Consider the following 57100-nt stretch of genomic DNA (forward strand, 5'->3'; position numbering starts at 1 on the left):
CTATTGAACGTATGTTGGAAATCTCAGCAAAATTGGGTTTGTAATAAATAAATTAAGAAAATTGCGTCAAAAATATGTTTGATAATATAGACAAGACAAATATAAGTGAATTAGGAGAGTTTGGTTTAATAGAACATCTTACTCAAGCTGTCGAATTAACCGAAACTTCAACGGTTAAGGGGATCGGAGACGATGCTGCAGTACTGGACTTTGCTAATAAGAAGACTTTGATTTCTACAGATCTTTTGTTGGAGGGTGTTCACTTTGATTTGCGTTATGTTCCTTTAAAACATCTGGGCTATAAAGCTGTACAGGTCAATTTAAGCGATATTTATGCAATGAACGGGATGGCCTCGCAAATTACTTTTTCAATTGGTCTTTCATCCAAATTTCCATTAGAAGCTGTTGAAGAAATCTACGAGGGAGCCTTAATTGCCTGTAAAAAGTTTAATGTTGATTTAATCGGCGGTGATACTTCTGCTTCGGCACAAGGATTGGTTATTTCTGTAACCAGTATTGGTTATGTCGATGAGGGAGACATCGCGTACCGATCCGGTGCAAAAGAGGGAGATTTGCTATGTGTCTCTGGGGATCTCGGCGGGGCCTATGTAGGATTACAGTTATTGGAGCGCGAAAAGAAAATTTATTTGGAGAACCCTAATATTCAACCCGATTTAGAAGGAAAGGACTATATTGTCGAGCGGCAGTTGAAACCTGAGGCGCGAAAAGATGTTGTTCAGCTATTGGATGCGTTGCACGTGAAACCTCATGCAATGATTGATGTTTCCGATGGGTTAGCTTCTGAAATTCTTCATGTTTGCAAAGCTTCAAATGTAGGTTGTAGGCTTTATGAAGATAAAATACCTATTGATCCAATGACTTATGAGACTGCTCGGGAATTTGGATTGGATCCTACTGTATGTGCACTAAGCGGAGGAGAAGATTATGAACTTTTATTTACGGTACCACAATCTGATTATGATAAAATAAAAGGACAATTGGATATTTCTGTAATCGGCTATATAACAGAGGTTTCTGCAGGATGTGCGATGATATCTAAGTCGGGACATGAGCACGAAATTAAAGCACAAGGATGGAATGCTTTTAATAAATAGGCAAGCCTTATGAAATAAGTAAATTGAAAGTCCAGATTACGATATATATATAATTCTTGCTAATTTTGTGGCTTAAATTGCTAATTTTGCAATTGTAATAGCCGAAAATAAACATTATGAGCAAAGCTTTATGGACACCGCCGTCCGAGTATATACAAAAGTCTGGACTTTTTAATTATCAACAATTTTTAGAATCTAAAAAGGGAAGGAAATTTTCTTCTTATCATGATTTACACCAATGGTCTATTGATAATCTTGATGAATTTTGGACCAGTGTACTCTCCTATTTTGAGATATCTTATTCTGGAACGTATAATCAAAGCATATCTTGGGATTCTAAATCAGATGATTTTATTGATACACAGTGGTTTGAGGGAATAGAACTAAGTTATTCGGAGCATATTTTCAAACAGACGACTACAGAACGGCCAGCATTGAAATTCGCCAGCGAGTCGATAGGATATGAAGAAATATCCTGGCTGGAATTGACAGAGATGGTAAGTCGCATTCAACAATTTCTCGTTGAAAAGGATGTAAAAAGAGGAGATCGTGTTGCAGCCGTTTTAAATAATACCATTGAAACAATTGCTATATTTTTAGCAGTCAACTCATTAGGAGCTATATGGTCTTGTTGTTCTCCTGATTTTGGAGATGTTAGCATTTCCGAACGATTTACACAAATAAAGCCTAAAGTACTCTTTATAGAGACGTCCTATCAATACAACGAAAGGATATTTTCTAAATTAGACACACTTGAAAGGTTAAAGACTGATCTGGTGGATCTTTCTGCAATTGTCCAAGTGTATGAAGAAGATTGGAAGAAAATTATATTTGGATATGTCCCTAAGAAGTTAACCTTTACACGTGTTCCGTTTTCACATCCCATATGGATATTGTATTCCTCTGGAACGACAGGAAAGCCTAAGGCTATTACCCATAGTACAGGTGGAAATTTGTTAGAGCATTTTAAAGCTCTGGTTTTGCATCAAAATGTACAGGTTGGCGAAAATTTTCTCTGGTATACAACGACAGGATGGATGATGTGGAACTATGCATTATCTTCTTTATTGTGCGGCGCTACGCTGTGTCTATTTGATGGCATTATCAATCATAATAAGCACCTTACTTTTTGGACTTTTTTGAAGCGTGCCAAGGTAGATCATTTAGGTGCAGGTGCCGTCTACTTTAGTTCTTTAGAGGGATTGGAAGTAAAGGATTATAGTCCAAAAGTAATAGGATCTACAGGTTCTCCATTACCTGTGGCTACTTTTGAAGATTTACAACGTAAGTTTCCAGAGGTTCATATCGTGTCCTTGAGTGGAGGGACAGATGTTTGTTCGGCTTTTTTATCAGGATGTCCTATCCTACCTGTTTACGCTGGAATGCTTCAGTGTAGGACATTGGGATCTGATATAGTAGCTTATAACGATGAGGGGACCTCAGTATATGATGAGGTCGGCGAGTTAGTAATCCGCAAACCCATGCCATCTATGCCCCTATGTTTTTGGAACGATGTGGATAATGTAAAATATCATGAAAGCTATTTTGACCGTTTTCCAGCAGTGTGGAGTCATGGAGACTGGATAAAGATAAATGAGGAGGGTATTGTGATTTATGGTAGGTCGGACGCGACGTTAAACCGTGGTGGCGTACGTATCGGAACGGCAGAAATATATAATGCAGTGAATAGTTTACCCGATATTAAGGATAGTCTGGTTATATGTATCGATTATGAAAGCGGAGCATCATCTATGCTATTATTTGTGCAGTTGGAGGATGATTTTAGCTTTACAGAAGATTTAAAAGATAATATAAAGCGAACTTTAAGAAGTCAATATAGTCCAAGACATGTCCCTGATTCGATTTATAGTGTTTCTGATATTCCTTATACCTTAAGTGGGAAAAAGCTAGAGCTTCCTATCAAGAAAATTTTTTCGGGATCCGACGTTAGTAAGGTCGTTTCGAAGGATATTATGCGCAATCCTGAATCGTTAAAGAATTATGTCGATATTTACAAAAGTATTTAGGGCTGTAACACAGCCCTAAATACTTTTGTAAATACTAGGTTTGTATAACACCTACATTGTATTTAGGAATGTCAGGATTGTGGTTTGCAGCCTCAATTCCCATACTGATGATTTTTCTGGTTTCCTTAGGATTTATTACACCATCCACCCAGAGTCGAGCAGCAGCGTAATAGGGACTTAGTTGTTCATTATATTTCTTTTCTATTTCAGAAAGTAAATTATTTTTTTCATTTTCTGAGAGTTCTACTCCCCTACCTTTTAGGGTTGCTTCTTGGATTTGTAATAGTGTCTTGCCTGCTGATGCTCCACTCATTACAGCCATTTGAGCTGTCGGCCAGGCATATATTAGGCGTGGATCATAGGCTTTTCCACACATCGCATAGTTTCCAGCTCCATAACTATTTCCTACAATGAAAGTAAACTTAGGGACCACAGAATTGGCCATAGCGTTTACCATCTTTGCACCATCTTTAATAATACCTCCGTGCTCCGATCGCGAACCGACCATAAATCCAGTTACATCTTGGAAGAATACCAATGGTATCTTTTGTTGATTGCAATTCATTATAAATCTTGCAGCCTTATCGGCAGAGTCTGAATATATAACACCTCCCATTTGCATTTCTTGCGTACCTCCGGGTTTCTTTGCTTTGACGACTTCTCTTTGATTGGCAACTATACCTACTGCCCAGCCATCTATTCGAGCTAAGGCACAGACTATGGTCTTACCGTAATCTTTTTTATACTCTTCAAGTGAACCCTCGTCTACAATTGAATTCAATAATTGTAGCATATTATAAGGTTTAAGTCTATCTTCTGGAAGATTTCTATAAATTTCTTCTTCAGCTAGTAGAGGTAATTTGGATCTGATTCTTGAAAAACCGGCCTTTGGTGTATCACCAAACTTGTCAATAATATTTCTAATTGCATCTAAGCAGCTTTCGTCATTTGGATACTTGTTATCTGTTACGCCAGATATTTCAGAATGGGTCGTAGCTCCACCTAGACTTTCGTTATCAATGAGCTCCCCGATGGAAGACTTTACGAGATAGGAACCTGCTAGGAAAACAGAGCCTGTACCTTCTACAATGAGTGCATAATCCGACATGATGGGTAAATAAGCTCCGCCAGCAACGCATGATCCCATAATAGCAGAAATTTGTGGAATGCCCATTGCCGAAATTTTTGCATTGTTTCGAAAAATTCTTCCAAAATGCTCTTTATCAGGGAATATTTCATCTTGCATGGGTAGATATACACCAGCTGAATCTACCAGGTAGATAATGGGAAGATGATTTTCCATCGCTATCTCTTGCGCTCTCAGGTTCTTTTTACCGGTGATAGGGAACCAAGCTCCAGCCTTTACAGTGGCATCATTTGACACGATAACGCATAATCTCTTCTTGACATAGCCCAAGACAACGACTACACCACCATTAGGGCATCCACCATCATTGAGATACATATTGTCTCCTGCAAATGCACCTATCTCGGTATAATAACTGTCCGGATCTAACAAATATTTGATACGCTCCCAAGCGGTAAGCTTCCCTTTTTCTTTGTGTTTTTGAATTTTGTCTAAACCGCCTCCTAAGTAGAGTTTTTCAGTTTTTTGTTTTAATATTTCCAGAAGGTGTTCCATATTCTATGGATTATTAATTTAATATTTACAAAAGGTTGTTTAAATTATTTTTATAAATATCGTAAAATATAATTTGTTTTTTTTGATATTTGTAATAATAATTATAAACTGAATATAAACATAAGTAAAATTTCATTATGTACAATGCGAAGGATACCGAGCAAATGGTAATGATACGTGAGAGCGCACGTGAATTTGCAAAAACGCACATCAAACCCTTTGTTATGGAGTGGGATGAGAAGCAATTTTTTCCAGTGGATCTTTTTAAAAAAATGGGCGAGTATGGATTTATGGGCATATTAGTACCGGAGAAATACCATGGTGCAGGACTTAGTTATCAAGAGTATATTACCATTTTGGATGAAATATCTAAAGTATGTGGTTCTATTGGTCTATCTGTAGCAGCTCATAATTCGCTGTGTACAAATCATATTCTTTCTTTTGCAAATGAAGCACAAAGGGAAAAATATTTACCTAAATTAGCTACAGCAGAGTGGATAGGCGCTTGGGGATTGACCGAAACAGGATCAGGATCTGATGCAGGTGGAATGACAACGGTAGCTGTTCAAGACGGCGATTATTGGGTGATTAATGGATCTAAGATATTTATTACCCATGCCATTAGTGCCGATGTTGCTGTAGTAATAGTACGTACGGGTGAAAAAGGAGATAAGCACGGTATGACTGCTTTTATTATTGAAAAAGGTACTCCAGGATTTACAGCAGGTAAGAAAATTGATAAATTAGGCATGCGAGCCTCGGAAACAGCAAGTTTGTTTTTTGATAATTGTAGGGTGCATAAAGATCAAGTAATTGGACAAGTCGGCAATGGTTTTGTACAAGCATTGAAGCTCTTAGATGGAGGTCGAATTTCTATCGCGGCTTTATCGCTTGGAATCGCTCGGGGGGCTTATGAATGTGCATTGCAATATGCTAACGAAAGAGAACAATTTAATCAAAAAATATTTGATTTTCAGGATGTTTCTTTCAAGTTGGCAGATATGGCCACAAAAATAGAAGCTTCCGAATTATTAATCAGAAAGGCTGGTTATTTAAAAGATACCCATCAGAAAGTAACTAAAGAGGGTGCAATGGCCAAATTGTACGCTTCGGAAGTCGCTGTTGAAGTGGGGAATGAGTCTGTACAGATTCATGGTGGCTATGGTTTTACCAAGGATTTTCCGGCAGAAAAGTTCTTTCGTGATGCGAAATTATGTACTATAGGTGAAGGAACAAGTGCTATTCAAAAGATGGTAATCGCACGTGAAATACAAAAAAATGTTAAATAGTTCAGAAATAAGACTGGTAGAATGTCCCAGAGACGCTATACAAGGTATAGGTGATTTTATTCCTACACAGAAGAAAATCACCTATATAAATGGATTATTGGCGTCAGAATTATTTGAGTATATTGATTTCGGGAGCTTTGTTTCGCCAAAAGCAGTGCCTCAGTTGGTCGATACGGTCGAGGTGCTAGATGGTTTAGAAAAAGGAAAGACCAAGTTGTTGGCAATAGTAGCTAATGAAAGAGGAGCAGAAGCTGCTTCAAAGCTCGGGCAAATAGATTACCTGGGATACCCCTTTTCTATCTCTGAAACATTTCAGAAACGTAATGCTAATTCAACGGTAGAAGAATCTTTAGAGCGTGTAAAGCGTATTTGCGATCTTTTACAATTTGGAAAACAAGACCTCGTTGTATATATATCTATGGCTTTTGGAAATCCTTACGGTGATTTGTGGCATGAAGATTTAGTATTAGGGTGGATCGAGCGGCTTTCAGATTTGGGAATAAAAAGATTCTCTATTGCGGATACAACGTCAGAGGCTTCTGTAGAGGCTATTTCTACATTGTATAGGCTTGTGGCTAATCAATTTTCAAGTATAGAACTTAGCTTGCATTTACACGCGCGTATTGAGGAAGCACTTTTAAAAGTTAATGCAGCTTATGAAGTAGGATGCAGACGTTTTGAGGGAGCGTTTTTAGGATTTGGCGGATGCCCATTTGCTAAGGATGATTTAGTAGGTAATATCCCTATGGAATTGCTTTTGGATAGATTTGGAAAAGGAAACCCGCAACAGATTATGCAACTGATGGACGCATTTCAAGAAATGATAGGAAACAACGATGTATAGATATATCAAGGTAGAAAAAGAAGGATTTAAGTGTACTGTAACGCTAACGCGATCAGAAAAGCGGAATGCTTTTACACCTACGATGATTAATGAAATCGATCATGCCTTTCGGCACGCAAATGATGATGATGCGATAAAAATTGTAGTAATTCGGGCTGAAGGACCAGTTTTTTGTGCAGGAATGGATTTAAAGACTTTTGAAGATCCAACACTCGATACACCTAATCCACATATAGTTAATAGGAATGTATCACTCGGTGAAGTATTTGATAGCTTGTTAAAGCCTTCGGTGGCTATTTTAGAAGGAAATGTGATTGCTGGCGGTTTTTTGATTATTCTCGGCTGTACTTATGCTTTTGCAAGTAGAGAAATTAAATTCAGATTACCGGAACTGGAATTAGGGATATTCCCGTTTCAGGTAATGGCTAGTTTATTGAAAGTAATGTCTGAAAAGCAGGTTTTACAGTTATGTATGGATACTCGGTATTTCGATGCGGAAAGAGCATTGTATCTGGGCATTATTGATGGTTTCTTAGAAAAAAGAAAAGTAGAGGAACTAATAAATTCTTTTGCGGAGAAAGATACAATAGCCCTTAAGACAGGGATTTATGCTATGCGAAGATTGAATACTATCGTTCCAGAAGAGCGGTTTTCATTTCTAAAAAATGTTTTGGACGAATTGAAGCAGAGTAGGTAATTTTATTCTTCTTCTGCAGTCTGCTCAACCACAGAAGGATCTCTTTTTTCGATAGAAAAGCTATTATATCCTGCTCCTATTTCAATTTCTAGCAATTTTTGCTGTAGCATCTCCAAAATAGCTAAGAAGTTGAAGACAAACTGTACTCGATTTTCAGAGTTTTTTAGGATATGCTGGAAATCCAATCTTTTGTTTAATTCTATAAGCTCAGAAATAGCTTTCTTTTGCTGTTCTATGGAGTATGGGAACTTTACTACAGTATGTGTTATTGGCAACACACGGTGCGTAAAGTGATACATCATTTTTTCATAAACCATCATCAGTTTATAAAGATCAAAAGAAGCAAGTTCTTCTTCCGTAATTTGTCGCTTTGTGTGTTTCAAATCATAGTTGATGTTAGCCCTATGATGTAGTTTTTCGCGATCAGCTTCAAAGACTCTTAGTTCTTCGCAAATATCTTTGAACTGTTTATATAAAATAAGTTTTTGAACAAGTTGTTCTTTGAGATCTATTTCATTCTCATTGCCATCCAAATCGGGCCTAGGAAGTAACATTTTGGCTTTAATACGCATTAGCGTAGAGGCGACAAAGATAAATTCGGATGCTAATTCAATGTTTAGTGATTGCATTTTCTGAATATAATCCAAAAAATCATCTGTAATCCGTGAAATAGGTATATCATGGATGTTTAATTCATCTCGTTCGATAAAGAACAATAAAAGATCAAAAGGACCTTCAAATTGTTCAAGTTTTATTTCGTAGTTTGTCGCATCCATAACCAAATTCAAAAATAGGTAATTGTAAGGTAATATTTATGTTTTCGAACAACATATGAGGAATATTTTATCGTAAGTAATATGGATAAGAAAAAGATAACGGGATTATTTGTTTTAATTGACGTGATCGCTGAGTTAAAAGTTTTTGTCTATATATTCTATTGTTTATGGAATTAATTGTTACTTTGTATCTTATTTTGAAACTTTTTAAGGTATGCAGGTAGAAGCAGGAGCACTTTTGAAAGGAATTCAATTTCCGTCTGATTTACGTAACTTGAAAGATGCTGAATTAGAGGAAGTTTGTAAAGAACTTAGACAGTATATAATTGATGTTGTTTCTGTTAACGGGGGACATTTTGCTGCCAGTTTAGGAGTTGTTGAACTCACGGTAGCATTACATTACGTATTGAATACACCTTATGATCAGATTATTTTCGATGTGGGCCACCAGGCCTATGGCCACAAAATTTTGACCGGGCGTCGGGATTTATTTCATACAAATCGAATTTTAGGAGGTATTTCTGGTTTTCCTAAACGGGATGAAAGCGAATATGATGCATTTGGTGTGGGGCATTCATCGACGTCTATCTCTGCTGCGCTGGGTATGGCGGTAGCTTCTGCTTATAAAGGAGAGACAGACAGACAGCACGTGGCCATAATTGGTGATGGGGCGTTGACCGGAGGAATGGCTTTTGAAGCTTTAAATCATGCCGGAATAGAGAAATCTAACCTACTGGTGATATTGAATGATAATTGTATGTCAATAGATCCTAATGTAGGTGCTATGAAGGAATATCTTACGAGTATTACGACTTCTAAAAGCTACAATAGATTCAGGGATGATCTTGTAGCGGTATTAGCGAAGATTTCTAAAAATGGCCCTGATGCCTACGGTTGGGCGAAAAAACTGGAACTGAGTATCAAAGGGACTCTTTTGAAAAACTCTAATTTATTTGAGTCGCTTAATTTTAGGTACTTTGGACCTGTGGATGGACATGATGTCAATAAGTTGGTAAAGACGTTGGAGGATTTGAAGCATATTAATGGCCCTAAATTGTTGCACGTGGTAACAGTAAAAGGTAAAGGATATGCTTTGGCAGAGCAGGATCAAACAAAATGGCATGCTCCGGGTCTCTTTGATAAGATAACCGGAGAAATTAAGAAATCTAATCACGACAAACCACAGCCACCTAAGTATCAGGATGTTTTTGGACATACATTGGTCGAATTGGCGGAAAGTAATAGTCGGATAATGGGAATTACCCCTGCTATGCCGAGCGGATCATCTATGAATATTATGATGAACGCTATGCCGAATAGAGCATTTGATGTGGGTATTGCGGAGCAACACGCTGTCACTTTTAGCGCGGGATTAGCTACACAAGGGTTAGTACCGTTCTGTAATATATATTCTTCTTTTATGCAGCGGGCATATGACCAGGTGATTCATGACGTGGCATTACAAAACTTAAATGTGGTGTTTTGTTTGGATAGAGCGGGATTGGTCGGTGCCGATGGACCAACACACCATGGAGCTTATGATATTGCATTTATGCGATGTGTTCCAAATATGACTATAGCAGCACCAATGAACGAAGAAGAGCTCCGTAATCTGATGTATACAGCTCAGTTGGAGAATATGGGACCATTTGTAATCCGTTACCCCCGAGGGTCAGGTGTTATGGCGGATTGGAAGCGTCCATTCAGAGCTTTGGAAGTTGGGAAAGGGCGTAAACTTGTAGACGGTGAAGAAGTTGCTGTTTTAAGTTTTGGACATGTAGGTAATGAGGTGTCAAAAGCATTCCATGTGTTGAATGCAGAGGGAATCTATCCTGCCCATTATGATATACGATTTGTCAAACCGTTGGATGAAGGATTGTTACATGATGTCTTTAATAAGTTTAAAAAAATAATTACTATTGAAGACGGTGTACTACCTGGTGGATTTGGTTCTGCTGTGGTTGAATTTATGGCCGATCATAAGTATACAGCAAACTTGGTGCGATTAGGTATTCCAGATGAAATAGTGGAGCATGGGGAGCAACCTGAGCTTTGGAGACTGTGTAATTATGATGCGAATGCAGTTGTGGTGGAATGTCGAAAATTGATGCAATCGCAACCTACGAAGACGATGGTTGGTTAGTAAACCAATTTTAAAAAAATTGAATTTATAAAATGATTAAGCCACAAGGAATTGTGGCTTATTTTTTGCTTTATATTTTCTGAAAATTGATTAATGTATGGGTATGAAAGTTTTCCACAGTTTTCGATTTATAATCTAAATTTTACTAAAAACAACAATATATTATTGCTATCTATCAGGTGTGTGGAAAAGTAAAATTTGACACTTAAATAATTGCTTAAACACCTTTAAAATCTATGTAAATACTTGTATTTTAGTTTGTTGAGTTTTTTTTAGATTTTGATTTTTTTAGCTCAGAAATTTTTGTCATCTTCGTTGAGAGAGAAAGTTATAAACAATTTTTTATCATTAATTGGTTATCAAGTTATTAACAATTTAGGAATGGAAAAAACGTATACGGGTGTTTGGAATAATTGTCTTCAGGTAATAAAAGATAACATTCCAGCGCAAAGTTTCAAGACATGGTTCGAGCCTGTGAAGGCAATTAGGTTGGAAGGAAACGTTTTGACTATTCAAGTACCGAGTTTATTTTTCTACGAGTGGTTGGAAGAACATTATGTAGGAATTCTTCGTAAGACTGTCAAAAAGTTTTTAGGAGAGCAAGGAAGATTAGAGTATAATATTGTGGTTGAGAAATCATCTGCTAATATACCTTATACAACCAATATACCTTCGAATGGTAATGGTGCAGAAGCAAAGAGACAATCTATTCCTGTCCCTGTCGCACTGAATAAAAATATAAAGAATCCGTTTGTAATCCCTGGTTTGAAGAAATTGCAGGTGGATCCACAATTGAACCAGAATTATACTTTTGAGAATTTTGTCGAGGGAGAGTGTAATCGGTTGGCGAGATCTGCTGGATATGCCGTAGCGAATAAGCCTGGAGGAACATCATTCAACCCATTGATGCTATATGGAGATGTGGGATTGGGTAAAACACATTTGGCACAAGCTATTGGAAACGAGATAAAAAAGAATTTATCAGATAAGTTAGTAATATATGTGTCGTGTGAAAAGTTCTGTCAACAATTTGTAGATTCGTTAAAGAATAATACAATCAATGACTTCGTAAACTTTTATCAGGCAATGGATGTCATCATTATGGATGATGTACATAACTTCGCTGGTAAGGAGAAAACACAAGATATTTTCTTCCACGTATTTAATCATTTACACCAGTCAGGAAAGCAAATTATTTTGACATCAGATAAGGCTCCTAAAGATCTTTCTGGGTTGGAGGAACGTCTGTTAAGCCGTTTTAAATGGGGATTGTCTGCTGATATTCAAGCTCCAGATCTAGAAACAAGAATGGCTATCCTTAAAAAGAAAATGTATTCGGATGGCATCGAGTTACCTGAGAATGTAGTGGAGTATGTCGCTACTCAAATAGATAATAGCGTGCGTGAGCTAGAGGGAGCTATGGTATCTTTGTTAGCACAATCTACATTAAATAAAAAGGAAATCGACCTGAACTTAGCTAAATCGATGCTTAAAAACTTTGTGAAAAATACACACAAAGAGATATCGATGGAATATATACAGAAATTAGTATGCGAGTATTTTGAAGTACCCGTAGAAATGGTGAAATCTAAAGTTCGTAAGCGAGAGATCGTACAGGCTCGTCAGATATCAATGTATCTTGCCAAAAATCATACTAAATCTTCTCTGAAATCTATTGGTAGTTTTTTTGGAGGAAGAGATCACTCAACTGTAATCTATGCTTGTCAGACCGTCGAGGATTTGATTGAGACAGATAAAAAATTTAAAACTTACGTACAGGATATTCAAAAGAAGCTAAAGACTTCTTAATCGAATAAAAAAGAGAAAGTGGGAAGCAGCGCATCTTTTCGATACGCTGCTTCTTTTATGCAGGTAAGATTATAAAAAGATCGGAACAGTCTAGATTGACTGTCCCGATTCGGCTAGGTAATTATGAAATTATAAACTCTGTGATTATACAGATTCTGTACTTTCCTCCTTTTTTGCAGCTTGTTCCTCTAGATATTTAACAAATAGAGGTTTTTGTTCCTCTGTTAACAGTTCATTTATTTTTGTATTTGCTGTCGTTGTTAACGCATCTGTTTGTTGTTTTATTGCTTCTGTCGTTAACGTTGTATCCGATTTAATAGCAACCTTTGCCTTTACTTTTTCAAGAACGATTTCGTATATCGCAGTTTGCTGGTCATCATTTAGAGTTAGTTTCTCAGTTAATTCCGTAACGGTTTCTTTTGCTTTGGTTTCTGGATTAATCTCTTGTGCAAAAAGCATCGTTATCGCGAAAAGGAAGCTTAAACCTGTTAAAATTAATTTTTTCATAGCATTTAAATTTGAAGTTTTGAAATATATTATTTGTTCGTTTCTGATATAATAACTCCAAATTGTACTTCTTTATTGTTTTATTGTATCTTGTTTGTTACATTTTAACATCATTTAACAAAATGTAAAAAGGAGGTAATTATATATCACCTCCTTTTTTATATCTTATTATCAGTATTTTATTTAATTTGATCTTCTATTTTTCCTTCTGTTTTGAAGTTCTTCGTATTGAGTGATCTGTTTGGCTGTAAGGAAAGATTTGATTTTTAAATTACGAGCCTCTAATGATTTCTTAATTTGTGCTTGATCATTTTCCTTTCTGTGTAAAGTAGAGGCCTTCATAGACTGAAGGATATAGATGTAAATTGAATCTTGCTGGGATTTATTTAACTCTAGTTCTTTTGTAAGGCGTTCAACTTGCATTTTTGCTCGTTCTTCAGGCGGACGGTTCTGCCGAGATTCTTTTTCTTGTGCAACGCACATACTTACTGTAAGTATTGTCGCAATTAGGAGTGTGATTACTGTTTTCATGATATATCAATTAATTATGAATGGTGTAAATTTCAATAAATTAATTGATTATTAGTTGGTTACACTATCATATTTAGCGAATATTAACCTTTGTTAATGCTAATTAACGTTAAGATGAGTGTTTAAATAATTAAAAATGAAGTGATCAAAGGTTTCTTTTTGTTGATCCATCGATTTTAATTGAATAGGGATGTAATATAAAGGAATATTAGAAAACATTTCAGGACAGATTCTTTGGATGTCTTTTTCCGTTGTTAAAAGAATTTTTTGATCGATAGCTACCGAATGGTAGAGTTTTTCTATTTTACGAAAGTCTTTTTCTGTATAATTATGGTGATCCTGAAACTGTAATAGATGAATAGTGTTTCCCAGATCTCTTAGATATGAAACTAAGGGGTTTGGATTTGCTATCCCACAAAATAGAATAATATCAAAATTTCTTAATTCATTATGAAAAGTTTTTTCATCTCTGGTTTTGGGATGATCATAAGCAATTCCAGTATAAAAAATAGGAGAAAGCGAATGTTTTCTTATCAAATGTTCTATATGTTTCTTATGTGTCTCATTAAGAGTTTTAGGACATTTTGTTATCAGTATAAGATCTGCCCTTTTGGTTGCCGAAAAATTGTCTCTGAAATTTCCTGTTGGCAGAAGGAATATAGGCTCGAATAACGAGTTAAAATCGAAGAGTAAGATTGAAAAACCCGCTTTCAATTTACGATGTTGGTAAGCATCATCTAAAATAATCAGATCATTTTTGTATTGTAGTTGTTCTATACCAAAGCAGCGGTCTTCGGATACAGCAACGGTAATATCAGGAAATTTGTTCTTGAATTGTAGAGGTTCGTCTCCAACTTCTGTGGCAAAAGAATCTTTGTTTACAAGTCGATATCCTTTAGTTTTGCGCCCATATCCCCTGCTTAAGGTCGCTATCTTATAATTTTCTTTTAATAGACGAACAATGTACTCTGTCATCGGGCTTTTTCCGGTGCCACCTATTGCGAGGTTTCCAATGACAATTGTTGGTATGGAGAAAGTAGTGCTCTTCAAAACTCCTCTATCGTATAGAAGATTGCGTATCCAAACAATTAGGGAATAAATTAATGTAATGGGGAGTAGTAACCACCGTAGTACGGCAATCATTGCTTCACGACTTTAATACCGACATCTACGACATCTTTTAGTGGTGTCTCACGCATATTCTGTTCGATAGCAAATGTATATACGCCTGTATCTGGGAAAACAAAGTTTTCTTTTGCTAGGTATTGTACTTCATAAAGGGATCCCGCAGAGTTGCCAAGCCAACGTCCATCAAGTTGAGCCAAGGGGATTTCTTTTCGGTATGCGGTATCTATTAGTTTATTACCTTTTTCATGAAGAAGAACGAAAATATTGGAAAAGTCGTAGTCATTGGAATGGCGAAGATTGATATATAGATTATATTTTGATTTATTATCTTCTATATGTACCTCAAAATGAGGTTTTTCTTCGTATGACCAAGATCTATTTGATATAGGCTGATTTTTTTCATAAACAGCATCATTGGTACAAGAAACCAAAAAGATAAGCGTAACGCAAGAATATAGGAGATACTTTACCATATTTTTGAAAAATTAGTGACGAGAAATTACTCGCCACTATTATTGGGTTTATCGTTATTCTTATTTCTATTCCGATTATTAAATCTTTTCTTCTTTTTTTGTTCAGGCTTGTCTCCTCCTTCAGTCATCTCCTTTGATTTTGCCTGACCTGAATTTCTATTTTGAGAAGGTTGTCTATTTGGTCTAGAACCAGAATTGACATTGTTTTCTTTCTTTTGAGCTAGAGTACCATCATGCTTTGCCGCAGGCGATTCATTAGGAGGCCCATTTGTTTCACTCTTTTGACTTGTGGCCTGTTTAGGCTTGTTTTTTCTTTTTTTCCGTCTTTTGTTTTTATCATCTAGACGTGTAAGACTATCTTGCCCAACAACATTTTCGTAGTCTAGGATGACTGGCTTTTTTGTTTCAACAGTTTGTGGTGTATAATCTAGCGCATCGGGCTTGATACCACCTTTATTCATATCTGCAAGTTCTTTAACCTTACTTATTGATAGCGGTATCCAATTTTCTGCACCGGGATAAGAAAACCACATAGTTTTCTTAAATATATCTGTTTTTTGGAGATATGCCATTCCGCTAGTTGTTTCTATGCGATCGACATCATTCGGAATATCTTTAAGAGCATCCATATAACTGTCAAGCTCAAAATTCAAACAACATTTTAGTTTGCCACATTGACCAGCTAATTTTAAGGTATTCAACGATAGGTTTTGGTATCTGGCAGCGGAAGTAGATACTGTCTTAAAATCGGTAAGCCATGTGGAACAGCAAAGCTCTCTACCACAAGACCCTATGCCTCCTAGACGACTTGCTTCCTGACGCATGCCGATCTGTCGCATTTCTATTCTGATCCGGAAAGATTCTGCCATACGTTTTATCAGCTCGCGAAAATCTACACGTCCCTCTGCGGTATAATAAAAAGTAGCTTTAGTTTTATCGCCTTGATAATCTACATCAGAGATCTTCATGGATAAACCAAGATCAAGGGCTAGTTTCCTTGCCCGGTGCATGGTCTCCCATTCAAGTTCTTTTGCTACATTAAATTTGTTAACGTCTGCCTCATTGGCTTTACGGTATATCTTTTTAACAACAGAATCTGGAGAAATATTGTTTTTCTTCAACTGAAGTCTTACAAGCTCTCCTGTAAGAGAGACATGACCGATATCATACCCGCCTGTCGATGGTTCCACGGCAATCATTTCACCCATTTCTAGGTATATATTATCCGAGTTTACATAGTAGTCCTTACGCGATCCCTTGAATCGAACTTCAACGATATCAAAAGGTTTATAATTTGAAGGCAAATCCATGTCGGATAGCCAGTCATATACATCTAATTTATTACATCCGCTGGTCATGCAAGAACCATTGTTATTGCATCCTGCCGGTACTGTACCTAATTTGCTTCCAGTACCACAGCCCCCGGATGAGCAACTGCCACATCCCATATTTCTTTCTATATATATTGAGTCCCTCTAGGGAACGTTTGATATTTGAACAATAAAACTAATTGCAAAGATAAGTCTAAAAATAATATTTTCGCATTGCCGTTACGCTCAATTCCATAATGTGATTTTTCTAGGATATTGATGGCCTCTTCTAGTTGTTCAAATTGGAATAATCCACTAAATTTCTCTACAAAAGTAAACTCTTCTTCTTGTAAGAAGACTAGATTTCTCAATCCCTGTTGCATTAATATGATTTGCCTCATCATATTAATGGCATAAAGTAAGAAACTTTTTTGATTTTCTCTACCTAATTTTGAAAGTTTGTCCTCGGTCAGGCTAATTATTTCCTTTCCATTGTCTGTTACAATAAAGCGAAGCCATTGTACCAGGATAGAAAAAGTTTCGTTTTCACCATGTTGATGAATCAAATTTAATGCTTCTTGAACATTTCCATCAGCGATGAAAGCTATTTCTTTTGCCTTATTGGTATCTATTCCCCGATCTTCAATCAAATAATTTTTCATTTCATCGTGATGAAGTTTGTTTATTTTGATTAATTGGGTTCGCGAAATAATGGTATTAATTATTTTATCTTGATTTTCAGCAACTAATAGAAACAACGTCTTTGCTGGAGGTTCTTCAATTAATTTTAATAAAGCGTTGCCTTGTGTATCCAGATATTCGGGTAGCCACATGATTAAGACTTTATATTCAGATTCAAAGGACTTCAGACTTAATTTTTTAATAATATCATGAGCCTCAGCGATGTTGATATTTGCCTGCTTATTTCCTGAATCGAGTTGTTCTCTCCAAAAGCTTAAACCTAAATAGGGATTGGTAAGAAAAGCCTTGCGCCATTCATCCATATAAGTTGTCGCTGTTTCTTCTTTGCCTTTTGCAAAGAACGGGTACGAAAAGTGTAAATCAGGATGAATTAATTTTTCATATTTCCTGCAAGACGAACAAAGACCACAGCTGTCATCTTCATTTTTATTTTCACAATTGATATACTGTGCATAGGCTAAAGCCAATGCAAGACTTCCAGATCCTTCAGGACCTAAAAAAAGCTGCGCATGACTGACTCGGTTGTTTTTTACCGAGTTGATTAAATGGCTTTTAATACTCTTATGTCCTACTATTTCCTTAAACTGCATATTATTAGTCTATACAAACTTAGATAAAATGCACTGTATTCACGAATACCAAGTAGAAAAAGTACAGCTATATTCATGCTGTAGGAGAACATTAAGAATGAGTTTGATTGTAAAAATTTAAATCTTTTCAGTATTATTGCATATAAAAAAATATCGAAGCTAGACATGAGATTTATAGTATCCACATCCGTATTATTGAAACAATTGCAATCCATAAGCGGGGCATCCAGTAGCAGTACTGTTCTTCCTATTTTGGAGAATTTTCTTTTTGAAATAAAGGATAATACGTTAACAATTTCTGCGACGGATTTACAGACAAGTATGGTGACTTCTTTATCGATTGAAGCTAAAGAAGAGGGACGCGTAGCAATGCCATCAAAAATTTTGATTGATACACTAAAGACTCTTCCTGATCAACCGGTTGCTTTTTCCGTGGATACAAAGACCTTGGCTATTGAAATCAGTGCTGGTGACGGAAAGTATAAACTTAGTGGAGAGAATGCGGACGATTTTCCTAAAATCCCAGTAGTAGATAATGTTTCGACAGTAAAACTTTCAGCATCTATACTCTCAGAAGCGATCAACAAAACGATATTTGCCGTAAGTAGCGACGAGTTGCGGCCAGCAATGTCGGGTGTATTAGTTCAATTGGGCGAGCAAAATATTACTTTTGTGGCGACAGATGCACATCGATTGGTAAGATATCGTCGTACGGATGTCGGTGCTGAAAAGCCAACATCTATTATTTTACCGAAAAAGGCATTAACATTGTTGAAGTCTTCTGTACCATCCGATGAAACATCGGTATCCATTGAGTACAATACGACAAATGCTTTTTTTCAATTTGGAAGTATCCACTTGATTTGTAGATTGGTCGATGAACGTTATCCAGATTATGATGCTGTAATTCCTCAGGTTAATCCCAATAAACTTACAGTAGATCGTGCGTTGTTTTTGAACACCTTGCGTCGTGTCGTTATTTTTGCGAATAAAACGACACATCAGGTACGCTTGAAGATTAACGGGAGTGAGTTACATATTTCGGCAGAAGATCTTGACTTCTCGAATGAGGCTCATGAGCGTTTGAACTGTCAGTTTGAAGGAGAGGATATGGAGATCGGATTTAATGCTAAATTTTTAGTAGAGATGTTGAATAATTTGAATTGTGAGGAGGTTGTACTAGAAATGAGCACACCGAATCGCGCAGGCTTATTACTGCCAGCTATTAAGCAAGATAACGAAGATATCTTGATGTTAGTGATGCCAGTAATGTTGAATAGTTTTAATTAATCTAAGCTCCTTTGGAATTAATATATTCACTGATAGATTTCATTCTTCATATAGATGACCATCTAGTAGAAATTGTAAACAATTATCAAACGTGGACTTATTTGATATTGTTCCTAATCATATTTGTCGAAACGGGAGTCGTAGTAATGCCGTTCTTGCCAGGCGATTCATTGCTTTTTGCTGCAGGTATGCTGGCTGCACAACCTAATGATCTTAATATTGGGATTATGATTGTTCTCTTGCTTATAGCTGCTATTACAGGGGACTCTTTAAATTATTCTATTGGAAAGAATTTTGGAATGCGTATCACTAAGTTTAAGCTTTTTGGTAAGCAAATGGTTACAGATGAGCATATTACAAAAACACATTCATTTTACGAGAAGTATGGTAGCAAAACTATTGTAATAGCTCGTTTTGTACCTATTGTGAGGACTTTAGCTCCTTTTGTAGGAGGCATCGGTAGAATGAAGTACAGTACATTTATCACTTATAATGTTGTTGGAGCGATACTTTGGGTCGTTGGTATCACATTAGCTGGTTATTTCCTTGGTAATATTCCAATTATTCGAGACAATTTCTCAAAAGTCGTTTTGATTATTATTTTCCTTTCTGTACTTCCGATAGTATTTGAAGTGGTGAAAGAAAAATTAAATAGAAATAAAGCAGCATAAGAAGCCGCAATTTACAAATAGGAAGAGGCATCCATAATGGATAGCCTCTTTTTTTGTTCAGTACAAGTTTATATCTGATCTATAAGTTAAACGAATTTCATTCGGAGATAACAGGGACTTTATTCGGACTTCATTCGGACTGGAGCGAATGAAGTCCGAATAATAAGCGATTGATTTATGGACTTAATTAGCTTTGAATGAAGTACAGTCTACAATCTGTACTGGCACAATAGTATAGTTATATGTACCCTATATTAAACATTGAAGTGAAAAAAGAGTCAATAATAAAAACAATAACAGGATGCGTATTATATTATTTTTACTTTTAATCTCTACCTCATCAATAGCGCAGAATAGGACTATTACTACAGATAAACAACAAGCTAAAGAAGCTTATCTCCTATTGAACGAAATTCGGATGCATCCAGAGAAGTATGCGAAGCAATTGGGTATATCCCCGGTTGGAAAAGTCAAGAAAACTAAATTGGTGTGGAACGAAACTTTGGCTAAGGCGGCTGAATTTAGAGCATATGATATGGCTCAGCGAAATTATTTTGATCATGTGACACCCGAAGGTTTAGGCCCTAATTATTACATCGCTAAGGCCGGCTATAGCTTAAATCCCGATTGGATAAAAAAGAAGTCTGCAAATAACTTTGAGTCTATAGCTGCCAATCACGCTACGGCAACAGATGGCATCAGAGCATTTATTGTAGGTAAGGAATCTCCTGGATTTATGCATCGTAAACATGTATTGGGAATGGATGAATGGAATGGTTCGCTTATGGATATAGGTATCGGTTTTGTTCATGCACCGACAGGCTCGACGTATAAAACCTATTTATGTGTTATAATAGCAAAACACGATTGGTAAATGGGTATTAGAAATAAACGTTAGTTTTCCTACCTTTGCATATGATAAAATCAATGACAGGATACGGTGTTGGCTCGCGTGAGAATGCGAAGGTTAAATATACCGTAGAAATAAAGTCCTTAAATTCCAAATTTTTAGAGTTAGGTATACGTTTGCCTAAAGCCGTTTCGGATAAAGAACTAACGCTTCGTGGAGAGTGTGGTAAACTTATTGAAAGAGGTAAGGTGAATATTTTGATTTCATCGGAATATACAGATCAGACTGCAAAGGCCTCTTCTATCAATGGAGAGCTTTTAAAGAAATATTATGACCAACTTAAGGATATTGCATTGCAGTTAGGGGAAGCTCAACCGAATTTATTTAGTCTTGCATTGACTATGCCCGAAGTCGTTACGAATAATGAGGATGAAGTAGATGAGGAAGAAGGAAAAGTGTTGTTAGATGCATTTTATCAAGCGATAGAAAAATTCAATGTATTCAGGGTAGATGAAGGAAAGGTTTTAAAGGCTGATTTGGAGAAAAGAGTACAGTTGATACTAGACTATCTGGCAGAGGTTGAATCGGTAGAAGGAAATAGGATACCCCTTATTAGGGAGCGGATTAGTCAATATATGGATGAAGTTGTTGGGAAGGAGAATATAGATAAAAATCGCTTTGAGCAAGAGCTGATTTTTTATATCGATAAGCTGGATATCACGGAAGAGAAAGTTCGTTTAAGAAGCCATTGTGGTTATTTCTTAGAAGCACTGAATGCAGTGGATTCTAATGGTAAGAAGTTAGGATTTATTTCTCAAGAGATGGGGCGGGAGATTAATACGTTGGGTAGTAAGGCTAATAATGCTGGTATACAGCAAATCGTTGTTCGAATGAAAGAAGAGTTAGAAAAAATTAAAGAACAATTATTAAATGTCCTCTAATCCGATGCGTAAAAAGTTAATAATATTTTCTGCCCCATCGGGTGCAGGTAAAACTACCATAGTTAGATATCTGTTAAGTAAATACAGTGATAAACTTGAGTTTTCCATATCTGCAAGTACAAGAGATCCTCGTGGAACGGAAGAGAACGGAAAAGATTACTACTTTATTTCAAAAGATGATTTTTTGCATAAAGTAGCAAAGCAAGAGTTTATCGAATTCGAAGAAGTGTATTCGGGTACCTACTATGGGACATTGCGTTCGGAGCTGGATCGCATATGGTCTGCGGGTAAAAGTGTTATTTTTGACATCGATGTAGTGGGTGGTCTGCGGTTGAAATCTAAATTTCCAGAAGAAGCTTTGGCAATTTTTGTAAATCCGCCATCACTTGAGGTTCTTAAAGACCGTTTATCCGGGCGAGGTACTGATTCTGAGGAAAAGTTGAAGGAGCGATTTGCTAAAGCAGAGTTGGAATTGAGCTATGCAAATAAGTTTGATGTGATCTTAAACAACTTTGATCTGGATACAGCGTGCAAAGAGGCAGAAAAGCTTGTGTTGGATTTTCTAAATAAGTAATGGAGAAAAGAAAGGTTGGACTTTTTTTTGGTTCTTTTAATCCGATCCATGTAGGTCATTTAATTATTGCTAATTATATGACTCAATATACGGACCTTGATGAGGTATGGTTTGTTATTTCTCCCCAGAACCCGTTTAAGGACAAAAAAAGTCTAGGAAATATGTATGACCGCCTTGAAATGGTCAATCTGGCTATAGAGGGCGCAGACAAACTGCGTGCGTCTGATATCGAATTCAGTCTTCCGCAACCTTCCTATACGATTGATACCTTAACTTATTTGACAGAAAGATTTCCCCATAAGGAGTTCATGCTCATTATGGGGGAAGATAACCTTATTGGGTTGCACAAGTGGAAAAATGCGGATGTATTATTAAGAGACTACCGCATTTTAGTATATCCAAGACCCGGATATGACGCCGGTGAATGGCGTAAACACCCCTCTGTCACATTGACAGATACACCACACATGGAGCTGTCGTCTACTTTTATTAGAGGGGCGATCAAGGATAAAAAAGATATAAAATTTCTCGTCCCTGATCGCGTGTTAGAATTTATTGATAAAAAAGGATTATACCTTTAATCACTATCTACCCATCCAGCCCCCGTCTACGGTTAAAATGGTGCCGTGTACATAGTCGGAAGCAGCAGAAGCTAAGAATACAGCAGGTCCTTTAAAATCATCTACCTCACCCCATCTTCCTGCAGGAATACGACTAAGGATCGACGCCGAACGGTCGGCATCCTCTCGCAAAGCTTCAGTATTGTCTGTGGCAATATATCCTGGAGCGATGGCGTTTACATTGACTCCTTTAGAAGCCCATTCGTTTGCAAAAGCTTTGGTTAGAGACCCGATAGCACCCTTGGATGCTGCATATCCAGGAACATTAATACCACCTTGAAAAGTGAGTAACGAGGCTGTAAATACAATTTTTCCGGAACCTCGAGCAATCATTTCTTTTCCTATTTCCCGCGTTAATATAAATTGTGCGTTCTGATTGATTTCTATAATTTGATCCCAATATTCATCCGGATGCTCGGCCGCAGGTTTGCGTAAAATATTCCCAGCATTATTGAACAGGATGTCAATTACAGGGTGTTCTTTTTTGACAAGCTCAATAAAGTTATATAAGCTTTTTCGGTCGGAAAAATCGCATTGGTAGGCATAGAATTTACGACCTAAGGATTTTATAGATTTTTCTACGGCAGAATTGCTTAATTCTAAGCTGGCGGATACGCCAATAATGTCGGCACCGGCTTCTGCTAATGCTTCTGCGAGTGCTTTTCCAATTCCCCGTTTACAGCCGGTGACTAAAGCTACTTTTCCAGATAGGTCAAAAGATGTTAGAATAGACATAGTATTATATTATTTCAATTTAACTTTAAGAGGGATCTGAAGTGATTCCGAGTAATCTTCAACAAAATCTTCCCAATCCGCAAAAGAGCTTATTTTTCCAGCCTTGTTCCAGGCGGCCCCATTGTAATAGGTAAGCGGGGTATGGTTTTTTACAATTGTTTTCAAGAGAAATTGCTTGTTTTCATTTGGTAAAAATGTGACTTTTCTCTTTGGGATGATAAGAGCCGTTCCTGTTTGTCCGAAGTTTTTGATTTCAGGTTCCCAGTAGGCTAACGTATTATTTTCCTGATCGAATTCGTATTTAGGATTAGTTTCATTACGTTTTGCTAATCCCAGTACGATAGGTGTGTTTTTAGCAGCATTGTTCGTAAGATCTATAGTGATCTTGTTGAAGTTCTTGCCAGCATCTAGACTTATCGTTTTAGAAAGAGAAATATGTTGACCATCGAAATCCTCTGTTTCAAAACTAAGTTTAAATGTCGTACGTAAGGGGCCATTGTCCAATATCTGAAACTTCCTATAATGTTTCGTGTAATGGACCTGATCTCCGAAAAAAAGAGCCATATCTCCTGCTCCAAGTGTTTGTCCGACAGAATAGTAGTCTAAACCATCTCCATGATCCTTATGATAGTCTTCACTTTTGTACCATTTATCGATGATTAGGTCTTTGGTTCTTTTGGACCAATAATCCATACCTTGCGCGTCATCTCCCCTACCTTCCAGGGCTTTGCCATACAATCTAAACGCAACGACATCATTTTCCCAAGCGAAATCATCGAAGCGCTCTGGAACGTATCGGGCATAGGTTTTAGGTTGAATAAAAGTGGGATTTTCTTTTTTTATGACCAGTTGGAGCGTGCCTTTGGCTGTTATATCTACTTGGATCAGTACATTTTTGATTTCTGTGCCCCCTAGTTTTTCGAGTTGATAGGGATACACGGTTTCCGAATTTTTTTCCACCACATTGAAAATACTGTCTACCGTAAAATGGCGACTAAATTGCTTATAGGGTATAGAGATGATTTCCAATCTGCCTTTGTCGGAAGTGTTTGTAATCTCGATAACTTTTTGTGCTTGGGCCAAAGAATAGCTTAGGCAGCCTATCGCCAGTGTAAAAAGAATAGCCTTCATATTTAACTACTTGGAGGTTTTACCTTAAATCTGTTATTGGACTTTTATCCATATCGTCATAATCCATGTTTTCTCCAGCCATTCCCCATATAAATGTATAATTGCTTGTGCCTGCACCAGAGTGTATAGACCAAGGAGGCGATATGACAGCCTGTTCATTTTGCATCCAGATGTGTCTCGTTTCGTCTATAGGTCCCATAAAGTGGGATACGGCTTGTCCTTCTGGTACTTCGAAGTAGAAATAGACTTCCATACGACGGTCATGTGTATGGGAGGGCATCGTGTTCCATACCGATCCGGATTTTAATTCAGTCATTCCCATCTGTAACTGACAGGTTTGTATTACAGTGTGTAGTAGCATCTGGTTAATCGTGCGGTGATTAGCCGTTTCCATACTTCCCAACTCAATTTTGTTTGCTTCAGCTTTGGTGATGCGCTTGGTCGGAAAGCTTTGATGCGCAGGCGTAGAATTTAAATAAAATTTAGCCGGACTATTACTGTTATTACTACTGAAGTAGACCTCTTTAGCGCCCTTTCCAATGTATAGGGCTTCTTTGGTGTCTAGATTGTAGGTCTGTCCGTCTACTTCGACAACGCCAGCTCCCCCGACATTGATAATGCCCAACTCTCTACGTGCAAGAAAATAGGGCTCTTTCAATAACGGTTCTATGGTGTCAAGTTTGATTTTATGACTTATAGGAAAGGCTCCTCCGGCCATGTATCGGTCATAATGGCTATAGACAAAATGAATCTTGTCTTCAAAGAATAGTTTATCGATTAAAAAGTTTTGACGGAGCCCGTTTGTATCCAATGATTTGGTTTCGTTGGGTCCAATTGCATACCTGGATTCAAATGTTATTGACATGATTATTTATATTGTTTGAAATCGTACGAAGCTTAAATATAGCCAAGATAGTTTGTAAACAGCAATCTGGGGTTAGTAAATTCACGGGATCGTTTGCGTAAAGAGGTTGAAAATAGTTTCTCCTGTGTCAGCAAATGAAAGGGAGTCAATATATAGTAGTGTGGGATTATATTATTTATTACCTTAGCTCTATGACAAAGAAGCAACCAACAATACTTGTAATAAATGACGATGGGATAACGGCTCCGGGAATAAAGGTGCTGCTTGAGGAGATGAAAAAGCTCGGTCGGGTTATCGTGGTAGCCCCTGATGGCCCTCAGTCTGGTATGGGGCATGCAATAACAATTGGTAAGCCACTAAGGCTTGATAAGATAGATCTTTACGAAGGAGTAGAAATGTATAAATGTTCAGGTACTCCAGTAGACTGTGTAAAGCTTGCGGTAAACCGTATTTTTAAGGGCAATAAGCCGGATTTATGTGTTTCTGGGATCAATCATGGGTTAAATTATTCAATCAATGTCCTATATTCAGGTACGATGTCTGCAGCGGTGGAAGGCGCCATAGAAGCGATTCCTTCTATCGGTTTTTCTCTGGATGACTTTTCGCATACAGCTGATTTTTCACATTGTAGACCTTATATAGGGGCTATCGCTGAGCAGGTGTTAACTAATGGTTTGCCCAAAGGAACTTTACTTAATGTTAATTTTCCTCATATTGACAAAGAAATTAAAGGAATAAAGATTTGTAGACAGGCTAATGGTCATTGGATTGAAGAGTTTGAACACCGATTGGATCCTTATAACAGAGAGTATTTTTGGCTGACGGGGCAGTTTGAATGGAGCGATCGAGGTGAGGATACAGATGTTTTTGCATTGAAGAATGGTTATGTATCTGTCGTGCCCACCCAGTTTGATATGACAGCGCATCATGCTATTCAAGAGCTGAACTCTTGGAGCTTTAATTTTAAAAATTAACATGAAGGATTCTTTTTGGTTGGGGGGATTAGTCGGTGTTGCAGCGCCGGCGCTGGCTTATATACTCTCAAATTACACAAGCCTACAGACAAGTTTTTTTGTAGATAAGCCAATAGCAATATATGTGATTGCAGCATTGATTAATCTAATAACGGTCCGTTTTACCTATAGAGGAGGAAAGGAAACTTTTGCTAAAGGGATTATTTTTGTAACGTTTATAGCGATGCTTATTTTGGTCGTCACTGCAAAATTGAAAATATAAAAGAATATTAGTACATGAAATTAAGTTTAGGTTTTTCCCCCTGTCCAAACGATACCTATATTTTTGATGCATTAATTCACCACAAGATCGATAGTGGAGACTTGGAGTTTGAAGTGGAGTACCATGATGTAGAGACCTTAAATCACAAGGCTTTTCAGGGCGAATTGGCCATTACCAAACTGAGTTACCATGCTTTTGCTTATGCCATTGAAGATTATGAACTATTGGATGCAGGAAGTGCGTTGGGATTTGGTGTAGGGCCTTTGTTAATTACTCACAATAGAGAGTTGGCAGAAGAGTTAAGAGAATACGCCGGTGGGGAATTGCCAGAACGATTAAAAAACTTGACTGTAGCGATTCCTGGAAAGTATACCACCGCAAACTTTCTATTGGGTTTAGCTTTCCCTGATTTGCAGCATAGGAAAGAGGTTGTTTTTTCTGATGTGGAGCGAGCTGTAGCTGAGCATGAAGTTGATTTAGGTTTGATTATTCACGAAAATAGATTTACTTATCAGGACAAGGGACTACATAAGGTGGTCGACTTAGGTGATTTTTGGGAAAAGACAACGGGTAGCCCTATACCGTTGGGAGGTATTGTGGTGCGTAGAGGCCTGCCAAAAGAAATTAAGGAAAAAGTAAATCGTCTGATACATGAAAGCGTAGAGTACGCATTTGCACATCCAAAATCTGGAATTGACTATATTCGTAGTCATGCTCAGGAGATGGATGAAGCAGTAATGTATAAGCACATCGAACTGTATGTGAATATGTATTCGTCCGATTTAGGCCGCACCGGAAGAGCTGCAATAGAAAAAATGTTTGAACAAGCTAAGGTGCTAAAATTGATTCCTGAAACGGATAAAAACATCTTTTTGACAGAAAGACGATAATAAAGTAATAGGACTATAAAAAAAAACATTATAAGAGTGAAAGTTCTCATTTCGAATAAGTAAATTTGCCCGGTTAGTGCCAAAATGTCCTAATTATTTGTTTGGATTCAATTTTGTGCATGTGGAAAGAGATAAAAAAAAATTATGTTAAAATTCTTAAGTAAACTATTTGGTAGCAAGTCCGAGCGTGATATCAAAGCTATTCAACCTTATGTAAATAAGATTAAAGATGAATATAGCAAGCTAACCAATCTATCACATGACGAGCTTCGTGCCAAAACAATTGAATTTAAAGCACGTATTCAGGAATATTTAAAGGAAATCGATGCAGAGATTGCCGAATTAAAGAACAAGTCCGACGATACCAATACAGACATGTCTGCCAAAACGGAAGTTTATGAGAAGATTGACAAGCTAACAAAAGACCGAGATAAAAAACTAGAGGAAATATTATTAGAGATATTGCCAGAGGCATTTGCAGTGGTCAAAGACACAGCACGCCGTCTTACCGAAAACTCGGTGCTGGAGGTGACTGCTTCAGATTTTGATAGAGAACTGGCTGCTCGTAAGGCAAATGTTACTATTCAGGGCGATAAGGCCTTATGGAGCAATTCTTGGATTGCTGCCGGAAATGAAGTGAAATGGAACATGGTACATTATGATGTACAGTTGATCGGTGGTATTGTTTTGCATCAAGGTAAGATTGCAGAGATGTCTACGGGTGAAGGTAAGACGTTAGTAGGTACGCTACCGACTTATTTAAATGCCTTATCAGGTCAGGGTGTGCATATCGTAACCGTCAATGATTACCTAGCTAAGCGTGACTCGGAGTGGAATGGTCCGCTTTTCGAATTCCATGGCTTGAGCGTAGATTGTATTGACAAACACCAACCAAACTCTCCACAACGTCGCGATGCATACAAGTGTGATATCGTATACGGTACTAACAACGAATTTGGTTTTGATTATTTGCGTGACAATATGACGCAAACACCAGACGCCATGGTACAACGCAAATTGCATTTTGCGATGATCGATGAGGTCGACTCTGTGTTAATTGATGATGCACGTACGCCATTGATTATCTCTGGACCTATCCCTATGGGCGATCAACACGAATTCTATCAGTTGAAGCCGAGAATCGAGCGCTTAGTAAACGCACAAAAAGCATATATTAATACCGTATTTAACGAAGCAAAGAAAGCAATTGCTGCAGGTGATACAGATCCTGAAGCTGGAGGACTGGCTTTATTCCGCTCTTTCAGGGGCTTACCTAAAAATAAGGCGTTAATCAAGTTCTTAAGTGAAGGGAATCATCGTCAGATTTTGCAAAAGGTGGAAAATTACTATATGCAAGAGCAAAATCGTCATATGCCTAAGGCAGACAAAGAGCTTTTCTTTGTTATCGATGAGAAGAATAACCAGGTGGAGCTTACTGAAAAAGGTATTGAGCTTATCACCGCTTCTGGTGAGGACCCTAGTTTCTTTATTCTTCCGGATGTCGGTTCTGAAATTGCAGATATTGAGAAATCAACAGCTTCACTGGAAGAAAAAGCTGCGCGCAAAGAAGAGTTGTTACGCGATTACTCGATAAAAGCAGAGCGTATCCATTCTATAAATCAATTATTGAAGGCATATACCCTATTTGAGCGCGATGATCAGTATATCGTGGATGAAGGTAAGGTCAAGATCGTAGATGAGCAGACTGGTCGTATAATGGATGGTCGTCGTTATTCCGATGGTTTGCATCAAGCGATAGAAGCGAAAGAAAATGTAAAAGTAGAGGATGCGACTCAAACCTATGCTACGGTAACATTACAAAATTATTTCCGTATGTACCATAAATTGTCTGGTATGACGGGTACAGCATCCACAGAGGCTGGCGAGCTTTGGGAAATATATAAATTAGATGTTGTTGAAATCCCAACAAATAGAGGGATTCAACGTCATGATAGAGAGGATTTTATCTATCGTACAGCGCGAGAAAAGTATAATGCAGTAGCTCAAGAAATACAAAATTTAACAGAACAAGGTAGACCTGTGCTTGTTGGTACGACTTCTGTCGAAATTTCAGAGTTATTGAGCCGGATGTTAAAACTTAGAGGAATTAAGCATAATGTATTAAATGCTAAGTTGCACCAGCGAGAGGCAGAAATTGTGGCCGAAGCAGGACATCCAGGACAAGTAACAATCGCTACGAATATGGCTGGTCGGGGTACGGATATTAAACTGACAGAAGAGGTTATCAATGCTGGTGGGTTGGCTATTGTCGGTACAGAACGCCACGAATCCCGTCGTGTCGATAGACAGTTGAGAGGTCGTGCAGGACGTCAAGGTGATCCTGGCTCTTCACAGTTTTTCGTTTCATTGGAGGATCCATTAATGCGTTTATTTGCATCAGAGCGAATTTCAAATATTATGGTGAAGATGGGCGTCGAAGAAGGCGAGGTTATGCAACACAGTATGTTGACCAAATCCATTGAGCGTGCTCAACGTAAAGTGGAGGAAAATAACTTTGGTATTCGTAAGCGTCTGTTGGAGTATGATGATGTGATGAATTCACAGCGTACCGTAATTTACACGAAGCGTAAGAATGCTTTATTTGGAGAACGCTTGGATGTTGACTTGAACAATGCTATCTATGATGTGGTAGAAGATGTTGTTACAGAATCCAAAGAAGGAGGTTCATATGAAGAGTTCCAAATTGAGGTGATTCGTTTATTTGCTGTTGATCCGGCAGTGACTAGTGAAGAATTTACTTCTAGTAGTATTCCAGTATTAACAGACAAACTTTTTGATCAGATCATAAGTCATTATGAGCAAAAGGCAAAACATATAGCTGCGCAGACCTTACCGGTGCTAACAAATGTAATGGCTGAACGAGGAGATATGATTGAAAATATCGTTGTCCCTTTCACAGATGGTATTCGTGGCATACAAGTTGCGACGAATCTTAAAAAGGCGATTGAGACGGAAGGTAAAGAAGTATTCCGTTCTTTTGAAAAAGGCGTCGTTCTAGCTTTGATAGACGAAGCTTGGAAGGAACATTTGCGTGAGATGGATGATTTGAAACAGTCCGTTCAAAATGCGGTTTATGAGCAGAAGGATCCAATCATTATCTATAAAATGGAAGCCTTTAACCTATTTAAAGGAATGTTGTCTAGTATGAACAAGGAGATTGTAAGTTTTCTTTTCAAAGGTGAGATTCCGGGACAGGCTCCACAGCAGGTACAGGAAGCAAAGCCGGTTGTTCAGCCAAAGGTTATAGCGACAAAAGAAGATTTAAGTTCTCCTACAGGTGTTTCTGAAGAAGATATTGATAATAAATCGGGGCAGGTTACCCAACCTATTAAGAAAGATCAAGTTATAGGGCGAAATGATGAGTGTCCTTGTGGATCTGGCTTAAAGTATAAAAACTGTCACGGTAAAAACGGGTAAAAACAATAAAATAATGTTGAATAAAGGGTTGATTTTGGGTTTCGTTCTAGGGACAATGGTATTGTCTGCTAAAGCACAACAAACTGGTGTCGTGGAAGTGTCTAAGGATACGCTGATATCCATTTTGCAGAGTTTCAGAGCAGAACATGAAATCAACCCAACAACAACACGCAGTATTAGTTTAGGACCAAAGGTTGTCGATAAAAGTAAAGCAACTCGTGTCAAGAAAAGGGGATTTCGTGTACAGATATACTCCGGCTCAAATAGAAATGAAGCCTATGCTGTCCAAGGTCGGTTTAAGAACCAATATGCAGATATGGACAGTTACATCAACTACGATGAACCTAACTATAGAGTAAAAGTAGGTGATTTTACAAGTCGATCCGAAGCGAATAATTTTATGCGTGTCTTAAGGAACCAATATAGTAATGTTTTTGTTTTTCAAGAAGACATTTGGGTTTGGGAATAAATCTGTCCAGTTATGAGTAATCTCAAGCATGATATTCAACAGTTGGCAAAAGCTTTTTTTCCAGAAACTGTTGATATACGCCGTCATCTTCATCGTAATCCAGAGCTTTCGTTTGAGGAATTTGAAACCGCTTCATTTATAAAGAAGACTTTATCAGATCTTGGCATTAGCTATCAACCTATGGCCAATACTGGGGTTGTGGGGCTTATTAAGGGAGAATTGCCTTCTGATAAAGTTATCGCTTTGCGCGCAGATCTGGATGCTCTTCCTATCACAGAAGTAGAGGGCCGGTCTTATGGTTCACAACGACCGGGTATTATGCATGCTTGTGGACATGATGTACACACCTCTTCGCTATTAGGGGTTGCGAGAATCTTACAAGAGTTGCGGCCTTATTTTGGTGGTACGGTGAAGTTAATATTTCAACCCGGAGAAGAAAAGCTTCCGGGCGGAGCTTCTTTGATGATTAAGGAAGGGGTATTACAGAATCCTGATGCTGCGTCTATTATTGGTCAACACGTGATGCCTTTTATTGAAGTTGGTAAGGTTGGATTTAAATCCGGGCAGTACATGGCTTCTACGGACGAACTTTATATGACAGTCAAAGGTAAAGGAGGTCATGGAGCTCACCCACATCAAAATATAGATCCTATTGCTATTACAGCTCAAATTATAACCGCTTTACAACAGGTGGTAAGTAGATATGCAGATCCGAGAATCCCAACGGTATTGTCTTGGGGAAAGATCGTGGCTAATGGAGCAACGAATATTATTCCAAATGAGGTTTATTTGGAGGGAACTTTTCGTACCTATGATGAGAAATGGCGCGAAGGGGCACATCAGCGAATGACGAACATCGCCACTGGGATAGCGGAAGCTATGGGAGCTACTTGCGACTTTGAGGTACGCAAGGGTTATCCTTTTTTGACTAATGATCCGACGTTGACAAAGAAATCAAGGACCCTTGCCGAAGAGTATTTAGGAAAAGAGAATGTTGTTGATTTGGAGCTTTGGCCCGCAGGTGAGGATTTTGCATATTATTCACAAGAGATTCCTGCTTGTTTTTATCGACTAGGTACAGGAAATGTGGGCAAAGGAATTAATTCGGCGGTCCACACATCTACATTTGACATTGACGAAGATGCTTTGGAATTGAGCATCGGTTTGATGGCTTATATCACGATTGGGGAACTGAATTCTTAGTCTTTGGAGCCCTCCTAATTTATGTGCTAACTTCTTAAGAAATGTCTTCACACCATATCGTACGGGAGAATCAGGAGCCTGCGCTTCTAATCCAAGACTTTAAAGCTTTGGATAGGGAAATGTTGGATCAACTTTTAGAGTGGTCTCCCACTATTATTGTTGATGAATGTGCCGTAGATTTTCTACTTGCAGACGAAATAAAAATAGATGTTATTTTTTCTAGAAATACCTCTATCTTAATTCAGGAGCAGACGAAGGTGTTTCCTCTTGGGAATTCCTTTTTGGATAGTGCGTTCGATTATTTAATTTCTAATTCTTATTCCGCAGCGAATATCCTTTGTTCGAGTCTGGATGGTTTGGCGGATAAATGTACTACCGCAATTAATATTGTCGCTTTCTGTGACAATAGAAGGCATGTTTTTGTAAAAGGACATTATGAAAAGTGGAAGCCACAAGGAGAAAAAGTTTATGTGAATGATAAGACCGTTAAATCTTCACAAGGATTGAACCGAGTTGATCATGGTATTTTTGAAACGGCGCATAGCGGCTTCTTCCGATTGGATTTTATTTCCTCAGACTTCATTTGCCTGGGTGAAGATATCTAATCTTTAAGTTTTTCTACACGACTGGGGGTTTGAGAGCCATTAATGATACCTGTAGCCCCTATAGCTATCGCTTCAATACTTGCCTTTATATTATCAATATCTAATGTAGTGACATCGTCTTTGACCGTATGATAAAATTTATCTTTGTCAATTTGGGAAGTGGAGAAGGTATGTGCAGGTACACCTAAAGCCGCTAAAACAGCATTGTCACTGCGATAGAAGAGGTTTTGTTGTGGGTAAGGGTCTGGATAAAATTTGAATGAAGATCCCGCTAAATTCTGCTGCATGAGACTTCCTAGATTGGACCTGTCATAACCGGTTATATAAAGAGAATTTGGACCAAACTTAGCGTCCTTTCCTATCATTTCGATGTTTATCATGGCTACGACACTGTCCGCATTGATATTGTTTGAAAAATATTTGGAACCAAACATCCCAATTTCTTCAGCGGTAAAAGCGACAAAAATTAATGTTCGTTCATTATTGTTAAGGTTTTTATAATATTTTGCCAAACTGATCATTGCTGTTGTACCGGAGGCATCGTCATCGGCTCCATTAGCGATAGAGTCTGTTCCTTCGGATTTAATTATACCAATATGATCATAATGAGCGGAGAATATAACATATTCATTAGGCTTTGACTTGCCCGGAATAACTCCGGCTACATTTGAAAGAGAAATAGGTTTAATATTATTGTTGTTTATAATTTCGAAATCTTTGGTGATTTTATCCGCGACAACAAAAACTTTCGTTGCAGAGGTTCCCGTCGTAGAAACAATATTTTCTCTGTTATAGATTTTATTAAAACGGGCTATAAACGAACTGAATGAAGGGTCTACCAGGATAATCGCATTCTCTGACGATTGGGCAAACATTCTAAAGGAGCTCGCAAAATCGTCCTTTTTAGTTATTGTATGTACGGGAATATTTGAAGAGGAATTCCAGTGAGTCTGTGCTTCGTCTCCAAGTATCAAAAAGCTATTTTCCTCTAAAACATGACCTTCCCAGATAATGGAGCTGTTTTTTTTACGCACTTGTTGCATGTAAAATGTTTGCCTATAATTATTTTCAGCATATGGGGTAAGACCAATCTCTTGGAATTCCTTTGCGATAAAATCTGCGGCTCGGTCTGCATCCTCGGTTAAGGCATGACGACCTTTCATTTCGTCCGAGGCTAGCGTATTTAAAATTCGGTCGATATAGGATCTGTCTACAATGGCTTGGGCCGGCAACTGGCAAAAAGCAGATCCGCCAAGTAATAATGTGGACATCAAGGATACGAAAAGGATGTGTTTCATCTTTTATATTTTTAGTAGCAATGGTACAATTTAGTAAATATGCTTGATATATTTTTAGTTATGTATTCGGGAATTCCAAGCATTTTATCTAAGTTTGATCAGATCAAAATTAAAACAAAGAACTATATAAATGGTTTATATGTTGCGTAATGGTAACTGATTAAAAAGGTGTGTTAATATTAATTATTAAAGACAAATTTTATACATATGAAAGAAATTACAGTTCAAGAATTAAAATCAATGATGGATCACAATGAAGAATTTCAGTTGATTGATGTTCGGGAATCATTTGAGTATGACGTTTCTAATTTGAATGGTTTGAATATACCCTTAGCGGGAATCTTGATAGAGTCGGAAAAGGTATCTAAAGATATTCCAGTTATTATTCAATGTCGTTCAGGAAAGCGTAGCGCGCAAGCTGTTATGTTATTAGAGCAACAGGGCTTTGATAACCTGTCTAACCTCAAAGGCGGAATATTGGCTTGGAAGGAAGAGATTGATCCCGAGATGGATGTATACTAAAATAATCAATTAGAGATTATTTTGTTAAGTGTGTAAGGGGTATTCTCATGAGTACCTCTTTTGTTGTATTATTGAAGTTTGCCGTAGTATTAGTTGAGGTTATATGTTTTTTATAATGAAAATTATAAGCTTTGGGAACACAGAATGATGAATTAATAGCTTTGAGTGTCTTTTGTTGATTTTTTATTAAAAAAGCTGAAAGCCAGTGTATTCGTTTCTGTTTTTGTTAATTTTATATAACAAATTATAGACGCTTATGTCAGCAACAAATACATATAGTTTTTTCGAAGGAGTAGAGCGAAGCTTTGATAAAGCCGCTAGGTTTACTCGGTTTTCCAAAGGGATCTTAGAACAAATTAAAGCTTGTAATTCTATCCTCCGCGTAAAGTTCCCAGTTCGCATCGGCGATCAAATAGAGGTTATTGAAGCTTATAGAGTTCAACATTCTCACCACAAATTGCCATGTAAAGGAGGTATCCGTTTTAGTATGGAGGTGAATCAGGATGAAGTGATGGCGCTTGCTGCCCTGATGACCTACAAGTGTGCGATAGTGAACGTACCGTTTGGTGGCGGTAAAGGAGGTATTAAGATTGACTCATCTAAGTATAGTGTCTCTGATTTAGAACGGATAACACGGCGATATACTTCGGAGTTGTGTAAAAAGAACTTTATTGGACCGGGAATAGATGTTCCCGCTCCAGACTATGGGACGAGTGGAAGAGAAATGAGTTGGATCGTTGATACCTACTCCTCTCTAAATCCCAATGACGTTAATGCCATGGCTTGTGTTACGGGCAAACCGATCTCTCAAGGAGGTGTTAGAGGTCGGGTTGAAGCGACAGGTTTAGGTGTGTTTTTCGGTATACGGGAGGCATGTTCTATTGAGGAGGACATGAAGAAGTTTGGGCTGACTCCGGGAATAAAAGGTAAAAGGGTTATAGTACAAGGTTTGGGAAATGTTGGCTATCATGCTGCCAAGTTTTGTCAAAATGCAGGGGCTATTATTGTTGGATTGATAGAATATAATGGGGCAATCTATAATGAAGAAGGTATAGATGTTGATGCTGCGCAAGCTTATCGATCTAAAAATGGATCGCTTTTAAATTTTCCGGGAGCAAAAAATATCGAAAACGCAGAAGAGGGGCTAGAGCAAGTTTGTGACATTTTGATCCCCGCTGCTTTGGAGGCTGTAGTCCATGCCGGAAATGCAGAACGTATTCAAGCAAAGATAATTGGTGAAGCTGCAAATGGACCATTGACACCAGAGGCAGATGAAATTCTTAACAAAAAGGGGGTATTGGTAATCCCCGATATGTATCTTAATGCAGGAGGAGTTACAGTATCTTATTTCGAATGGTTGAAGAACTTAAGTCATGTTCGTTATGGTCGTCTAGAGAAGAGATTTAGTGAAAATCGTTATGCAGAAATTATGAACTCTGTAGAGGATCTCACGAATAAGAAGATATCAGAGAAGGAACGTAAGCTGATTTTGAAGGGACCAGATGAAATTGATTTGGTTCATTCTGGATTGGAAGATACGATGATGGGATCCTACCAGGAGATTCGGGATGTGTGGATGAATACGCCTGGCGTTGAAGATTTGAGGACGGCGGCATTTATCTGCGCTATTAATAAAATAGGAGTTGCTTATGAAGAGCTGGGGATCTTTCCATAAACCCTGATCAAAAAAATTTTCGTATTTTCGAAGAATGAAAAATTTATTTCACCAGACTAAACAGGCATTCTATTTTAGTCTGGCTTTTTATTTATTGACGGTAGCGATGATGATGCTTAAGGCACCCTTTTCTTTGGTGTTGCTTAGTGTGTCGTTGCTAATATCTATGATATGGGTCATGTTGGTGCTGCGGGAGGTAATGCTGTCTACTGGGGTGACCAATGTAGAACGTATCCTGTTGATACTTTTTGTTATTTTGACAAATATTTTAGGAGGCGTTGTGTATTTTGCATTCGTCAGAGAGCGGGTAATTGGTAAAGAAAATATAAAAAAATGAAGAAACATTTTATTTTAAACTTACTACTGAATTTAGGTATAATCTTTCTGATTATGAGTGGTGTCGCAGCTTACCAAAGCGGTAATATGTTGATCTTAGGAGCTGCTATAGCCATATCGGTGGTTTTAATCTATTTAAAGGTAGTTCTTCTTAAATATGTGAAGACAGATTTGGTGAAGCGACAGCAAGAAAAGACCGCTAAAGGTAGTAAAACGAAGAAGGGTTAATATCTAAATATTAACCCTTCTTCGTTTTTTATATGACAATATTTTAATTCCCTATTTTACAAAGGGAGGTTTTTTGACTATAGCCTTGATTTTCTGATTTCTTATATTGATATAGATATCTGTTCCTTCTTTTGTAAAGGCATTATTGACATAGCCCAAACCTACAGATTTTTTCAGTGTAGGAGATTGTGTTCCTGAGGTTACGCGTCCGATTACATTGCCTTCTATATCTACGATTTCATAATCATGACGAGGAATACCTCTTTCTATCATTTCAAAACCAACTAGCTTTTTCGGGGTACCAGCCTCTTTCTCTGCTTTTAAATTTTCAGAATTTACAAACTCCTTTGTAAATTTTGTTACCCAACCAAGACCGGCTTCTAGAGGCGAGGTGGTATCGTCGATGTCATTTCCGTATAGACAGAATCCCATTTCTAGACGAAGGGTGTCGCGAGCTCCTAGTCCGATGGGTTTGATGCCGAACGGCGCTCCTGCTTTGAAAATTGCATCCCATACAGTTCTCACATCGTCATTGGAGACGTAGATCTCGAATCCGCCAGCACCGGTATAGCCTGTCGCAGATACGATAACATTTTCAACACCGGCAAACGTTCCTTTTTGGAAAGTATAGTATTCCATGGAAGCAAGCTCTATGTCGGTAAGCGATTGTAGTGCTTCCGCAGCTTTAGGACCTTGGATCGCTAATAAAGATGTTTTGTCGGAGATATTTTTCATATCAACCCCAAAAGTATTGAACTTGCTTATCCAGTTCCAATCTTTCTCAATATTCGAGGCGTTAACAACCAAAAGATAGGTTTGATCATCCAATTTGTAAGTCAGGAAATCATCAACGATTCCGCCGTTTTCGTTTGGCAAGTAAGCATACTGTACTTTACCGTCGTATAGCTTAGATGCATCGTTAGAAGATACTTTTTGGATTAAATCCAGAGCTTTTTCTCCTTTCAAGATAAACTCTCCCATATGACTCACGTCAAAAACGCCTACAGCATTACGTACTGTTTCGTGCTCATCATTTATGCCAGAATATTGTACAGGCATATTAAAACCCGCAAAAGGGACCATCTTTGCACCTAATGATACATGCAAATCTGTCAAAGCTGTGTTTTTCATCAGAAATTAATTGTTTTTTAACGACATGAAGCTATCATGAATGGGGTGTGCATTTTCTTATTTTGCACAATTTACACCATGAAAGTTTCATTTTTTAGCTATATAAAATGTATTATTACAAAAATACTTATAAAGTTGAGATTATGGCCTTATATTTTGCAATATTGATAAAAATAGGTCGGTTTATTTTGCAACCGAGAGTTTATAGATCGTGGTTGACGTGGCTTGCTGGTCTGAATCTTCACAAAGTAGAAATGTCAACGTTGTTATGTTTTCTTGATAGCAAGAAAGTCCTTCAAATTTATGAATCCCAGAGATTGGGATAAACGAGGTTAAAGTCATTGTGTTAAAGTCTATAGTTCCAAAGAAGGATCCTCCTACTTGCCCGTCTTCATATGTTGAGTTTGTCTGTTCAATGGCCGCAATAAAGTATATTTTTTCTTCGAGCAAAATAGCATCTGTAAATGCAGGACTTCCGGCTTCTTGTTCAGGTAGTGGTATGTCTATATACCGTATAGGTGTTGAGAAGTCTTTCTTTGCTAATATGATACCGTTCTTTTTTTCAGGGCCATTACCCCTGTTAAAGAGATAGAGCGTGTCTCCATGTAAAAACGAGCCTTCAATATTGAGGTTTTCACTACTGATACCCAATTGCGCGTGTATATTTTCAGACAATGTATCGGTCGAGAAAGGTTTGGCTAAGTTGAGTGATGCGAGCGGGACTTGAAAATTTGTTGTTCTGCTGGATGTGGACATAGAGCCAAGCAGATGTAACGAATCATTGTACATGAAAATTGATTCAAAATCTAGCTTATTTTTTTTGTGTACCCTTTCATTTTGATTTGACCTATCAATTAAAAGATGTTTGTCTATTAGGTTTTGTGGGATACTGTAGGTGTAAAGATAGTTACTATCATCACAGACGATGTATAGCGTGTTTTCTTGGTAATAAATCCCTGAAGCTGCACTCAGGCCCATGATGGAGCATAATACTTCGAGGATAAGATCTTTCATGTTACAGATTTATATTTAGGATGTCAAGTACGCGTAGGAATTCAGGTTGCAAATCTGCTTTTATTTCAATGATTTGTCCAGAATGAGGATGTTGAAAAGATAGACTTGTCGCATGGAGTAACATGGTGTCCATCTCAAAACGATCTTTCCACAGTTTATTCTGCTTGTTACAGCCGTGAGGCCTATCCCCTATTATTGGGTAAAGTATGTGTGCAAAATGCCGACGTAACTGATGCATTCTTCCCGTTTCGGGGTTAGCTTCTACCAATGAATACCTAGATGTAGAGAACTTTCCATGTGGAACTTCTATCTCAGCCTGCACTAGTCGACGGAAGTGGGTTACAGCATTTTGCGAACTACCATTTTCTTTAAGTAAAGGGTAGTCAATGACTCCGCTATCCGGACAGAAGCCTCGTAATATAGCTAGATAACGTTTGTCTATTTTTTTTTCTGCAAAGAGAGATTGTGTCAGTCTATCAGTTTCTTTGTCCAGTGAAAATAATAAAACTCCCCCCGTTTTTCTATCCAAACGATGTGCTGGATAAACCGGCATACCTATTTGATCTCGTAGTTTTTGAAGGGCAAATTCACTGGTGTCGTTGGCTATTGAAGACCGATGCACGAGTAGACCATGGGGCTTGTTTACAGCAACCAAAAAATCATCTTTATAGAGAATCTCCAGCATTATAAATCTTTTAATATGCCAATTATCTCATCTGCCTTTTCATCGATTTTAGAGCTTAACCATACAGTTTTGAAGGCTCCTACCCCTATTGGAGTCTCTTTGTCTTGCCATTTGAGCCTTACGATAGAGAATAAATAATAGTTTTTTATAGAGATAGTCCGATCCATAAAATCTTGCGTGATTTTATCGCCAAATAATGTCATGCCTAGACGGACTGCATCTTGGTCTTTGTATTTTAGTTGTTTTTTGAGAATCTCTGTTGCTTTGGTTTTTATAACCTTTTCAAATTGTTCTCTAGGAGGATTTGTCAATATAGCACCCAAAATCAGGGCAAGCATGACCAGTGCAAAAATTCTCGTTTTAGACATATACAAACCTAAATAAAAAGCTTTGCTTTCACGAATTGTTGTTTGAAAAATGGCGGTAAATAGCTCTAGATCTTTACTATAATCTAGAATAGATTATGGATATAATTGATGAACCAGGCGGTGATTGTCCACATAAAGTAGAATAGGACTATACAAACGAGTAGTAATACAATGAAGATACTAATCAATAATCCTTTCGCGCTTCCTTGGTGTTTATTTTCAAAATAATGCTCACGTAGTATAACAATGTTTTTCTGATTGGCTTTATTAAAAAAATCAAAAATCTGACCAAATAAAGGAATGGAACCCCAGAATGCGTCATAAATGACATTTAGTAACATCTTTACTGCCGCTTTGGAACCGACTCCATTGCGGAGCATCACGAGAACTAGTAAAATTGAAGTCGCAAAGGCAATAAATTGACCGGCATAAGGGATTAAGTTTAATAAGGGATCCAGACCAAATCTGAATCCCCCAATATTAAATTTGTTATCTAAAATTAAAGATACACGCTCAACCCAAAGAAAGTCCTTTTTGAGTTTTTGAATACGATCTGGTTTGCGTGTTGTGCTCACGTTATTTTAATTCAAAAACACCGTCAATATAACAAGTCAATTTAATAGGACGGATATCAATGTTTAAATCACTGGACTCCATTCCCCCAGCCATATCCATATTCGCTGATTTAGCATACATTGCTCGTGGCATAGGTATCAAATCGTTGAAATTGATGCTGCTATTATCGTTGATAACCAGAGCTTTGCCAACGGACTGCCCGTCGGCCGCCGCAAGTATTTCTGCGTTTTGTCTTGCATCTTTCACTGCGAGAGTTTTTAACTCACGTTCAATTTCTCTTTTTTGAGAGTGATCGTAGCCATTAATTGATGTGCTTTGCAATCCCTGAGGGTCAATTTTTTCTAGCATACTATTTAGGCCATTTAGATTTGTAACCTTGATACGGTATTGGCGGGACTGCATTAACTCATTGTTTTTTTTCTTGTTTTCGTAATTGTAGCTATAGATGTTTTGAATAGTAAAATCTTCTTTTTTTACACCTGCTGCCATAGCTGCATCAAAAAGTTGTTTTTCTATGGTTTCTATCGTTACTTTTTTCTTCATATTACCATCCATATAAAACTCTTTGAGGCTAACAGAAAGATAAATAATGTCTGGAGTGACCTCTTTTTCGGCATATCCTTTAGTAGCTACTTTTCTGCTACTTTCTATATTTGTACTTTGCGCGTTTACCATAACGACAGAACTGATTAAAAAGAATAAAGCGATTATTTGTTTCATGAGACTATATTTCTAAAAGTTTAATACATCGATAGACAAAGAAAATGACAAAATGTTTAATATAGTTTTAAAATAAATGGTAAGTTTTTGTTTTTTATCCATTATCTTTAGAGAAATTAATAAATTAAAGTAATGCAAGAAGGTAAAGTAAAGTTCTTTAATGAGACCAAAGGTTTCGGTTTCATTGTCCCTGCATCAGGCGAGAGCGAAATTTTTGTTCACGTTTCAGGATTGGTTGACAAAGTTCGTGAAGGTGATGATGTCACTTACGAAGTTGAGCAAGGCCGCAAAGGTCTTAACGCGGTAAATGTAAAAGTTATCTAGTAGATTCTATTATATATTTATTGTGAAAAAGGCCGAAACGCTTAAAGTTTCGGCCTTTTTTTGCGCTTAAATTAACGATTATGGATTGTCGTTTCTGAACGGATTGTTCTGATTAGAGAACGGATTGTTTTGCCCCGAGAATGGGTTATTTACATCGCGTTGTCCTGCAAAAGGATCTTCGTTTTCACCACCTTTTGGATCTGCTCCATATTCATTTTGACCTTGGTCGCCTTCTTGGATGTGTAGATACAAAACATAAAAAATACCTATACAGGTAAATATCCATAGTAGATTCCATCCGGATTTGCCAACGTCGTGTAATCTTCTTATCGATACGGCTATACTTGGAATTAAAACAGCAAGTGAATAGATAGAACTCAATGTTCCGTTTTGGCTATACCAAGGCACACCTTCTGTAGGTCCGAATGTCAAGCCAAAGATCATATCGAGGGACCTCAATATGACACTACCGATAATAAAATTGAGTAAGGTAAACATCCAGTATTCTTTTCTTCTGGCACGTCCATTAAAATTTGCATAATTGTCTCTAACGACTTTTAAATACCATTCCATAGTTGTTATAATTTATTAGTAGTAAAGTTTTGTAACAAAAATATTGTTACTCAAAAATAGAGTAATTTTTTAGAACTGGAAATTTAATGGAAAATTTCTTCTAGAATCTCTAATGAGTTTACTGCTCCAAAGTTGTCCGAGTGTAGCCTGTAGAAATTGATGATTTGTTCGAGTATATATATACGATCTGCGTGTTTTATTATTAACATATGACTCTGTTCGTAGCTGCTATTGAGGATGGCACGAAATAAGCTTGTATGTGGCTCTTGTAGTACAAAGCTGTGTGCAGGTAGATTATCGATAAAACGTCCTTCCATAAGATCAAAATAAGGTTTTGATTGTGCCGTTGTACTGGGCAGATAGCCGAGGAACCGACTTAGTTTCATCAAAAAGCATAAATGAAAATTATGAATGGGCAGGTCGGTTTGATCTAACCAAAGGATAGACTGAAACACGAAATGAAACAACTGGGGGTCGGGTTGTTGGTGTCGAAGTACTTTATACAAAATTTCGTTTAAGAACAAAGCTACAGCACTTTTTCTGATATTTAATGGAATCTGTATTAAGGCGGGAGCTGGATGAGCTTCTTTGATGCGCTGTAAGGAATTGTCTTCTTTTACATACACCACCATATCCAGAAGGTGGAGCGGTTGTAGCATATTGACATGTATTTTTGCCTTAGGCTTTCGTGCGCCGTTAATTAAATAGGATTGCAAACCAAGGTTTTCTGTAAATATTTGGGTGACAATACTGCTCTCTGAGTAATTAGTTACTTTGAGTGCGATACCTTTGGTCTTTTGTAACATTAAATTTGTCGAGATATATTATGCCAACAAACTTAATTAAATTAGTCTTCTTGTCAAACTTTTGGCGACTCCCCTCCTATTTTCACATTTCTTTAAATGTGAATTGTTGAAAACTATTTTGTAGATCCAAAAGGAAAATAGTATTTCAAAACACATACCTTTGTGGGTAAAGCCTGTTTTCTATTATTTTGAAAAATAATTCTAGTCTGAATTGTTGTAAATCCAAAAAGAAATTTAGATATTTGCAAACTCTTTGCAGAGAGTGCAAAGGTGATTTGTGTAAATAGACAACATTAAAAATAAATATCATGTCAAGAATTTGTGATTTAACAGGCAAAACGGCATTAAAAGGAAATAACGTATCTCACTCGAACGTTAAGACCAAGCGTAAGTTTTATCCTAATTTACAAACCAAGCGTTTCTACATTCCTGAAGAAGATCGTTGGATTACGTTAAAAGTATCTACGTCTGCAATTAAGACAATTAACAAAAACGGAATTACTTCGGTTATCAGTAAATTTATCAAAAAAGGATACGTTTAGTAGATAACTGCCTGTTAATTAAAGATATTCATGAAATCGATCCGTCGTTGACGGATTAAAATAAAGTAAAACAATGGCTAAAAAAGGAAATAGAGTACAGGTAATCTTAGAATGTACTGAGCACAAAGAAAGTGGTCTTCCAGGTATGTCACGTTACATCACTACGAAGAACAAAAAGAACACTACTGAGCGTTTGGAATTGAAAAAATTCAATCCAGTATTGAGAAAAGTAACTGTTCACAAAGAAATTAAATAATTCATATTTGAACAAGTGTTATACTTGCTCATATTAAAAATATCATACTATGGCAAAGAAAGCGGTAGCATCGTTACAAAAAGGTGGTGGTAAAGAGTATACTAAAGTAATCATCACAACTAAGTCTGCTAAAACAGGGGCTTATACTTTCAAAGAAAGCATGGTGCACAATGACAACGTAAAAGATGTCGTGGCTGCAGCAAATAAATAAGCAGAAGATATTCCTTTTTTAAAGTTTTTCTTTAGAAAATTTAAGAGCCGTTTTGGTGCATAAGCCGAAAGGGCTTTTTTAGTATATTTGCTTTCGAAGCATGAAGAAAACGGAATGTTGAAAGCTCAAAATGCTATAAAGTACGTTACTTCTGACTTTTTAATTCTTTAACCGAGCTTAAGTTGAGCTCATCTTTAGATAATTTGTAAACATGGGGTTATTCGATTTTTTTAAGAAGAAGCAAGAGACACCTACACCTGAGGCACAAGAGGCCCTGGACAAAGGGTTAGAAAAGACTAAGGAAGGTTTTTTCTCGAAGATCACGAAGGCTGTCGTTGGTAAAGCTACGATAGACGATGATGTCTTGGACAATTTGGAGGAAGTATTGGTAACTTCAGATGTTGGTGTGACTACTACTTTAAAGATTGTAGAGCGTATTCAGCAGCGGGTTGCAAGGGACAAATATGTTGGAACGGAAGAATTAAACCGACTTTTAAAAGAAGAGATCCAAGAATTATTAGCAGAAAACAATAGCGATGATTTCCAGAATTTCGAGTATGGCAATCACAAGCCTTATGTTATTATGGTTGTCGGCGTGAATGGTGTTGGAAAGACAACTACAATAGGGAAGTTAGCTCATCAGTTGAAGGCCGCTGGAAACAGTGTGGTTTTAGGTGCGGCCGATACATTTAGAGCTGCAGCAGTGGATCAAATAAAATTATGGGGAGAGCGTGTCGGTGTGCGTGTGGTAGCGCAAGCGATGGGCTCTGATCCTGCTTCAGTTGCTTTTGATACGATAAAGTCTGCGGTATCTAATGGTGATGATGTCGCTATTATAGATACAGCTGGACGTCTCCATAACAAAGTCGGATTAATGAATGAGTTAGGGAAGATTAAGAATGTGATGCAAAAAGTCATTCCTGGTGCGCCTCATGAGATCCTATTGGTTTTGGATGCTTCCACCGGGCAAAATGCGATCGAGCAGTGTACTCAATTTACCCAAGCTACGGATGTTAATGCCTTGGCATTAACCAAATTGGATGGAACAGCAAAAGGTGGAGTTGTGATCGGAATATCAGATCAGTTCAAAATTCCTGTCAAGTATATTGGTGTGGGTGAAAAGATTGATGATTTACAGTTGTTTAATAAGAAGGAATTTGTAGAGTCACTCTTTAAGTAAGCTTCCGGGATGCCGGTTGTAAGCTTGGCATCGATTTCTCCAAGAAATATATATACGATGGCAGCCTGTAGGGGGCTTAATCGGTCTGTGATCAATGCTCAATACTATAAAGTGAGGACACTTTGGATTTCGAGCGGGCTCTGACCAGCCATAAGAGATAATAATTAAATGAAAACAAAGCAAACAAAAGCTGCAATTTCGACAGCGAGACCACGAGTTAACGTGGTTACTTTGGGCTGTTCAAAAAATATTCACGATAGTGAGGTTTTGATGGGACAATTGAAAGGTAATCAGATTGATGTCGTTCACGAGTCCAATAATATTCAAGCCAATGACATTGTCGTTATTAACACGTGTGGATTTATTGACAATGCGAAGCAAGAGTCTATAGATACAATATTACAGTTTTCCGAGCTGAAGGATCAAGGGAAGGTGAATAAAGTAATCGTTACAGGCTGTCTTTCCGAGCGCTATAAACCCGAACTTCAGACAGAGATACCGAACGTAGACGCTTATTTCGGGACGAATGATTTGCCGGATTTGTTGTCCTCTATAGGTGCAGATTATAGACATGAACTACTGGGCGAGCGTTTGTTGACGACACCTTCTCATTTTTCTTATTTTAAGATAGCAGAAGGTTGCAATAGGCCCTGTTCTTTCTGCGCTATTCCACTAATGCGGGGCAAGCATGTGTCCAAATCCATAGAAGATCTGGTCAAAGAAGCCAAATTTCTTGCTTCAAATGGCACGAAGGAACTTATTCTTATTGCTCAGGACCTGACTTATTATGGACTGGATATATATGGCAAAAGAAATCTTTCTGACCTGTTGCGACATCTTTCTGATGTGGAAGGTATAGATTGGATACGATTGCAGTACGCTTATCCATCCGGATTCCCAATGGATATCTTAGATGCGATGAATGAGCGCAGTAATATCTGTAATTATCTTGATATGCCATTGCAGCATATTACCGACAATATGTTGACTTCGATGCGTCGTGGTACGACCAAGCAGAAGCAGATAGACTTAGTAAATAAAATAAGGGATAAGGTACCTGATATTGCATTAAGGACGACATTAATCTGCGGGTATCCTGGGGAGACGGAGCAAGATTTTGAAGAAATGCTTTCTTGGGTAGAAGAGACTCGTTTTGATCGTCTGGGCTGTTTTACCTATTCACACGAAGAGAAAACCCATGCTTATAACCTAGAAGATAATGTGTCGGAAGACGTCAAACAAGAGCGCGTAGATGCCATTATGGAGGTACAGCAGGGAATATCTTATGATATCAATCAGACCAAAGTAGGAAATACCTATAAGGTATTGATCGACCGGGTAGATGGAGATTACTATATTGGGCGTACCGAGTACGATTCACCAGAAGTGGATAACGAAGTGATATTAAGTGCAAAAGATAACTATCTTAGGATAGGTGATTTTGTAAATGTCACTGTCGATCGGGCCGAAGATTTCGATCTTTATGGATCAGTCGTTAAATAAAATAGCAAGGGGCATGTAACATGCCCCTTGTTGCTTATAAGAACTTTTTAAAGATGGAGTAGAGTACCTTTAGGTCATTTTCCGTCAGTTGGGCAGTGTTTGTATCGCGTTGTATGTAATGCTGTTTAAATGCTTTAATGGAGGCATCAAGATTTTTCACATCATATCCGATCACGCGTAAAGCGAGTCGAGGGTCGAAGTTCGCTGGAACGTTTTCCAAATATTCATCATACCAGTATCCAAAACCATTATCTGCAAGGATTTTCCAGGGAAATCTAGAGGGATCGTTCTTGCGTGTAGGAGCGTAGTCCATATGTCCGATGAAATTTGCTTGGGGAATGTTATATGTTTTCTTAAGGTAAGTCAAGAGTTGTATAAGAGCTTGAATCTGTTTGTCTGTCCAAGGGTCTGTAGTGCCATTGTTGTCAAGCTCAATGCCAATCGAAGAAGAGTTTAGGTCCGTATCATTTCCCCAGCGACCTGCCCCAGCGTGATGTCCGCGGTACAAATCATTTACCATTTGTACTATTTTTCCATTTCTACCGATGACATAGTGCGAACTTACTCCTGCTTTGGCACTGTGGAATGTTTTTACGGTTTGTGCCAGCGAATCCTGAGCCGTATGATGGATCATTACGTAATTTGGTTTGCGGACACCAAAATTGATGGACCCAATCCACTCTTTGTCTATGCTTTCGATTTTTTCGAGCTGACTTCGTAAGGGAGCTTCTTTATATTGAATAGCAAATTCTTTGGCTTTTTTTTTGTATACTTTTTCTGTTGCAGCATATTTATTGGAGCTACACGAGGCAATCAGTGCTACGCCGACAATGAGGGGTATAAATAAAGACTGTTTCATTATTATTAGTTGATTTCACTGCAATATAGCAATACTAGCCAAAATTTGGCGTAATAGCTTTGATGCCGAAACAAATACTAGTGGAAAAAAGGAAAATTGACGTATCTTTGTATCGTGTTGAGTACTACAAAATTGATAGATATACGAAGTCTTTCGTTAGAACAATTGAAAGACAAGCTGGTGGAGATGGGCGAGCAAGGGTTCCGAGCGAAGCAAATTTACGAATGGATATGGCAGAAGTCTGCTGTTGATTTTGATCAGATGAGTAATTTGAGCAAGGAACTGCGGGAGAAGCTTAAAGCTGGTTTTACAATAAATTTCGTAAAAGTCAAGGAATCTCAGGTTAGTAGTGACAAGACGATCAAGAGTAGTTTTAGCCTTTACGACGGTAATATTATTGAGGGGGTTCTTATTCCTACACCCGATCGAATGACTGCCTGTGTCAGTTCTCAAGTCGGTTGTAGTTTGACCTGTAAATTTTGTGCTACCGGTTATATGGACCGTAAACGGAATCTCAATGCCGATGAAATATACGATCAAGTGGTACTGATCAGTAAGCAGGCGGAGGATAATTACGGAATACCACTCAGTAATATTGTCTATATGGGTATGGGTGAGCCACTGTTGAACTATGCTAACATGATGAAGTCTGTCGAACGTATTACTGCGCCAGATGGTTTAAACATGGCTGCTAAGCGTATTACCGTATCTACCGCAGGTATTGCCAAAATGATCAAAAAACTAGGTGATGATGAGGTTCGGTTTAATCTAGCACTCTCATTACATGCTGCTAATGATAACAAGCGAAATGAGATTATGCCCATCAACGAACAAAACTCGTTGGCAGCGCTTGCCGAAGCATTAAGGTATTACTATTCGAAGACGAAGAATCCCGTTACTTTTGAATATATTGTATTTCATAATTTTAACGATGAATTGCAGGATGCGAAAGAGTTAGCGAGATTTTGTAAGCATGTACCTTGCAAAGTCAATATCATTGAGTATAACCCGATATCCCTAGCCGATTTTGTAAATGCCGAAGCGGATAAAATTGAGACTTTTGCCAGTTATTTGCGTAGTCAAGGAGTGATAACTAATGTCCGAAGAAGCCGGGGCAAGGATATTGACGCTGCTTGTGGGCAATTGGCAATAAAGGAAAAGGCAGACTAATTCGGTTTTTCATCATATTTAGCTAAGTTTACTGTATATCAATAGTAAACAGTTTTGAACTTAAAAGCTTTTTTAAAGGATCTATTACATACCCTGTTGCCCGAACTGTGTATGGCCTGTGACGACGTTTTGCTGGCTCAGGAAGATATTCTCTGTACCATGTGTAGGTACCATTTGCCTTTGACCGATTTTCACTTAGACGCAGAGAACGAAACCGCTAGACAGCTATTGGGAAAATTAGATTTCCAGATCGCTATGTCCATGCTTTATTTTTCTAAAAGCTCTAGGGCGGAGCGTTTGCTCCACCAGTTAAAATATGGCAATAAACCACAGATAGGGATTTTTTTAGGACGAATGTATGGCTTAACATTGAAGGATATAGCCTTTCAACAGTCGTTTGATATGATTATTCCAGTCCCTATTCACAGGAAGAAGCTTCGTCAGAGAGGTTATAATCAAGCATACCAATTTGTAAAAGGCTTGTCTGAGTCACTCCACATACCAGCATACGAGAACATTTTAGAAAGAAAAGTCCATTCTGTAAGTCAGACTAAAAAGAGTCGTTCGGAAAGGTATGATAATGTAAAAGGGGTATTTGTTGTTAGTAAAAACAGCCCTTCATTAAAGGATAAGCACATCCTGTTGGTTGATGATATTTTGACTACTGGAGCGACAATTTGTGAAGCAGGATCGGTGCTCTGTACAGCCGGAGCAAAGGTCAGTATACTGACAATTGCCAGAGCCTAGTTTTTACCTCCTTTTTCCAGAGAGTGGCTTTGGGCATCCACAGTCTTTATTAAAAATACCGCAAGACTGTAGAGTTAGGCCTATGGTCAATAGGCTTAAGAACCAGGTTAAATATCTCTTTTTTTTCATTTCTCTCTTTTATAAAAAAATATAAAGGCAAACGTTGCCATTCCTATGCCTGTAATATCTGCAAATATATCCCAAATATCAGCTGTTCGGGTAGGGGATAAATATTGTTGAGCAGCTTCTGTTCCAAAGGCAAATATAACAGTACTAACAACAACTTTGGTAATGCTTAACCATTTACTTACAGACCTTTTTGATTTGAGAATCGATTCCCAGTACAAAAGGATACATAAAATGAAGAATATTCCGCAATGTACCATTTTATCAAAGCCCTCATAGAATGTTACGTTATCAACTTCGAAGCTTCTTGATGGAAGAAGAAGGATTGTTAACATTAACATAGCCCATACAATTGCCCAAATATAATTTCTTAGATATTTCATCGCTCCAAATCTCGTATTTAGGAATGAAATAAGTAGAATTTTGTTGAATTAAGTTTTCTTAAAAAATGTTTATCAAAAATTATTTGACTGTATTTCAGTAGGTTGTGATAATTTTTTAAAAAAATATAGTACTATGTATTGCAAAGTACCATCTAAAGGATATAACTTTGTATTGTTATGATAGCAGAGAATACACAAACCCAGATGCGAAAAGGGATATTAGAATACTGTATCCTTTCGATTATCTCCAAAGGAGAGATATACGCATCAGATATAATTGCAGAACTAAAGAAAGCTGAGCTCCTGATCGTAGAAGGTACCTTGTATCCACTATTAACGAGACTCAAAAACAATGGTTTGCTGAGTTATAGTTGGCAAGAGTCTACTTCAGGCCCCCCTCGGAAATATTATCAGATTACAGCAGAGGGATCAGAGGTGCTCTATAGATTGGATGTAACCTGGAAAGAGCTTGTGTATGCTGTCGAAACCTCTTTGACCGGACGTAAGTAAAGAAACCAAGAACTAACCATTAGAATATATTATCATGAACAAGACAATAATCATCAACATAAACAGCATTGTTTTTCATATCGAAGAAGATGCTTACGAAGTTCTTAGAAGCTATATGATCGAGATAAAAAGGCATTTTAGCCAATCGAATGATAGCGGAGAGATATTACAGGATATTGAAAATAGAATCGCGGAGATGTTTACCGAACGGATTCAGGCGGGTCGTAAAGAAGTAATTTCGATGGTGGACGTGAATGAAGTGATTGCGCAGATGGGGCGTGTCAGCGACTTCGAACAAGCGGATGAAGAGACGGAAGAATCCTATGAATCGAATTTTAAAGAGGAATACAGACGCGTTGTTTCTGAGAAAAAATTAATGCGTAATCCCGATGATACTGTAATCGGTGGTGTGTGTAGTGGTTTGGGCTATTATTTTGGGTTGCAAGCCAAATGGATTCGTATTCTTTTTATATTACTTTTTTTATTCGGAGGGTCGGGAGTGCTGTTGTATGTCGTCCTTTGGATTGTGATGCCTACGGCTGTTACTAGGGCAGACCGAATGTCTATGCGAGGAGAGGAACCCAACCTTCAGAACTTTAAGAAGAATTTTGAGGAAGAGCTAGGAGGATATAGAGATGAATTTTCAACAGTCAAAGGACAATTTAGTAAAGGCGCTCAAGCTGTTGGGAGTGGCGTTTCGAGTTTCTTTCGGTTTTTGGGAAAAGGGCTCGCTTTTTTAATGCTGTTTTTCTGTGGTATGGTGATTATAGGGATGTTGGTGACCCTTGTTGGCTTCGCGACAGGTATTCTGGGATATCAAAATGAAATGGTTTTTCCAGGACTGGAGTTATTGTCTACGGGACAAGCATTAATTGCATTATTAGCTGGTGTGATGGCTATCACCATTCCTTTTATTGCATTATTACATATATTCCTTCGTATGCTATTGAATACGAGTCCGATGAATAACTACCTCTCCTTAAGTCTGTGGGCAGGTTGGATCGTATCTATTATTTTGGTGTTGTTTTATGTCTTCGTAGGAATTCAGGAATACAAAGAGTCCAGTACGATCAAAGTAGAAAAATCTTTGGAAAAAAGGAGTGTGTATCATTTTGTTGAAAAGGACATTCGAGTAATTGATGGGGCTACACTAGAGAATGGAGATAAAAAATATACACTTAAAATGAAGCGGGAAGAGTTGTCTAAATATTTGAGACGAGATATCAATATCCGTTTCGAATACCTAGACTCTCTAGAGACACCGTATATCCAATACAACTATTTTGCCAAGGGTCGTACCTATCAAAGTGCCTCTGAACGAGCTTCACGGATTAACTATCTAGGGCATGAAGATAAAGGTAAGATCATATTTGATAGCCACTTTGCGTTAGCGACAGATGAGCCTTATCGTGATCAATCGGTATCTGTAATCGTATTTCTACCTGTTGGCTCCAAAGTTACTATTGATGAGTCTATTCACAACAAAATGTGGTATCTCCCTTATTCAGACTGTATGAATGAATATGCCGACGAAGAAAAGGAAAAACATACAGAGTGGGTTATGAAGCGTTCGGGATTACAGTGTGCGCCCTCGCATGTAGAAAAGCCTAAAAAGAAAGAATAGGATGCAACTAAATCGGAAGAAGAGCCGTCTAATTAAATGATGGAGTTGATTTATAACCCTATATGAAAAGCGTTTTATTTTTAATACTAGGTCTGTTTTTGTTTTCGGTATCGGCTATAGCTACTCAGCAACCAGCAATACGAGGTAAAGTCGTCAATCAGGATAACGAGCCTATCAATGGTGCTTCCGTTTACCTGATTACGACTACAGCGCGGGCGATTTTAAAGACCGCCGTAACGAGTGTAGATGGTGTCTATACGATATTGGACTATCCCCGTGGAACATTTATCGTAGAAGCTACAGCGATAGGATTTGGTAAGGGAGAGACCCTGACATTTAGCGTTGATGATTCAGGGCTAAGTCTACCCGCAATTAAACTCGGACCTCAGACAAAAGAAATTGAGACTGTTACAGTTCGTAGAGAGTTACCTTTGATACAGAGTACAAATGGTAAACTGGTTATGAATGTGGAGAATTCTTCCGTTAGTGCAGGCAATAATGCTTTTGAGGTATTGCAAAGAGCTCCGGGAGTAAGTGTAGATAAAGATGATAATATCAGTCTAATGGGGCAACAGGGGGTCAATGTGACTATTGACGGTAGGCCCACCTATATGACAGGAGAGCAGCTGGCTACATTTCTAAAAAGCACAGATGGTAGTCAGATAAAAAGCATCGAATTGTCCACTACACGATCGGCCAAAGATGATGCTGAGGGCGCCGCAGGTGTGATCAATATTACATTAAAAAAGAATAAATTAGAGGGATTCAACGGATCCCTTGTCGCAAGCGCAGGTTTGGGACTAAAGTTTCGTGGAAACTCTTCCATAAACTTGAATTATAAAAAGAACAATACCACGTTTTTTAGCAATTATTCCTATACCGACAATCGAACTAAAGAAACGTTGGATATTATGCGTGTCATTCCGGATAGTATTGGAAAGACCTATTTTGACCAAGCTACGGATCTGAAGGAAAGAGACCGAACTCATAGTTATAAACTGGGTATAGAACAAAAAACTTCTAGTAGGAATACGTTTATGTTTCAGTTTAGTGGAAATAATAATTTAGAAAACCGAGATAATCCTGGAATAACAAATATAGGAAGTCAAGTTGGTGTGATAGACTCTATCATGGAGGCTTTCACGCTGGGCAAGGAGACGTTTAATAAGTATTCATTCAATGCGAACAACGAGTTTAAGATAGATACATCGGGCAAAAAACTGACAGCTGATCTTGATTATAGTTTATTCAAGACCAATAACGTCTTGAATTATGAGTATAGAACTTATTTTCCGGATATGAGTTATATCTATCCCCCCGAGTATGAACGGAGTGACGCACTGACCGACATTAAGATTTTTGCTGCAAAGTTGGATTACACCCAGAAGCTCTGGAAAGGGAATATAGAAACCGGTTTGAAGTACAGTAATGTGGAATCAGACAATAGAATTGTGTTCGATCAAAAGATCGCTGATCAATGGCAAAATAATACGGGACGTTCCAATACGTTCAACTATGTAGAGCAGATCGTTGCCGGGTATTTTGATTACAGCACCCAGATCAAAAAATGGGGCATCAAAGCGGGGCTTCGTGGGGAATATACCTTATCCGACGGGATTTCAGAGACTGAAAACAAGCAAGTAAAGCGAGATTATTTTGATCTATTTCCCTCGGCATCGTTAAGCTATAATTACAGCGAAAACCATGTGTTCGCTTTGAATTATGCGCGGAAAATATCGAGACCCAGTTACCGGCATCTCAATCCTTTTGAATACTATATCGATAAGCGTACTTTCTTGCGGGGTAATCCTTATCTCAATGCACAGTATACCGATGGTTTTTCACTTAACTACAGCCTCTTCAAAATGTTTAATATAGCAGTAGGACACGACTTTACCAACGATGCTATGGTAGAGAGCATGGGACAGGATACTGTTGCTAAGACAACATGGGTAATACGCGAAAATCTGGGAATGCAGAGTACTACATATCTCAATCTTACTATTCCAGTCCGTATCGGCAAGTTCTGGACGATGTACAATAATCTAACTGGTATATATATGCATTTCCGCGGGCCGATAGCGGGTTATTATGTCAATCAAGGATCTGTATTTTTTCAAGGGAATTCAACCAGTAATTTCAAAATCAACAAGTCCATTTCTGCCGAGCTCGCTATGCGTTACAATTCACCTTTCTTGTACAATGTCTATAAAATCGAAGGACGGTTCAATACCGATATTGGGATGACTTATAATTTTAAGGATCAGCGTAGCTCACTCAAGCTAGCGGTTACCGATGTATTTCATAGTAATCACAATAATTTATCCACCAAGTTTCAGGAGTATGATTCGGAGATTCGGCAGTATAATGATACACAATCTGTCCGGGTCACATTTAATTTTAAGTTCGGGAATCTTAAGCAGTCTATTCGTCGTCGTGATAATGCGAGTGACGAAAAAGATAGAGCTCAATAAATATATTATGATTTAAAAGACTGTGTTTAGTTTTAGTTGTACCGTAGGCCTAAAGTGCCTGCGGTTTTTTTATGCTTTAATGCTCTTCGATTTAAACTTTGTGGGAGAGTTTAGTCTAACTCCTAGTTTCGGTATTGAAACCTGACTATGATTAATAAAATTATGTTTCGTATATTGAAAGGATAAAATATACATTTTGTTGCTATGGCGCCACTTGTAAGAGATGTGGCAGCCTGATAGAAAGGAAAGTTATGAAGAAGATATTTTTAGCCTTGGGGTTAGCAGGCTTCATTTTTACAGCACAGGCCCAAACCCATAAATTGGAGAAACTATGGGAAGCAGATCAAGGCTTGCCTGTTCCAGAATCCGTATTGTACGATGCCGCAAAGGGACTATTATACGTGTCTCTAATCGATGGCTCTGGCACCGAAAAAGATGGAAAGGGAGGGGTGGCACTTTTAAATCCTGATGGCTCCCTAAAAAATGCCAACTGGATTACAGGTCTTAATGCACCCAAGGGGTTGGCTTTGTACAGAGGTCTCTTACATATTGCCGATATTAATTCGGTTATAGTGGCCGACGTTGTTACAAATAATATCATTGACGAAGTTGAGATTAAAGGTTCCACTTTTCTGAATGATGTTACTGTAGATGATAATGGAGTGGTGTATGTGTCCGACACCAGGGATAATAAGATTTACCAGATTCGCAATGGCAACGCTTCTTTATATATGGAAAATGTACCGAGTGTCAATGGGTTGAAATACCTGAATGGTTCGCTGTATGCATTAGCCGGAGCAGAGCTTTGGAAAATCGATACGAATAAAAAAGTACAGGTCATCGCCAAAGGTTTTGAAAAAGGAGGAGACGGACTAGAGCCCGTCGGAAATGGTGATTTTCTCGTGACCTGTTGGCCAGGTTTGATTTATTATGTCAAAGCCGATGGCAGCATCGAAAAACTACAGGACGTACAGGGTAAAATGAATACGGCAGACTTGGGTTTCAATGCTAAAGAGCGAATATTATATATTCCCACTTTTAACAATAATAGCGTGATCGCCTATCAGTTGAAATAGATTTTTAATTACTTTTGTCTTATTAAAGAGACAGACCATGCAGATTGAAGCGTTGTACAGCATCTATAAGCAGTATCCGAAGATATCTACGGATACCCGTAATATCATAGCTGATAGTATATTTTTTGCCCTTAAGGGAGCGAATTTTAACGGCAATGCCTTTGCGGACCAAGCTTTGGAGAGCGGGGCTCGCTACGCTGTGATTGATGATGCGGCATATCAAAAGGACGAAAGATATATATTGGTTGAAGATGTACTGACCAGTCTTCAGGATTTGGCCAGGTACCACCGTGCCCAGTTGCAGATTCCTATTATTGGGATTACAGGCACGAACGGTAAGACAACGTCCAAAGAACTATTGCATGCCGTGCTATCGCAGCGATACAATGCATTTGCTACCCGTGGCAATCTAAACAATCATATTGGTGTGCCTTTATCCATCCTTTCCATCGATGCCGCTATAGAGATCGCTATCATCGAAATGGGGGCCAATCATTTAGGTGAGATTGCCTTTCTCTCCGATATTGCCCGCCCTACGCATGGGCTGATTACCAATGTTGGCAAAGCGCACTTAGAAGGATTTGGTTCTTTTGAAGGCGTAAAGAAAACCAAAGGTGAGTTGTATGATTATTTGCAGGATCATAATGGGACATTATTTCTGCAAGGAGATAATACCCACCTGATTGATATGGTTTCGTTTAGAAATATCAATAAAATCATCCGTTATGGCTTTGGTGCAGACAATGATGTGATTGGCAAATTGCTGATCGCAAATCCTTATCTTGCTATCAGTTGGAAAGAACGGAACAAGTCTGCTATTTACGAAGTATCAACTAATCTCACAGGATCCTATAATACGGAGAATTTTTTAGCTGCTATTGCGGTGGGACTACATTTTGAAGTTCCTGCGACGTTAATCAATCAAGGTATAGCGGGGTATGTACCGACCAATAATAGGTCTCAGATTACCAGAACCGATCGTAATACCGTTGTTGCAGACTTTTATAACGCTAATGCCAGCAGTATGGCAGCAGCGTTAGAAAATATGAAGGTATTGACAGCAGTGCATAAAGTTGTGATTC

60 protein-coding genes (2 of these 60 running past the window's edge) are annotated in these 57100 nt (G+C 38.0%); 38 read left to right on the forward strand and 22 right to left on the reverse strand.

The features are described from left to right. The 3 genes from nadA to G7B20_RS07970 all read left to right on the forward strand — a co-directional run. On the forward strand, window positions 1–44 hold the 3' portion of the coding sequence (nadA, locus tag G7B20_RS07960; protein ID WP_164109996.1) for a quinolinate synthase NadA. It extends 955 nt beyond the left edge of the window; 44 of the gene's 999 nt are visible here — the last part of the coding sequence; its start codon lies beyond the left edge, outside the window; it ends in the stop codon at window positions 42–44. Between the two features lie 30 nt (window positions 45–74). Then, a complete protein-coding gene (gene thiL, locus G7B20_RS07965) occupies window positions 75–1115 on the forward strand; it encodes a thiamine-phosphate kinase (protein WP_164109997.1) in 1041 nt (346 codons plus the stop codon). Between the two features lie 116 nt (window positions 1116–1231). Beyond that, on the forward strand, window positions 1232–3142 hold the full coding sequence (locus G7B20_RS07970; protein WP_164109999.1) for an acetoacetate--CoA ligase: 1911 nt from the start codon (window positions 1232–1234) through the stop codon (window positions 3140–3142). Between the two features lie 34 nt (window positions 3143–3176). Here the strand turns inward: G7B20_RS07970 and G7B20_RS07975 are convergent, their stop codons facing one another. Beyond that, window positions 3177–4784: an acyl-CoA carboxylase subunit beta gene (locus G7B20_RS07975; protein ID WP_164110001.1), complete on the reverse strand. Its 1608-nt coding sequence runs from the start codon at window positions 4782–4784 to the stop codon at window positions 3177–3179. A 137-nt stretch (window positions 4785–4921) separates the two neighbouring features. Here G7B20_RS07975 and G7B20_RS07980 point away from each other — a divergent pair, with 137 nt between their 5' ends. Genes G7B20_RS07980 through G7B20_RS07990 form a run of 3 tightly spaced genes read left to right on the forward strand, consistent with a single transcriptional unit; the run spans window position 4922 to window position 7614 of the window. Next, window positions 4922–6073, forward strand: coding sequence for an acyl-CoA dehydrogenase family protein (locus G7B20_RS07980; RefSeq protein ID WP_164110003.1), 1152 nt, complete (start codon window positions 4922–4924; stop codon window positions 6071–6073). Next, a complete protein-coding gene (locus G7B20_RS07985; RefSeq protein WP_164110005.1) occupies window positions 6063–6917 on the forward strand; it encodes a hydroxymethylglutaryl-CoA lyase in 855 nt (284 codons plus the stop codon). Before G7B20_RS07980 ends, G7B20_RS07985 begins: the two co-directional genes overlap by 11 nt. Further along, window positions 6910–7614: an enoyl-CoA hydratase/isomerase family protein gene (locus G7B20_RS07990; RefSeq protein WP_164110007.1), complete on the forward strand. Its 705-nt coding sequence runs from the start codon at window positions 6910–6912 to the stop codon at window positions 7612–7614. The genes G7B20_RS07985 and G7B20_RS07990 overlap by 8 nt, the downstream gene beginning before the upstream one ends. Window positions 7615–7616: 2 nt before the next feature. Here the strand turns inward: G7B20_RS07990 and G7B20_RS07995 are convergent, their stop codons facing one another. Continuing rightward, on the reverse strand, window positions 7617–8390 hold the full coding sequence (locus tag G7B20_RS07995; protein ID WP_164110009.1) for a segregation and condensation protein A: 774 nt from the start codon (window positions 8388–8390) through the stop codon (window positions 7617–7619). Between the two features lie 214 nt (window positions 8391–8604). Between G7B20_RS07995 and dxs the strand changes: the two genes are divergently transcribed. Together dxs and dnaA are read left to right on the forward strand one after the other, a co-directional pair. Then, window positions 8605–10533, forward strand: a complete 1929-nt coding sequence (gene dxs, locus G7B20_RS08000) for a 1-deoxy-D-xylulose-5-phosphate synthase (RefSeq protein WP_164110012.1) — start codon at window positions 8605–8607, stop codon at window positions 10531–10533. Between the two features lie 381 nt (window positions 10534–10914). Then, complete coding sequence (gene dnaA / locus G7B20_RS08005) at window positions 10915–12342, forward strand: chromosomal replication initiator protein DnaA (protein ID WP_079642983.1); 1428 nt, start codon at window positions 10915–10917, stop codon at window positions 12340–12342. 144 nt (window positions 12343–12486) lie between these two features. Here the strand turns inward: dnaA and G7B20_RS08010 are convergent, their stop codons facing one another. The 6 genes from G7B20_RS08010 to G7B20_RS08035 form a co-directional block, all read right to left on the reverse strand. Next, the gene (locus tag G7B20_RS08010; protein WP_164110013.1) at window positions 12487–12849 is read right to left on the reverse strand and encodes a hypothetical protein; all 363 of its coding nucleotides are present in this window, start codon (window positions 12847–12849) and stop codon (window positions 12487–12489) included. Window positions 12850–13032: 183 nt separating this feature from the next. Further along, window positions 13033–13380, reverse strand: coding sequence for a hypothetical protein (locus G7B20_RS08015; protein ID WP_164110016.1), 348 nt, complete (start codon window positions 13378–13380; stop codon window positions 13033–13035). Window positions 13381–13479: 99 nt separating this feature from the next. Next, window positions 13480–14523, reverse strand: a complete 1044-nt coding sequence (gene lpxK / locus G7B20_RS08020) for a tetraacyldisaccharide 4'-kinase (protein ID WP_164110018.1) — start codon at window positions 14521–14523, stop codon at window positions 13480–13482. Beyond that, a complete protein-coding gene (locus tag G7B20_RS08025; protein WP_164110020.1) occupies window positions 14520–14981 on the reverse strand; it encodes a gliding motility lipoprotein GldH in 462 nt (153 codons plus the stop codon). Before G7B20_RS08025 ends, lpxK begins: the two co-directional genes overlap by 4 nt. A 26-nt stretch (window positions 14982–15007) precedes the next feature. Next, on the reverse strand, window positions 15008–16429 hold the full coding sequence (locus tag G7B20_RS08030; protein WP_205600188.1) for a stage 0 sporulation family protein: 1422 nt from the start codon (window positions 16427–16429) through the stop codon (window positions 15008–15010). A gap of 8 nt (window positions 16430–16437) precedes the next feature. Next, window positions 16438–17583: an ATP-binding protein gene (locus G7B20_RS08035; protein WP_164110021.1), complete on the reverse strand. Its 1146-nt coding sequence runs from the start codon at window positions 17581–17583 to the stop codon at window positions 16438–16440. A 165-nt stretch (window positions 17584–17748) separates the two neighbouring features. Between G7B20_RS08035 and dnaN the strand changes: the two genes are divergently transcribed. The 6 genes from dnaN to nadD all read left to right on the forward strand — a co-directional run bounded on the left by dnaN (window position 17749) and on the right by nadD (window position 22490). After that, window positions 17749–18873 (forward strand): DNA polymerase III subunit beta, encoded by a 1125-nt coding sequence (gene dnaN / locus G7B20_RS08040; RefSeq protein WP_164110023.1) that lies wholly within the window; start codon window positions 17749–17751, stop codon window positions 18871–18873. Between the two features lie 11 nt (window positions 18874–18884). After that, the gene (locus tag G7B20_RS08045) at window positions 18885–19544 is read left to right on the forward strand and encodes a DedA family protein (protein WP_164110025.1); all 660 of its coding nucleotides are present in this window, start codon (window positions 18885–18887) and stop codon (window positions 19542–19544) included. Window positions 19545–19845: 301 nt separating this feature from the next. Then, a complete protein-coding gene (locus G7B20_RS08050) occupies window positions 19846–20418 on the forward strand; it encodes a CAP domain-containing protein (RefSeq protein ID WP_164110027.1) in 573 nt (190 codons plus the stop codon). Between the two features lie 41 nt (window positions 20419–20459). Then, entirely contained in the window at window positions 20460–21335 is an 876-nt protein-coding gene (locus tag G7B20_RS08055) for a YicC/YloC family endoribonuclease (RefSeq protein WP_164110029.1), read from the forward strand. Between the two features lie 4 nt (window positions 21336–21339). Beyond that, complete coding sequence (gene gmk / locus G7B20_RS08060) at window positions 21340–21909, forward strand: guanylate kinase (protein ID WP_164110031.1); 570 nt, start codon at window positions 21340–21342, stop codon at window positions 21907–21909. Beyond that, window positions 21909–22490, forward strand: a complete 582-nt coding sequence (gene nadD, locus G7B20_RS08065; protein WP_164110033.1) for a nicotinate (nicotinamide) nucleotide adenylyltransferase — start codon at window positions 21909–21911, stop codon at window positions 22488–22490. Before gmk ends, nadD begins: the two co-directional genes overlap by 1 nt. 3 nt (window positions 22491–22493) lie before the next feature. On the opposite strand, the gene G7B20_RS08070 is transcribed toward nadD, so the two are convergent. The 3 genes from G7B20_RS08070 to kduI are packed head-to-tail and all read right to left on the reverse strand — an operon-like array spanning window position 22494 to window position 25260. Continuing rightward, a complete protein-coding gene (locus G7B20_RS08070) occupies window positions 22494–23258 on the reverse strand; it encodes an SDR family NAD(P)-dependent oxidoreductase (protein WP_205600194.1) in 765 nt (254 codons plus the stop codon). Window positions 23259–23273: 15 nt separating this feature from the next. Next, window positions 23274–24395, reverse strand: coding sequence for a DUF4861 family protein (locus tag G7B20_RS08075; protein ID WP_164110036.1), 1122 nt, complete (start codon window positions 24393–24395; stop codon window positions 23274–23276). A gap of 19 nt (window positions 24396–24414) precedes the next feature. After that, the gene (gene kduI, locus G7B20_RS08080) at window positions 24415–25260 is read right to left on the reverse strand and encodes a 5-dehydro-4-deoxy-D-glucuronate isomerase (protein ID WP_164110038.1); all 846 of its coding nucleotides are present in this window, start codon (window positions 25258–25260) and stop codon (window positions 24415–24417) included. 191 nt (window positions 25261–25451) lie between these two features. Between kduI and surE the strand changes: the two genes are divergently transcribed. The 7 genes from surE (at window position 25452) to G7B20_RS08115 (ending at window position 33101) form a co-directional block, all read left to right on the forward strand. Further along, window positions 25452–26234 carry a 5'/3'-nucleotidase SurE gene (surE, locus tag G7B20_RS08085; protein ID WP_164110041.1) on the forward strand — a complete coding sequence of 261 codons (783 nt, stop codon included), beginning with the start codon at window positions 25452–25454 and terminating at the stop codon, window positions 26232–26234. Window position 26235: 1 nt separating this feature from the next. After that, window positions 26236–26496, forward strand: coding sequence for a hypothetical protein (locus tag G7B20_RS08090; RefSeq protein WP_164110043.1), 261 nt, complete (start codon window positions 26236–26238; stop codon window positions 26494–26496). 14 nt (window positions 26497–26510) lie between these two features. Continuing rightward, a complete protein-coding gene (locus G7B20_RS08095; RefSeq protein ID WP_164110045.1) occupies window positions 26511–27386 on the forward strand; it encodes a 1,4-dihydroxy-6-naphthoate synthase in 876 nt (291 codons plus the stop codon). A 144-nt stretch (window positions 27387–27530) separates the two neighbouring features. Further along, on the forward strand, window positions 27531–30824 hold the full coding sequence (gene secA / locus G7B20_RS08100; protein ID WP_164110047.1) for a preprotein translocase subunit SecA: 3294 nt from the start codon (window positions 27531–27533) through the stop codon (window positions 30822–30824). A gap of 13 nt (window positions 30825–30837) precedes the next feature. Next, window positions 30838–31293, forward strand: a complete 456-nt coding sequence (locus G7B20_RS08105) for an SPOR domain-containing protein (RefSeq protein WP_164110049.1) — start codon at window positions 30838–30840, stop codon at window positions 31291–31293. Between the two features lie 12 nt (window positions 31294–31305). Next, window positions 31306–32496 (forward strand): M20 family metallopeptidase, encoded by a 1191-nt coding sequence (locus tag G7B20_RS08110; protein WP_164110051.1) that lies wholly within the window; start codon window positions 31306–31308, stop codon window positions 32494–32496. 41 nt (window positions 32497–32537) lie between these two features. Further along, window positions 32538–33101, forward strand: a complete 564-nt coding sequence (locus tag G7B20_RS08115) for a thiamine diphosphokinase (protein WP_164110053.1) — start codon at window positions 32538–32540, stop codon at window positions 33099–33101. Here G7B20_RS08115 and G7B20_RS08120 read toward each other — a convergent pair. Continuing rightward, a complete protein-coding gene (locus tag G7B20_RS08120; RefSeq protein WP_164110055.1) occupies window positions 33098–34399 on the reverse strand; it encodes a M20/M25/M40 family metallo-hydrolase in 1302 nt (433 codons plus the stop codon). The two genes, G7B20_RS08115 and G7B20_RS08120, sit on opposite strands and share 4 nt — an antisense overlap. A gap of 207 nt (window positions 34400–34606) precedes the next feature. On the opposite strand from G7B20_RS08120, the gene G7B20_RS08125 reads away from it, so the two are divergent. The 4 genes from G7B20_RS08125 to G7B20_RS08140 all read left to right on the forward strand — a co-directional run bounded on the left by G7B20_RS08125 (window position 34607) and on the right by G7B20_RS08140 (window position 37160). Further along, on the forward strand, window positions 34607–34921 hold the full coding sequence (locus G7B20_RS08125) for a rhodanese-like domain-containing protein (protein WP_164110056.1): 315 nt from the start codon (window positions 34607–34609) through the stop codon (window positions 34919–34921). A 256-nt stretch (window positions 34922–35177) separates the two neighbouring features. Beyond that, complete coding sequence (locus G7B20_RS08130) at window positions 35178–36596, forward strand: Glu/Leu/Phe/Val family dehydrogenase (protein WP_164110059.1); 1419 nt, start codon at window positions 35178–35180, stop codon at window positions 36594–36596. Between the two features lie 34 nt (window positions 36597–36630). Then, window positions 36631–36933 (forward strand): hypothetical protein, encoded by a 303-nt coding sequence (locus G7B20_RS08135; protein ID WP_164110061.1) that lies wholly within the window; start codon window positions 36631–36633, stop codon window positions 36931–36933. After that, window positions 36930–37160, forward strand: a complete 231-nt coding sequence (locus G7B20_RS08140; protein ID WP_164110063.1) for a DUF6358 family protein — start codon at window positions 36930–36932, stop codon at window positions 37158–37160. Before G7B20_RS08135 ends, G7B20_RS08140 begins: the two co-directional genes overlap by 4 nt. A gap of 51 nt (window positions 37161–37211) precedes the next feature. Here G7B20_RS08140 and gcvT read toward each other — a convergent pair whose 3' ends face one another. From gcvT to G7B20_RS08170, 6 genes are all read right to left on the reverse strand, one after another. Then, on the reverse strand, window positions 37212–38291 hold the full coding sequence (gcvT, locus tag G7B20_RS08145; protein WP_164110065.1) for a glycine cleavage system aminomethyltransferase GcvT: 1080 nt from the start codon (window positions 38289–38291) through the stop codon (window positions 37212–37214). A 183-nt stretch (window positions 38292–38474) separates the two neighbouring features. Beyond that, window positions 38475–39305 carry a DUF6929 family protein gene (locus G7B20_RS08150; RefSeq protein WP_164110067.1) on the reverse strand — a complete coding sequence of 277 codons (831 nt, stop codon included), beginning with the start codon at window positions 39303–39305 and terminating at the stop codon, window positions 38475–38477. 1 nt (window position 39306) lies between these two features. Further along, window positions 39307–39990 (reverse strand): pseudouridine synthase, encoded by a 684-nt coding sequence (locus G7B20_RS08155; protein ID WP_164110069.1) that lies wholly within the window; start codon window positions 39988–39990, stop codon window positions 39307–39309. Next, on the reverse strand, window positions 39990–40358 hold the full coding sequence (locus tag G7B20_RS08160) for a DUF4359 domain-containing protein (protein WP_164110071.1): 369 nt from the start codon (window positions 40356–40358) through the stop codon (window positions 39990–39992). Before G7B20_RS08160 ends, G7B20_RS08155 begins: the two co-directional genes overlap by 1 nt. A gap of 83 nt (window positions 40359–40441) precedes the next feature. Next, the gene (locus G7B20_RS08165) at window positions 40442–40933 is read right to left on the reverse strand and encodes a DUF4112 domain-containing protein (RefSeq protein ID WP_164110073.1); all 492 of its coding nucleotides are present in this window, start codon (window positions 40931–40933) and stop codon (window positions 40442–40444) included. Window position 40934: 1 nt separating this feature from the next. Next, window positions 40935–41654: an SIMPL domain-containing protein gene (locus G7B20_RS08170; RefSeq protein ID WP_164110075.1), complete on the reverse strand. Its 720-nt coding sequence runs from the start codon at window positions 41652–41654 to the stop codon at window positions 40935–40937. 132 nt (window positions 41655–41786) lie between these two features. Between G7B20_RS08170 and G7B20_RS08175 the strand changes: the two genes are divergently transcribed. After that, window positions 41787–41978, forward strand: a complete 192-nt coding sequence (locus G7B20_RS08175) for a cold-shock protein (RefSeq protein ID WP_079642953.1) — start codon at window positions 41787–41789, stop codon at window positions 41976–41978. Window positions 41979–42056: 78 nt separating this feature from the next. On the opposite strand, the gene G7B20_RS08180 is transcribed toward G7B20_RS08175, so the two are convergent. Both G7B20_RS08180 and recO read right to left on the reverse strand, forming a co-directional pair. Continuing rightward, entirely contained in the window at window positions 42057–42551 is a 495-nt protein-coding gene (locus G7B20_RS08180) for a DUF805 domain-containing protein (RefSeq protein WP_164110078.1), read from the reverse strand. An 83-nt stretch (window positions 42552–42634) separates the two neighbouring features. Continuing rightward, entirely contained in the window at window positions 42635–43357 is a 723-nt protein-coding gene (gene recO / locus G7B20_RS08185) for a DNA repair protein RecO (protein ID WP_164110080.1), read from the reverse strand. A 308-nt stretch (window positions 43358–43665) separates the two neighbouring features. On the opposite strand from recO, the gene rpmB reads away from it, so the two are divergent. From rpmB to rimO, 5 genes are all read left to right on the forward strand, one after another. Then, window positions 43666–43899: a 50S ribosomal protein L28 gene (gene rpmB, locus G7B20_RS08190; RefSeq protein ID WP_021069554.1), complete on the forward strand. Its 234-nt coding sequence runs from the start codon at window positions 43666–43668 to the stop codon at window positions 43897–43899. Window positions 43900–43972: 73 nt separating this feature from the next. After that, window positions 43973–44155, forward strand: a complete 183-nt coding sequence (gene rpmG, locus G7B20_RS08195) for a 50S ribosomal protein L33 (RefSeq protein ID WP_002998409.1) — start codon at window positions 43973–43975, stop codon at window positions 44153–44155. A 49-nt stretch (window positions 44156–44204) separates the two neighbouring features. Then, window positions 44205–44366 (forward strand): DUF4295 domain-containing protein, encoded by a 162-nt coding sequence (locus tag G7B20_RS08200; protein WP_164110082.1) that lies wholly within the window; start codon window positions 44205–44207, stop codon window positions 44364–44366. Between the two features lie 211 nt (window positions 44367–44577). After that, window positions 44578–45546, forward strand: a complete 969-nt coding sequence (gene ftsY, locus G7B20_RS08205; RefSeq protein ID WP_164110083.1) for a signal recognition particle-docking protein FtsY — start codon at window positions 44578–44580, stop codon at window positions 45544–45546. Window positions 45547–45714: 168 nt separating this feature from the next. Continuing rightward, complete coding sequence (gene rimO, locus G7B20_RS08210; protein WP_164110086.1) at window positions 45715–47049, forward strand: 30S ribosomal protein S12 methylthiotransferase RimO; 1335 nt, start codon at window positions 45715–45717, stop codon at window positions 47047–47049. A 34-nt stretch (window positions 47050–47083) separates the two neighbouring features. Here rimO and G7B20_RS08215 read toward each other — a convergent pair whose 3' ends face one another. Then, a complete protein-coding gene (locus G7B20_RS08215) occupies window positions 47084–47908 on the reverse strand; it encodes an N-acetylmuramoyl-L-alanine amidase (RefSeq protein WP_164110088.1) in 825 nt (274 codons plus the stop codon). A 117-nt stretch (window positions 47909–48025) separates the two neighbouring features. Here G7B20_RS08215 and rlmN point away from each other — a divergent pair, with 117 nt between their 5' ends. Together rlmN and G7B20_RS08225 are read left to right on the forward strand one after the other, a co-directional pair. Continuing rightward, window positions 48026–49078, forward strand: coding sequence for a 23S rRNA (adenine(2503)-C(2))-methyltransferase RlmN (gene rlmN, locus G7B20_RS08220; protein ID WP_164110090.1), 1053 nt, complete (start codon window positions 48026–48028; stop codon window positions 49076–49078). Window positions 49079–49132: 54 nt separating this feature from the next. After that, window positions 49133–49825: a ComF family protein gene (locus tag G7B20_RS08225; RefSeq protein ID WP_164110092.1), complete on the forward strand. Its 693-nt coding sequence runs from the start codon at window positions 49133–49135 to the stop codon at window positions 49823–49825. 125 nt (window positions 49826–49950) lie between these two features. On the opposite strand, the gene G7B20_RS08230 is transcribed toward G7B20_RS08225, so the two are convergent. Continuing rightward, window positions 49951–50334, reverse strand: a complete 384-nt coding sequence (locus G7B20_RS08230; RefSeq protein ID WP_164110094.1) for a VanZ family protein — start codon at window positions 50332–50334, stop codon at window positions 49951–49953. 177 nt (window positions 50335–50511) lie between these two features. Between G7B20_RS08230 and G7B20_RS08235 the strand changes: the two genes are divergently transcribed. The 5 genes from G7B20_RS08235 to G7B20_RS08255 all read left to right on the forward strand — a co-directional run. Next, window positions 50512–50844 (forward strand): PadR family transcriptional regulator, encoded by a 333-nt coding sequence (locus G7B20_RS08235; protein WP_164110095.1) that lies wholly within the window; start codon window positions 50512–50514, stop codon window positions 50842–50844. A gap of 34 nt (window positions 50845–50878) precedes the next feature. Then, window positions 50879–52468 (forward strand): PspC domain-containing protein, encoded by a 1590-nt coding sequence (locus G7B20_RS08240; RefSeq protein WP_164110098.1) that lies wholly within the window; start codon window positions 50879–50881, stop codon window positions 52466–52468. Between the two features lie 62 nt (window positions 52469–52530). Next, a complete protein-coding gene (locus tag G7B20_RS08245) occupies window positions 52531–54942 on the forward strand; it encodes an outer membrane beta-barrel protein (protein ID WP_164110101.1) in 2412 nt (803 codons plus the stop codon). Window positions 54943–55193: 251 nt separating this feature from the next. Continuing rightward, a complete protein-coding gene (locus tag G7B20_RS08250; protein WP_164110103.1) occupies window positions 55194–56018 on the forward strand; it encodes an ATP-binding protein in 825 nt (274 codons plus the stop codon). A gap of 37 nt (window positions 56019–56055) precedes the next feature. After that, window positions 56056–57100: the 5' portion of a UDP-N-acetylmuramoyl-tripeptide--D-alanyl-D-alanine ligase gene (locus G7B20_RS08255; RefSeq protein WP_164110105.1), read on the forward strand. The gene runs 251 nt beyond the window's last position; 1045 of the gene's 1296 nt are visible here — the first part of the coding sequence; its start codon is at window positions 56056–56058; its stop codon lies beyond the right edge, outside the window.

The organism is Sphingobacterium sp. xlx-96 (genome assembly GCF_011007365.1).
Lineage (GTDB): Bacteria > Bacteroidota > Bacteroidia > Sphingobacteriales > Sphingobacteriaceae > Sphingobacterium > Sphingobacterium luzhongxinii.

What these genes read in the sequence shown, in the direction of transcription:
- thiL (WP_164109997.1), top strand. Translation starts at nt 75, where the DNA reads ATGTTTGATAATATAGACAAGACAAATATAAGTGAATTAGGAGAGTTT.
- G7B20_RS07970 (WP_164109999.1), top strand. Translation starts at nt 1,232, where the DNA reads ATGAGCAAAGCTTTATGGACACCGCCGTCCGAGTATATACAAAAGTCT.
- G7B20_RS07975 (WP_164110001.1), bottom strand. Translation starts at nt 4,784, where the DNA reads ATGGAACACCTTCTGGAAATATTAAAACAAAAAACTGAAAAACTCTAC.
- G7B20_RS07980 (WP_164110003.1), top strand. Translation starts at nt 4,922, where the DNA reads ATGTACAATGCGAAGGATACCGAGCAAATGGTAATGATACGTGAGAGC.
- G7B20_RS07985 (WP_164110005.1), top strand. Translation starts at nt 6,063, where the DNA reads ATGTTAAATAGTTCAGAAATAAGACTGGTAGAATGTCCCAGAGACGCT.
- G7B20_RS07990 (WP_164110007.1), top strand. Translation starts at nt 6,910, where the DNA reads ATGTATAGATATATCAAGGTAGAAAAAGAAGGATTTAAGTGTACTGTA.
- G7B20_RS07995 (WP_164110009.1), bottom strand. Translation starts at nt 8,390, where the DNA reads ATGGATGCGACAAACTACGAAATAAAACTTGAACAATTTGAAGGTCCT.
- dxs (WP_164110012.1), top strand. Translation starts at nt 8,605, where the DNA reads ATGCAGGTAGAAGCAGGAGCACTTTTGAAAGGAATTCAATTTCCGTCT.
- dnaA (WP_079642983.1), top strand. Translation starts at nt 10,915, where the DNA reads ATGGAAAAAACGTATACGGGTGTTTGGAATAATTGTCTTCAGGTAATA.
- G7B20_RS08010 (WP_164110013.1), bottom strand. Translation starts at nt 12,849, where the DNA reads ATGAAAAAATTAATTTTAACAGGTTTAAGCTTCCTTTTCGCGATAACG.
- G7B20_RS08015 (WP_164110016.1), bottom strand. Translation starts at nt 13,380, where the DNA reads ATGAAAACAGTAATCACACTCCTAATTGCGACAATACTTACAGTAAGT.
- lpxK (WP_164110018.1), bottom strand. Translation starts at nt 14,523, where the DNA reads ATGATTGCCGTACTACGGTGGTTACTACTCCCCATTACATTAATTTAT.
- G7B20_RS08025 (WP_164110020.1), bottom strand. Translation starts at nt 14,981, where the DNA reads ATGGTAAAGTATCTCCTATATTCTTGCGTTACGCTTATCTTTTTGGTT.
- G7B20_RS08030 (WP_205600188.1), bottom strand. Translation starts at nt 16,429, where the DNA reads ATGGGATGTGGCAGTTGCTCATCCGGGGGCTGTGGTACTGGAAGCAAA.
- G7B20_RS08035 (WP_164110021.1), bottom strand. Translation starts at nt 17,583, where the DNA reads ATGCAGTTTAAGGAAATAGTAGGACATAAGAGTATTAAAAGCCATTTA.
- dnaN (WP_164110023.1), top strand. Translation starts at nt 17,749, where the DNA reads ATGAGATTTATAGTATCCACATCCGTATTATTGAAACAATTGCAATCC.
- G7B20_RS08050 (WP_164110027.1), top strand. Translation starts at nt 19,846, where the DNA reads ATGCGTATTATATTATTTTTACTTTTAATCTCTACCTCATCAATAGCG.
- G7B20_RS08055 (WP_164110029.1), top strand. Translation starts at nt 20,460, where the DNA reads ATGATAAAATCAATGACAGGATACGGTGTTGGCTCGCGTGAGAATGCG.
- gmk (WP_164110031.1), top strand. Translation starts at nt 21,340, where the DNA reads ATGCGTAAAAAGTTAATAATATTTTCTGCCCCATCGGGTGCAGGTAAA.
- nadD (WP_164110033.1), top strand. Translation starts at nt 21,909, where the DNA reads ATGGAGAAAAGAAAGGTTGGACTTTTTTTTGGTTCTTTTAATCCGATC.
- G7B20_RS08075 (WP_164110036.1), bottom strand. Translation starts at nt 24,395, where the DNA reads ATGAAGGCTATTCTTTTTACACTGGCGATAGGCTGCCTAAGCTATTCT.
- kduI (WP_164110038.1), bottom strand. Translation starts at nt 25,260, where the DNA reads ATGTCAATAACATTTGAATCCAGGTATGCAATTGGACCCAACGAAACC.
- surE (WP_164110041.1), top strand. Translation starts at nt 25,452, where the DNA reads ATGACAAAGAAGCAACCAACAATACTTGTAATAAATGACGATGGGATA.
- G7B20_RS08090 (WP_164110043.1), top strand. Translation starts at nt 26,236, where the DNA reads ATGAAGGATTCTTTTTGGTTGGGGGGATTAGTCGGTGTTGCAGCGCCG.
- G7B20_RS08095 (WP_164110045.1), top strand. Translation starts at nt 26,511, where the DNA reads ATGAAATTAAGTTTAGGTTTTTCCCCCTGTCCAAACGATACCTATATT.
- secA (WP_164110047.1), top strand. Translation starts at nt 27,531, where the DNA reads ATGTTAAAATTCTTAAGTAAACTATTTGGTAGCAAGTCCGAGCGTGAT.
- G7B20_RS08105 (WP_164110049.1), top strand. Translation starts at nt 30,838, where the DNA reads ATGTTGAATAAAGGGTTGATTTTGGGTTTCGTTCTAGGGACAATGGTA.
- G7B20_RS08110 (WP_164110051.1), top strand. Translation starts at nt 31,306, where the DNA reads ATGAGTAATCTCAAGCATGATATTCAACAGTTGGCAAAAGCTTTTTTT.
- G7B20_RS08115 (WP_164110053.1), top strand. Translation starts at nt 32,538, where the DNA reads ATGTCTTCACACCATATCGTACGGGAGAATCAGGAGCCTGCGCTTCTA.
- G7B20_RS08120 (WP_164110055.1), bottom strand. Translation starts at nt 34,399, where the DNA reads ATGAAACACATCCTTTTCGTATCCTTGATGTCCACATTATTACTTGGC.
- G7B20_RS08125 (WP_164110056.1), top strand. Translation starts at nt 34,607, where the DNA reads ATGAAAGAAATTACAGTTCAAGAATTAAAATCAATGATGGATCACAAT.
- G7B20_RS08130 (WP_164110059.1), top strand. Translation starts at nt 35,178, where the DNA reads ATGTCAGCAACAAATACATATAGTTTTTTCGAAGGAGTAGAGCGAAGC.
- G7B20_RS08135 (WP_164110061.1), top strand. Translation starts at nt 36,631, where the DNA reads ATGAAAAATTTATTTCACCAGACTAAACAGGCATTCTATTTTAGTCTG.
- G7B20_RS08140 (WP_164110063.1), top strand. Translation starts at nt 36,930, where the DNA reads ATGAAGAAACATTTTATTTTAAACTTACTACTGAATTTAGGTATAATC.
- gcvT (WP_164110065.1), bottom strand. Translation starts at nt 38,291, where the DNA reads ATGAAAAACACAGCTTTGACAGATTTGCATGTATCATTAGGTGCAAAG.
- G7B20_RS08150 (WP_164110067.1), bottom strand. Translation starts at nt 39,305, where the DNA reads ATGAAAGATCTTATCCTCGAAGTATTATGCTCCATCATGGGCCTGAGT.
- G7B20_RS08155 (WP_164110069.1), bottom strand. Translation starts at nt 39,990, where the DNA reads ATGCTGGAGATTCTCTATAAAGATGATTTTTTGGTTGCTGTAAACAAG.
- G7B20_RS08160 (WP_164110071.1), bottom strand. Translation starts at nt 40,358, where the DNA reads ATGTCTAAAACGAGAATTTTTGCACTGGTCATGCTTGCCCTGATTTTG.
- G7B20_RS08170 (WP_164110075.1), bottom strand. Translation starts at nt 41,654, where the DNA reads ATGAAACAAATAATCGCTTTATTCTTTTTAATCAGTTCTGTCGTTATG.
- G7B20_RS08175 (WP_079642953.1), top strand. Translation starts at nt 41,787, where the DNA reads ATGCAAGAAGGTAAAGTAAAGTTCTTTAATGAGACCAAAGGTTTCGGT.
- G7B20_RS08180 (WP_164110078.1), bottom strand. Translation starts at nt 42,551, where the DNA reads ATGGAATGGTATTTAAAAGTCGTTAGAGACAATTATGCAAATTTTAAT.
- recO (WP_164110080.1), bottom strand. Translation starts at nt 43,357, where the DNA reads ATGTTACAAAAGACCAAAGGTATCGCACTCAAAGTAACTAATTACTCA.
- rpmB (WP_021069554.1), top strand. Translation starts at nt 43,666, where the DNA reads ATGTCAAGAATTTGTGATTTAACAGGCAAAACGGCATTAAAAGGAAAT.
- rpmG (WP_002998409.1), top strand. Translation starts at nt 43,973, where the DNA reads ATGGCTAAAAAAGGAAATAGAGTACAGGTAATCTTAGAATGTACTGAG.
- G7B20_RS08200 (WP_164110082.1), top strand. Translation starts at nt 44,205, where the DNA reads ATGGCAAAGAAAGCGGTAGCATCGTTACAAAAAGGTGGTGGTAAAGAG.
- ftsY (WP_164110083.1), top strand. Translation starts at nt 44,578, where the DNA reads ATGGGGTTATTCGATTTTTTTAAGAAGAAGCAAGAGACACCTACACCT.
- rimO (WP_164110086.1), top strand. Translation starts at nt 45,715, where the DNA reads ATGAAAACAAAGCAAACAAAAGCTGCAATTTCGACAGCGAGACCACGA.
- G7B20_RS08215 (WP_164110088.1), bottom strand. Translation starts at nt 47,908, where the DNA reads ATGAAACAGTCTTTATTTATACCCCTCATTGTCGGCGTAGCACTGATT.
- G7B20_RS08230 (WP_164110094.1), bottom strand. Translation starts at nt 50,334, where the DNA reads ATGAAATATCTAAGAAATTATATTTGGGCAATTGTATGGGCTATGTTA.
- G7B20_RS08235 (WP_164110095.1), top strand. Translation starts at nt 50,512, where the DNA reads ATGATAGCAGAGAATACACAAACCCAGATGCGAAAAGGGATATTAGAA.
- G7B20_RS08240 (WP_164110098.1), top strand. Translation starts at nt 50,879, where the DNA reads ATGAACAAGACAATAATCATCAACATAAACAGCATTGTTTTTCATATC.
- G7B20_RS08245 (WP_164110101.1), top strand. Translation starts at nt 52,531, where the DNA reads ATGAAAAGCGTTTTATTTTTAATACTAGGTCTGTTTTTGTTTTCGGTA.
- G7B20_RS08250 (WP_164110103.1), top strand. Translation starts at nt 55,194, where the DNA reads ATGAAGAAGATATTTTTAGCCTTGGGGTTAGCAGGCTTCATTTTTACA.